This window comes from Mesorhizobium sp. WSM4820 (assembly GCF_055811075.1).
Window position 1 is genome coordinate 57,672 of sequence record NZ_JBVVQN010000001.1, and the last position, 55,324, is coordinate 112,995.

A 55,324-nucleotide genomic window follows, 5' to 3' on the forward strand; every position below is an offset into this window, starting at 1 on the left:
ACCGCCGGCATCGAGGAATCGGCGATCGCCGAGCGCTTCGAACGGGCCAACGACGACTACTCGTCGATCATGGTCAAGGCGCTGGCCGACCGTTTCGCCGAGGCCTTCGCCGAGCGCCTGCACGAACGCGTGCGCAAGGATTTTTGGGCCTATGCGCCGGATGAGGACATGACGCCGGACGACCTGATCGGCGAACCCTATCGGGGCATTCGCCCGGCGCCCGGCTATCCGGCGCAGCCCGACCACACCGAGAAAGCGACGCTGTTCCGCCTGCTCGACGGCGAGCGCAACGCCGGCGTCAGCCTGACCGAGAGCTTTGCGATGTGGCCCGGCTCCTCCGTGTCCGGCATCTACCTGTCGCATCCCGAAAGCTATTATTTCGGCGTGGCCAAGGTCGAACGCGACCAGGTCGAGGACTATGCGCGCCGCAAGGCCATGCCGCTCGCCGAGGTCGAGCGCTGGCTCGGCCCTATACTCAACTATGTGCCGACCCCCTTCGCCGAAGCCGCGCAGTAAGGCAGCAGCTTTTGACCTGGCCATCGCGGCCGATGACCAGGTGCGTCGCTTCGAGAGCAACGGCCTGGCCCGCTCATCATGCGATGAAAGGAGAGCCCTATGCAGACCCCGACTGCAGAAGAAACGGAAATCCGCAAAGGTCTGGATGATTTGGTGCAGGCATTGCGGGCCAAGGACATAGAAGCCCTGATGGCACACTATGCCGCGGATACTGTCGTATTCGACATCAGGCCGCCGCTGCGGATCGATAGCGCCGATGCCTACCGAAAGAATTTCGAGGCGTGGTTTGCCTCGGTTGACGGCCCGATTGATTATGAGATGCACGAGCTGCTCGTCACGGTCAGGGACAACGTGGCGTTCTGCCATGGTCTGTGCCACGTCAGAAGCAAAAGAACCAACGGCGAGAAGTCCGACTATTGGGTGCGGGTGACGTCGGGTTTGCGCAAGATGAGCGACCGCTGGATGATCACGCACGAACACATATCCATGCCGATCGATCTCCGGACAATGCAGGCACAGCCGGAGTTTCAGTCGTAGCTCCGCGGACGTTTCGCACGACAACAAATTTCTTCCGGCGCTGCCCGTCGACCGACCTCGCCAAGAGGCTTGCCGAATTCGCTGACCAATCGATCAGCCCCGGTGGTGCACCGTACCGCCACGGATTGACGCGCGACACTTTAGCTGCAAGGTATATTAACGTTCTGTTTACCATATATATTGGTCTCGGCAGGGACTTGAGGGGGCAATTTGGAACCGTTTCTGGGCGCGAACCGCCTTAATTGGGATGATCGAGCCGAGCTGCATTCGACCGACACAACGGGCAGCTACCACATAGAAAATGTACTGGCTGGCGGATCCAATCTCTATGAGCTGGAAACGCGCGAGGTCGGTGACATTGTCGGCAAGGATATCGTCCATCTGCAATGCCATATCGGGCTCGACACAATCAGCTTGAAGAATCTGGGCGCCGGCAGCGTAACCGGCCTCGACTTTTCACCGACGGCGATCGCAGCGGCGCGGGATTTCGCTGCAAAGGCAGGCACTGACGTGCGCTTCGTGGAGGCGCCACTGTTCGAGGCAGTCGAAGCGCTTGGCCGGACCTTTGACATCGCTTACGTTACCTGGGGTTCGGTAAACTGGCTTGACGACGTGTTCCGCTGGGCGCGGGTGGTTGCCGATCTGCTGCGGCCCGGCGGCCGGCTCTATCTCGCCGAGGGCCATCCGTTGATGTTCCAGTGTGACCGCAAGGCTGCGGCGCTGGAGTTCAAGCATGACTGGCGAACGCCAATAGCTCGACCACTCGCATGGAACGAAGAACTCACCTATACCGGCGACGACCGCATCTTGAAACATCCGCGCTACTATGAGTGGATTCATCCGGTCAGCGACGTGGTGAACGCGCTGATTTCAGCTGGGCTGACGCTGGATTTTCTCAATGAGCACGACACGGTTTCATGGCAGCACTTTTCATTTGCCGTGAGAGCCGGCAAGGATATGTACGGCCTGCCGGAGAACTCTCCCAAGATCCCAATGGCCTATTCCATTGGCGCGACGAAACGTAGCGTCGGCAAGATACCCTACCTGGTTACCGCCAAGGCGATTGAGGGCCACTAATGCATGTCGCGCAAAAACATGCCCTCGGGCTTGAACCGAGGGTGTGCGGCGGTTTTGCGATAACGACATGCATCAAACAAAACCTGAAGCGTCGCATCAATCCATTCAGCCGCGACGCGCTTTAAGTCGTCAGCCGGAGCCGCAGGTCCGTGTCAGCCACTCCGGCCACCTCGGGCGGTTGGAGGGTGCAAAAATTTTTAGGGCCCGTGAAGGTCAAAATTAAACATTGATAGCTAATATACCTTGGTCAGGTTGGCCCAGAACCTGAATAGTATCTGAGGAATCGCCTATTGGCTCCTTTCCGCGCTAGGTTCGGCGGTATCAAGAAGGCCGTTTTCTCGTCGGCAAATATCCCGGCGGCAATGGCGGTGATCGTTATTGCCGTTGGCGCAGCGTTCGCGGACCACCAGAACAAAGTCGTCTCGGATCAAGCCGCCCGAGCGGATGTCCTGGCCAAGGTCAATCTTATCCGCGCCAAGCTTGAAGGCAACATCAACGGAAACCTTCAACTGGTGCAGGGACTGGTCGCGGCGGTCGTGACTGAGCCCTATATGGGACAGCAGCGCTTCGCCTCGCTGGCGAGCAACCTGTTTGGCAGGGGCTCGCAATTGAAGAATATTGCCGGCGCGCCCGATCTGGTCATTTCTCTGATGTACCCGATGAAGGGCAACGACAAGGCGATAGGCCTCGATTACCGCAAGGACGAGCGGCAGCGTCTGGCCGCGCTAAGGGCGCGAGACGAGCGCGAGCTAGTTCTTGCCGGTCCCGTCGACTTGAGGCAGGGAGGGCAGGGCTTCGTCGGCCGAATTCCGGTCTTTGTACGCAGTGCGGGCAACACCGAAAGGTTCTGGGGCATCATTTCGGCCGTTGTCGACGTTCAGCGCCTTTATAAGGCGAGCGGCCTGCTTGACGATGATCTCGGGATTGACGTAGCGCTGATCGGTAAGGACGCCCTCGGTCCAGGCGGAGAGCAATTCTTCGGCAATGAGCGCGTCGCCAAAAGCAATCCGGTGACAGCCGACGTCCTGCTTCCGTCCGGTTCGTGGCGGATCGCAGCCATTCCCAAAAACGGCTGGCCTTCGACGCCCGACAACGCGTGGTTCTTGCGCGCCATCATGGCGGTGGCCGGGGCGCTGGTTGTGATCCCATTCCTGATTACGGGTCGCCTGATTGGCGAGAGACAGCGCAACTATGCGGAACTGAGTCGATTGTCGAGGCGCCTGGAGCTCGCTCTGGAAGCATCGGCTATTGGCGTTTGGGAACACGATCTCGCGACCAACGAACTGGCGTGGGACGAACGCGTCAATGAAATATACGGCAAACCAGCTGGGGAGCACCGCGGCTACCTGGACTGGGCGGGAGCAATCCACCCGGATGATTTGGCTGGCGCCAACGCCGATTTCGACCGCGCGATGGCCGACGGCGGGCCATATTTGTCGGAATACCGGATTATTCGGCCGGATGGTGAGATTCGCCATGTCCGATCCAAGGCGATAATTTACCGGGCCGCAGACGACACCCCAAAAATGATTGGCGCCGAATGGGATGTGACAGCCGATGTCCTGTTGAACAAGGACTTGGTTCGCGCAAAACAGCTTTCCGAGTCGAAAAATGCAGAACTCGAGTCGGCCAAGGAGCGCATAGAGCACATTGCGCTCCACGATTCGCTGACCGGTTTGCCCAACCGGCGTTACCTTGACCAGGTGCTGGAAGATTACGCGGCAAACGCCAGGCGGACCGGCGGGTATGCGGCACTGCTCCACATAGATCTGGATCGGTTCAAGCATATCAACGATACGCTTGGCCACGCCGCAGGCGACGCAATGCTTGTTCACGCCTCGACCGTCCTCCGATCCAAGGTCGATGGCGAGGGATTCGTCGCTCGGATCGGAGGAGACGAATTCATCGTCCTGTGCGTGGTGCATGACGATATCGAGCAACTGGCGCTGCTCGCTGACCGCGTCATCAGCCAGATGCGGGAACCGGTCTACTATCAGGGCCATCGATGCCGTTTTGGCGTGAGCGTGGGAATTGCAGTCGACAACGGAAAAGATGTCGAAGCCAAACACCTGCTGGTCAACGCTGACATCGCGCTTTATCGAGCAAAGAGTCGTGGGCGCAATCGATACGAGTTCTTCACCGAGGCGATGCAAAGCGAGATCGTCGAGACAAAACGGATTGCCGACGAAATTCTCGGCGGCCTTGAGCGCAACGAGTTCATTCCCTTCTACCAGCCGCAATTTGACGCAAAAACCCTTGAAATTGTTGGGGTTGAGGCGCTGGCGCGATGGCGGCATCCGGAGAAGGGCATTTTGGCGCCCGACGTCTTCCTCAGGATTGCGGAAGAATTGAATGTCGTCTCGATCATCGATCGAAACATATTGGAGCAATCGCTTTTGGATCTCGAAGGGTGGACTGCTGCGAATCTTCACATTCCGCGGGTGTCAGTCAACGTTTCGGCACGCCGCCTTCAGGATGAGGAACTCATAAAGAGTCTTCGGGAACTAAATATCAAGAAGGGAACAGTTGCCTTCGAGCTCGTTGAGTCAATTTTCCTCGACGAAAATGATGATTTTGTCACCTGGAATCTTGAGCAGATAAAAGACCTCGGCATTGACATAGAAATAGACGATTTTGGCACGGGCTACGCCTCTATAGTCAGCTTGCTCAAGCTGCAGCCTCGCCGGTTGAAGATAGACCGCCAACTGGTCATTCCAATTGTCAAATCGCCGCAACGAAGGCAGGTCGTCTCATCGATCATTGAAATCGGCAAATCCCTGGGTATCGAGGTCGTAGCCGAGGGTGTCGAGACGATGGAGCACGCACAGACACTCAAGAGCTTGGGCTGCGACATACTGCAGGGTTATGCCTTCGGGCATGCGTTGGATGCCGACGGACTAAAGGCCTTCGTTCGATCTCGGCGTCTGCGCACGGAACGGGTTTTGGATGAACCGCTCCGGTTGGGTAGAGTATAAGCGCATACGCCTCACGTCATAGAGTAGCGCTACGCTTGAGTCTTGGGATTTGGAGATTGGCCGATCACGGCAGCGAAGTTCTGGGGGCCTATGCACCCGATGAGACCTGGCCCCGGACAAGCTGATCGGCGACCCCTATCTCGGCATCGGCCCGGCACGGAGGCAGTACGAAACGCACAATGGCAGCCTTGGCGGTTGTCCAGGCAATGGCGCGGATATGTCGGCAGACGATCGATGATCTATCGGATTGACTGGGGACTTGTCGCGATGCTGCTCGCCGGTTGCGAAGGGGCGCTGTCCTTCATCATTAGGGGGATGTGAAATGTCCGGCTCTTCTGCAAGACGTCGTTGCCGATCGCACCGCAATCGGCAGCGGCCGGCGAAGCAGGCCGAAGTGCACTTGTCACTGACCAGGGAACGATATCGGCCCCCATGTGTTAGAAATCCATGGACACTTTGGAACCCCAGGGCCACGGGACGGTGGCCGACATTTTGACATCGGAAGTTGCCAATGCCAGGCAGCGCATCCACCGGACCGAGCTCGCGCTTCAACGTACTGAAGAAATGCTGGCCGAGAACCTCGCGCTGCGCAACAGGATACGAACTGCGGTCGAGGCCGCAGACCGCTTGGTGAAGATCGATCCCCCCAGCTTTGAAGGACGTCGCGCGGGTTGAACTGGGCCGGCGTTTGATTCGTCGCGCCCTTCAGGACACCGGCGCCACCACTCTCGCTCCAGAACTTTGCCAACCACATCTACGTCTGGGCTGCACGCTCGCGAACAGCCGGAACCAACGGCGACCACAAGCGGTTTACCAATCAAAGGGACCGCAATGGATTCGGAATAATGGAACTTTTTTATACGGAACTGGCGCGAGCCCGACAGCGGCTTAATCGGGCCGAGCGCTCCCTTGAGCGTGCGAACGAGATGCTGGATGATGACTGCGGTGTCGGCATCAATATCGCGCTGTGCAGCAGGATACGGGCTGCGCAACAGCGCGTAATTGAGGCCAGATCGCGGTTGACGAAGATCGATCCCACCAGCGCTGACGGAGTTCGCACGGGTTGATCCGGCCCGACGACGTGCCGCCTCGGGCATATAGGACGATCGGTTCGGCACTCCGGCGGTCGCGCACCAAGCAAGCCAACGCACTGCTTGAGGCGACGCGTTCGGTCTTAAGGCCAACCATTTTTGCTTGGCGATCTCAACGAATGGCGGGTGCACAGCAGATCCTCGTTGCTGGCGCTACTGCCGCATTTTGGTCCAATTCACACCGTGCTGTCCAGTTTCCCTTCGCGTTTCCCTTTGCTTGCGCTCGATCGGATCCTGGCCAAACCACCAAGTCTGATCTCCAGCCTCGAAGTGCACCATACATCGCTATCTCGGATCGCCTCCGATCATCTACTGATCATGGCACGATTAAATCTCCAGGGGATTCGACAGCTACATTTGCAACCAGATTACCTTTGAAGGGTTCTTGCTACGATTTTGAGCAAGGCCGGGTTTCTATCGCTAAAGGGTAGGAATTTTATGGAAGTACCCATTACGCGGATTGCACAGGACAACATCAAAGCAGGCAAGAGCGGCTTGCTGCTGGTCCCGGACAATTATGACGCCTTCGCCGGGCGCGTTCTGGCGGCAAGGAGTGCCGTTCGCAGTCTCGATCTCATGTACTACCTTTGGCACGATGACCACACTGGCCGCTTGCTCTTGCAGGAAGTTTTCCGGGCCGCTGAGCGCGGCGTGCGAGTTCGCATGCTCCTTGATGACGCCAATCCGCGAAAAAACGATGCGGCCTATCTGGCCTTGAGCAATCATCCAAACATCGAGTTGAAGTTGTTTAATCCGAGCGGCGTCAGGCAACGCAGCGTCATGCGCGCTGTGGAAATTGTATTGCGACTATTTGCGTTGACCCGGAGGATGCACAACAAGGCATGGATCGCTGACGACAACGTTGCTATCGTAGGCGGGCGCAACGTTGGCGATGCCTATTTCGACGCAGCAGAAACCAATTTTCGCGACTTAGACGTGCTGCTCCTCGGTCCTGCCGTGCAGCAAACCGTCGAAATATTTGAGGCATTCTGGGCTTGCGAGGACGCGAAATCAATCAGTGTCCTGGGTCCAGCCGCGGGGAACGAGCATTCCGATTTGTTTTCAGGAAGCGATCTCGAAACCGAATCAATGCTTTTGAACGGGATCGGTGACCGAGGGTCCATCGCAGAGTTCATCGCGGCCAGCAACGACGTGCATTGGGTGGATCGAGTTCGGGTGATTTCCGATCCTCCAGAGAAGGTGAGAGGTTGGAGACGTCGCAGCTGGCTTACCAAGGAGTTGCTTCCCCTCATAAAGTCGGCGCGCAACAATCTGGAAATTGTATCTCCCTATTTCATCCCTGGCAAAAGGGGCTCCGCGGTCCTGATGGACCTCGTCAGCAATGGGGTTGACGTTTCCGTTTTGACCAATTCCTTGGCCGCTACAGACGTCGCCGCGGTTCATGGGGCTTATGCAAACTATCGCAAGCGATTGCTGAGGAATGGCGTAAGACTGTTCGAGCTCCAGCCCTTCACTCGCGGTCAGGGAATTTCGGTGTTTGGCTCCAAGGGTGCCAGTCTGCACACCAAATCGTTCACGGTTGACGACAGGGCTGGGTTCGTCGGTTCCTTCAATTTTGATCCCCGGTCAGTGTCTTTGAACTCGGAGATGGGCGTGCTCTTTGAGGATGCCGAATTAGTCGGTGAACTTCGGCGCTTTTTTCAAGCGGAGATATCACTAGAAACCAGCTATCGGCTGGAACTAAAGAACAATGTGCTGCACTGGCATGGATGCGAAGAAGGCAAACTCCAAGAATACACACACGAACCAGAGGCCGGAATTTTTCGCCGGGTTCTGGCGGCCTTGGTCCGCCACCTTCCGGTTGAGTCTCAGCTTTAGCCAGACCCACTAAGATAGTATAGGTGCTAACGGCGGGATCGACGCGGCGTTCTTGCCGCGCCGGGTACGGCATACCTGAAGAACGGCGACGTGAATGTGCCAAGCACAGCGCCCCGGGGCCGCGGTGGAAAGGCCGGGAGCATGAAGCATCCGCCCTCTGGCAATTGTCAGCTTGCTGCCGCCGATCGCGTGAAGACGATGGTGACCTTCGTCCCTTCGCTGGCGCTCGAGGCGACGTTGAACTTTGCGTCCGCAACTATCACCAGGCAGCCGTCGCCACCGGCGATACTGTGCAGCTTTATCGTTCCGCCTTCACGCCCTTGGAATGCATGCTTGAGTGCATTTGTGAGCAATTCGTTCACGACCAGTCCCGTTGGCATGGCGACGTTGATCGATACCGGATAGGTATCCACCTTCATGTCGAGGCGGATCCCCTCAACGGCATGCGACCCCATCACCGCGGAGGCGATCTGGCTAAGATAAACGCCGAGATCGACCTCATCCTTCTGCTCGTCTGCCGATAGCGTCTGGTAGAGGATCGCCAGAGCGTCGACGCGGCCGGCGAGCCTCTCAAATCTTTTCTGGTGGGGCTCGGTCGCGTTACGGGTTTCTAGACGGATCAAAGCGGTGATCATCTGTAAGTTGTTCTTCACCCGGTGCTGCAGTTCGCGCAACAGGGTGTCCTTCTCACGGACGCGCTCCTCCACCAAGCGCGCTTCTTCAGATTCGCCATGGGATGAGACGTCGACCAGAGCCACCAGTCGGAAGCAGTTCGTGCCGTTATCGTCCACGATGATGTTTGAATAAACGTCGACAAGAGCCGGGTTGGCCCCGACGGGCTCCAGCCGGAAAGTGCCGACGAAATCGGTTTCCTCGACCAAGGCCTCGGGCAGAGGCCGGCCCTTCTGCTGGTGGATGCCAATGCCGGAAAGTGCTCCCCAGTTTTGCCGGGTAAGCTCGGCTGCCTTCAGGCCTGACACTTTTTCGAATTCTGGATTAGCATAGACGACGCGCTCCTTCGCGCCTAAGTCCGACACGGCGATAGCGATCGGCACCTGGTCAAGAAATTTTTTGAACTGCTCGCTTTCCAGCGCGGTGGCAAGGTCCGGTGTATCGAGAAATTGCTCAACTGCCTCAGCCTTGTCTGAATCTGATGTCATCTTGGTCGCCTGTGCTTTGCGTGGGAGCCTCAGTCTCAGTCATGCACTTTGCTCGACACTGACAACGCTGGAAGCGGCTGCGCGATGTCAGGAGTAGGACGAGCCCGCGTCACGGAGCGGCAGAGCCATGGGCAACACAGGCCGTCTTGCTGAGAGTTCAGTCAACCTTGCGTCACTTTGCACGGCCACGACCTTTTTTCCAACAGCGTTGTACCAAAATCCCGTCTCTGCCAATCGAAATTGACGATCTGCACGTCGCCGGAACTGCCGACAGAATATTTCCGCCATTTGCAATGGGCTCACCTGGCAGCGGCGGCGCCGGTGGCGGCATGCGGTGGCCAAACCGCACCCCGCATGTGCTCATCCAGGTCTGGCTGCTTCGCCGCGACACGATCGGGCGAAACGGTATGCTGCGCCGGTTCCGGCCGCCTTGGAGTTGCCCGGGTTGGCTCGCGGGACCTATCGGGTCATCGCCTGGGATACCGCGGCCGGCAGGCAAACGGGGGAATGGCAAGCGAATTCCGACATGGCTGAAACTTGATGTGCCGCCGTTCTCTGCCAATGTGGCGCTTGCCATTCGCCGAACCTGAGCAGGATGGAGACTGCGCCTGAAGGTATTCATTTGCTCGCTGATCTGACTTGTCATTGCCCAAGGTCTTTGCAACTTCGTCGCCAATGCCGATGTCAGTGATCTGCGCCAAGCGAAGTTGCGCGGAGATCTCACGAGATCTGCGCATTAGGTGTTGCGCTCGCCCGAACGCGACTGCTGGTTGGCAGCATCGGCCGATCCGCCCAGCGTGTCGGCGACCGTGGCACCTCGCGCACCCATCGGCTGCTGCGCACCTGTGGTGGTGTCCTTGGCTGTCTGGTGCTCCATCTCAGCATTCAGCTCCGCCCCCACAATCAGGACAATCACAGAGATCCAGGTCCACATCATCAAGCCGATGACTGCCCCCAGGGCTCCATACGTCGCGTTGTAGTCGGCGAAGTTCTCAAGATAATAGGAAAACCCTATCGAGACCGCGATCCACACTCCAGCCGCGAGGAAGGCGCCCCATGTCGCCCATTGCCACTTTGCCCTTTCGCGGCTGGGGCCGTAGCGGTAGATCAGCGTGATCCCGAGGCCGACCAGGATCAGCATCATCGGCCACCGAAAGATCCGCACAAGGGCTTCGGTCCAACCGCCGAGGTTCAGCAGCGCAAGCATGGCCGGCACGATCCCCACCGAGACGATAAAGCCGATACCGATGAGGATGGCGCCAAGTGTGAAGCCCAAGGCCAGAAGATTCAGATGGATAAAGCCGCGCTTTTCACTCTCCTCGTAGGCGATGTTCATGGCTTCGAATAGCGTCTTGATGCCGTTACTGGCGCTCCACAGTGCGACGGCAAGGCCGAACATGAAGCCGAAGCTGAGCGCGCCAGTCTTCTGAGCGGCCAAGGACGCAAGCTGAGATCTGATAATGTCCAGACCGTCCGAAGGCAGTACGCCGCCAAGGAACGCAATGTGCTCAGCGATGGTCTGAGGATCGGCGACAAAACCGTAGATGGACACGAACGCGGCAAGCGCGGGAAAGAGGGCAAGCAACAGATAGAATGCGGCCCCGGCCGCGATCAGCATAACACGGTCCTCGTTTACTTCAGCAAAGACCCGCCACAGCACGTCTTTCCAGCCACGGCTGGGGATCTCTGACGGCCATTCGGCATTGCGTCCGCGGCCCTGCCGTCTGGCCCGCCGCTCAAGCTGCACTTGATCTTCGTAAGCGTCGTCGGTTGTTTTTTTCGACATGGCTGCCGGTCCGGAGCATCTTCTTCGCGGCCAAACGTATGAAAGCGCCAAAGGATGCAGGTGCAGACCTGCGCCCGCAAACAAACATCCGCCGTCTGCAGAAACACTGCGCCACCCCATGCGACGAGTTCATGTGATAGCGATACTGCCCTGCCCAGAACCTCAGTGGCTTGTTCGAGCGACCAATGAGAATAATCAGCTTTCTACCATCTCAGCCAATCGTGGTGGTCGGCTGATTGCGTTTTAACTTTGGCGCGGCCGGCCGGCGGGGATTCTGGGCGTGGGCGGTCGGGAGCTGGTGCCTCTTGGCGTCCAGCCGCTCCAGCATGCAACCGACGATAGCCTGAAAGCCGGGCTCCATGGCCTCCTGGCAATTGATCTCCCGATCCGCGTATTCGCCCTGTCGTCTTGGCGGTCTGATCATTCAGGCTTCCTCATAGATATCCCTCGCCGTCGGACTCGCGTCGCCGGATCAAGCCAGGCGATGCGCCCTCACTATCCAAAGCGAAGCCTATTCGCCTCCTGTGTCTTTCAACCAGCTCGCGGTCGCATTCGGGCACGCAGCGGTCGCTGCAACCGACATTCACAACTACCTGTGCGAAAGCGACGGCGAGCGCCCACCGCGCGGTTGACCCGCAGACATCACCGCTGGACGTTGTTCCTTGGTCTTCCCCAGCGCGCCAATTCGAAAAACGACCGGACGTCTATTTCGCCGTGGGCATTGTTGGCCGCCAGGAGCAACCGGATCGGAGGCCAGGCGGTGTCACGATTGGCGGGAGGCATCGTTCTCGCAGAGAGTTCTTTTAGGTGGAAGGGCTGGTCTCGCCGCCGGCGACTTTGGCGAGCAGCATCCCCAAGGTCAGGCGCGCTCGTTCATGGCTGCGCCGACAAAATATTCTCAAGAAGCTCGACAGATAGAGACGCCAAGTATCAGAGCATGATGCGATCCCTCGATAGCGAAATGCCTGGCGGAGCGGGAAGTGAATTGAACCAGGGGTTGACCCCACGAAGTCAGAGTGACGTGCAGCGAGACGTCTCAAGGGAACCTTTCCGGCGTCGTGCGCTTGTTGAGCATGCGTTTCACAACCCCGTGAGCGACAACAAAAAACGCTGGAACCAAAAGGAAATCCGCCATGGCGAAAGAAAAGACATTGGATGATCTCTTCCTCGATACGCTCAAAGATATCTATTACGCGGAAAAGAAGATCCTGAAGGCGCCTCCCAAGATGGCGCGCGCCGCCTCATCGGCCGATCTGAAGGCAGCCTTCGAGAAGCACAAGGACGAAACCGACGGTCATGTCGAGCGCTTGCAGCAGGTTTTCGAGCTCCTTGGCAAGCGGGCACAGGGCAAGACGTGTCCCGCGATCGACGGCATCATCGAGGAGGGCGAGGAGATTATGGAGGAGTTCAAGGGAACTCCCGCACTGGACGCCGGTCTGATCTCCGCTGCCCAGGCTGTCGAGCACTACGAGATCACCCGCTATGGCACGCTGAAGCGCTGGGCTGAGGTTTTGGGCATGAGCGACGCCGCCAAGCTGATCGAACAGACGCTCGGCGAAGAATCTATGACAGACGAGGCGCTCACCGGATTGGCGGACGCCTCGGCCAACGAAATGGCCAAGGCCGCCTGATCACACACCAGCCACCCCAACTGTGTTGGGGTGGCTGTTTTACTTCCAACATCCGTCTTTCGATAGGAGGCAATCATGGGTCGTGGCATTCTACTCTGGCTGCTCGGAGTTCCTATTCCGATCATCATCCTTCTCGCGCTGTTCATGCGGTAGGAGGAATCCGTGGCATCAACCATCCTGGCGACCGACGGCGCCGCGCCGGTCGAGTCCTCGTCATCCGCAGTCAACTGGGGACCGATCATCGCCGGCGCCTTCGCTGCCTCGACCCTGACGTTCATCCTGATGCTTCTCGGGTCCGGCCTCGGGCTCACGATGGTGTCTCCATGGTCCAACGAAAGCGCCAGCGCCACCACCTTCGCTGTGTCCACTGCGATCTGGCTGGTCATCGTGCAATGGTTGTCATCCGGGCTCGGGGGGTACCTGACCGGGCGCCTTCGCACCAAATGGGTCGGCATTCCTACGGACGAGACATTCTTCCGGGATACCGCGCACGGATTCATGGCCTGGGCGCTGGCGACGCTTCTGGTCGTGTTCGTGCTCGGTTCGGCGCTGTCCGCGGCAATCGGCACCGGCGTCAAGGCGGCCTCGACAGTGGCCTCGGGAGCAGCAATGGGTGCCTCGGCAGGGGCGACCGCAAACGCCGGGAACGACGGAGGCAGCGGCGCGGCGTCGTATTTCGTCGATGCGCTGTTCCGCCCGAACGATCCTTCCAGGCTGGCGGCGCCGGGCGCGGAGGGCGATGCGACAGCAGCCGCACAAGCCTCCCGCATCCTCATTACGAGTGCGGCGGCCGGCGAAGTCTCGGCCGACGACAAGACTTATCTGGGCCAACTCGTGGCCGCTCGCACTGGCTTGTCGCAAGCGGATGCTACTGCCCGGGTTGATGCGGTGCTTGCTCAGGTCGAGGCGGCCAAAGTCCAAGCACAGGAAGCAGCCGACACAGCTAGAAAGGCCGGCGCCAGCTTCGCGTTGGTTGGCGCGCTTTCTCTCATGATCGGTGCGTTCATCGCCAGCGCAGCGGCAGCGTTAGGCGGCAAGCAGCGCGACGACGAAGAAGACGCGCTCCATCTCACAGCCAGTCGAAGCTGAAGACGTCTACTCCCGGCCGACCGAGAGGATCGGCCGGACTCCATCTCCCGCCGCGCTCCCTTGTTTTTGTGCAACGCAGCAACGATATTGCTGCACGTGCGTTGAACAGATGGCCGTCCATTCCGGGCGTCACAACAGGGACGGCTCCATTGCGAAAAATCTCTGATACCATCGCCCGCCTTGCCGCGCTGCAGGCGCGACATGCCGCACATCCCGCCGACCTCGGTGCGTCAGACCACCTCCGGACGCTGGCCGACTTCGGTACCAATCCTGGCGGGTTGGAAGCGAAGTTCTACATTCCCAATGAACTATCCAAGGGCACCCCGCTCGTCGTCGTGCTGCATGGCTGCACCCAGAACGCGGCCGGCTATGACCATCATTCCGGCTGGTCCCAACTCGCCGACGAGGCTGGCTTCGCGCTGCTCTTTCCCGAACAGCAACGCGGCAACAATCCGAACTTCTGTTTCAACTGGTTCCAGCCTGGCGACACCAAGCGTGGTTCGGGCGAGGCGCTTTCGATTCGCCAGATGATCGAGACGATGGTCGTCACCCACGGTCTCGACCGAAGGCGAATCTTCATCACCGGCCTCTCGGCCGGAGGCGCAATGGCAGCGGCCATGCTGGCGACCTATCCGGAAGTGTTTGCAGGCGGTGCGTTAATTGCCGGCCTGCCCTACGGCAGCGCAACGACAATCCCGGAGGCCTTCGATCGCATGCGCGGCCACGGCGGTCCTTCGGAACAGGATCTGCAACGGACCCTCCGCGGCGCATCGGATCATCGGGGACCGTGGCCGAGGATTTCGATTTGGCACGGTGCCGCTGACCACACGGTTTCGCCTTCCAACGCGGAAGCGATCGCAGGCCAGTGGCGGGGAGTCCACCGGCTTGAGAAAGCGCCGACGCGTCGGGAAGCTGCCGGACCGCACGCAAAGCAGGTCTGGCGTAACGGGGCGGGAGATGCCTTGATCGAAATCAACATGATCGCCGGGATGGGCCACGGCACGCCGCTCGGCAACGGCCTCGGCGCTCCGGGACCTTATATGCTTGATGTCGGCATTGCCTCCACACGCGAGATCGCGCAGTTTTGGGGGATCGCGGCAACCGAGGATAGCGCCTCCCGGAAATCGAGGCCGCAATTGCCCGCCAGCCAACGGCAACTACCCCAGTCACCGGCGCCAAGTATACAAAATGCGAAGACGAAGCCCCCGCAGCCGACTGCCATCCATCAATCGCGCCAGCCCGGCGTGAAGAAGATCATTGAAGATGCCCTGCGGGCGGCGGGCCTGATGCGCTAGGCGGACGGCGCGAATCGCTCGCCGACTGTCTCGCCGGCCCGCGAAGGTCAAGCGGCTCCGATCAGGCAAGGGAACGCGTCGTTCTTTGGAATCGGTGACCGCTTTTCATTGAGCGGTCGCCATGCACCTCGTCCAGATCCTGCTTCCCCGCGCGGACAACACCGGTCGCCCATTTGGCCGGGAAGATTTCGACCGTGTGAAGGAAGACCTGGCCAGCCGTTTCGACGGCGTCACAGCCTACCTGCAGGCGCCCGCAGAAGGTCAGTGGCAGGATGGCGAGCAGTCCAGCACAGATGAAATCGTCATCCTCGAAGTGATGGTGGATGATGTCGATCTGCCGGACTGGCGCAAACGGCGCGCCGAGCTAGAACGGCGGTTCCGGCAGGACACGGTGATCGCCCGCTACATGCCAATGGCGCTCGTATAGAGCGCCGATATCATGCCATCAACGTCAATCCGCAAGACCGAGTACGATCCGGAGACAAGGGTTCTCTCGGTGTGGTTCGTCGCGAGCGGCACGCGTTATGACTACGAGGCTGTGCCGCCGGAGACCTATGCGGCGTTCCGAAACGCCTTCGTAAAGGGCCGGTTCTTCAACGACCACTTTCGCGACCGTTGCCGGCACCGCCCGATTGCCGAAGCATAGCGAGCGTTGCCTGCACGCGGAGACTCATGCGCCGGTTTCGGAGTTTGACGCGCCGGCTGGCTTTGATTCCGGGGAGCCCTTATGGCGTAGGAAAATCGACAGCAGGACCAGGACGGCCGTCGACATGAATTCCGACTGCCAGTTCTGAAAGGACTCGAACCATAGCTGGGCGTCGAGAAGATAGTCTCCCAGGGATTGAACCTCGCCGCCGTGCCGAAGCGCCTCCTCGTTCGCGGCCGCCAGGCTCGCCCACCAATGCAAGGCAAATGAGATGATGAACAGCACGGCCAGCGCCAAGCCCAGCGAGTATGAATAGAGCCACGACAGGATCGGGTTGCGCCTGCGGGTGGCGGTCGGAAGTTCGCCCTCGGGCCGGTTGGGATCATCGGGATCACGAGACTCGGCGGAACCGCGCTGGAACAGCATTGCAGTCAGCATGACATAGGCCGACATCTGCAGGAATTCGCTTTCCCAGTTCTCGAACAGCGCCGAGAGGAAGTCGCCGCTCGCAAGATAGGAGAGCAGCCCAATCGATGCCGAACCGTGGTTCTGAAGCTCTTCATTGTAGGCCGTATGACCCGACCAGATCATGCCAATCGCACTGAACAAGAACATCGCCACCAGGGCGATCGTCAGTCCATTGTCCCGGAAAAAGCTTTTCATGGTCGTCTCCCTCGGCAGCTCCGGCTAACGCCAGTTCTCCAGACCCTCTTCGATCATCACCGCCTCGACTTGCTCGCTGAAGCGAGAGCGGTAGAGCTCCAACAGTGCCTCATGCGTCTGGTCAACCGAACTGCAGATGGCATCGGTCGCAAGGACGACACGAAAACCACGGTCGATGGCGCCGAGGACCGTGGCAAGCACGCAGACGTCGGTTTCGCCGCCGGTGATGACCAGCGTGTCGATCCCTGACCCATTGAGCATCGCGTCGAACCGGCCTTCAGTCCACGGCGAATAGACATGCTTGTCGAGCGTTCTTGCCGGCGGCACGAACCGCGCCAGAGAAGGCATCAGATCGACGAGGCCGGCATCGATGTCGGCAAGGGTGACCTCGGCCCAACGCTGATAATACCGCGCCCACATGCCCGGTCCTTCGCCAGGCCGAGCGGCCGGAACAAAACGTGTGAACAGCGTTTGCTGCGGATGTCTTGCGGTCAATTCCTCGATGACCGGCAGCACGTTTTGCGCCCACGGCACGGCCCAAGGCCCGCCCGGCGCGAACAGGCGCTGCATGTCAACGCAACGATGTAGGGAATTCTCACCAAGCGGACCGTGTACCAGGCCTAGGGCGGCCATGATCAGCCGGGGCCGCGGTGGGGTGATGCATAGTCTCTATCTGAGCGCGGGCGTAGCCCGGGAGGTCCCGCCGTAGCCTCGCATCTCTGCCAATCCGCCTTTAGCCGTTGCCGGTTCATGGTCTTGTCAGGCGGGCCGCTTGCGCCTCCTGCACGTCGATGGCGTACAGCAGTTCGCCGTTCTCGTCGCGCAGGCGCACGAGCCAACCTGAAAGATCGTCCGTGCCCAGTTGAAGGTCGACCAGAAGATCGATAGCGCATCGAACCGCTTCCTCCCGCGCAGCCTCTAAACTTGGCATCCTGGAGGGAAGAACCTGACGGCCGCGTCCGCCGATACTCGAAGATATAGAGCCCGCCGTTTTCGTCATTCGCCGCTGTGACGGCGACTTCGTCAAAATTGCCATTGCTTCGGGCATCATAGTCGTTCACAGCCAAATCGAAGGTCGCGATCTGGACCAGGACCGCCTTCGCTCGATTGATAGCGGCCTCGTTGTTTCCGCCGTCAACGCGTGCCAGGTCACGGCAACGCAGTCACCGCCTTCGCCGCAGAAGATCACGCGCAGGATGGGCTGTCCGGTCGGGGCGGTTGCCTGGGTAACTTCGGTTCGAATGATCTGCATGAGAAACTCCGTCACCATCGCTAGAGTTTGACAGCCATTTCCCGGCTCCAGAGACGCAGCTTGCGGCAGCCCTCGACAAAACCGGTAATCGCCTTGGGATCATCGAGACCAATCATGCCTTCATCGGCTTCCGGATCGACGCCGGCCTTCTGCAGCAGCGGGACGGCGCCCGACGTGAAGCCGATGAATTTGCAATGAGCAAAAGCGTCGGCAACGAAATCGCGCGCGGCGGCCTCGCCCGTCAGGCGCTCCGCTCCTTCCTCGGAGAGGATCAGCGCTACTGCGTCGAACAGGACCGATGGCCCGCCGTCGATCATGTGTTTTGCAGCGATGAGACTTCCATCCGCCGCCTCGACGCCGCCCACCTTGGGCGCTATGACCTCCATCACTGCGCCTTCCTTCTCGATCGCTGCCTGGAGGTTCTTCAGCAGCGCTGCATCGGCGCCGGGACTGACAAGCACACCGACCTTGCGGCCAGCAAAACTGTCAGGCCCGTTCCGGATGATGCTGAGCGCCGGCGATGGTTCGAGATCGTCCCTCGGCGCGACCGCCGCATCCGCGGGCTTGGGCAATTGCTTCATGCCAAGCTTGTCAGCGACAGTTTCTGCCAAGCCTTCATCAATGTTGAGGAGATGCGACACCATGCGCTCGCGGATAACCGTTGTCTCGACCTTGGAGAGCTCGAAGGACAGCGCCATGGCGATATGCTTCTGCTCAGGCGCGGTCTGACTGTTGAAGAACTGTCGCGCCTGGCTGTAGTGGTCGGCGAAGCTCTCTGCGCGCAGACGGACTTTCTGGTCTTCCTCCGCCTCGGCGAACGACCGGAAACCGTGCTGCGGCGATTCCCGCGGGCCTTCGCCGAATGAATTCGGCTGGTAGTTCGCACGGCCGACCGGATTGCGCATCGCCATGAGGCCATCCTGCTGGAAGTGGTGGAACGGGCATTTGGGTGCGTTGATCGGGATATGGGTGAAATTGGGGCTGCCGAGACGCTTCAGTTGCGTGTCCAGGTAGGAGAAGTTTCGACCCTGCAGCAGGGGATCGTTGGAAAAGTCGACGCCGGGCGGTACGTTCTGCGTCATGAACGCGACCTGCTCGGTTTCGGCGAAGAAATTGTCGGGCATACGATCGAGCACCAAGCGGCCGACCGGGACCGGCGCGAGGATTTCTTCCGGAATGATCTTGGTCGGATCCAGAACGTCGAAGTCAAAACTGTCCGCGAAGTCCTGATCGAAGAGCTGGAGGTTGAGCTCCCATTCCGGGAAATCACCAGACTGGATGGCATTCCAGAGGTCGCGTCGATGAAAATCGGGGTCAGCGCCGTTGATCTTGACCGCTTCGTTCCAAACGACCGACTGCATGCCGAGCGTCGGCTTCCAGATGAATTTGACGAAGGTGGATTCGTCCTTCGCATTGACCAGCCGGAACGTGTGAACGCCGAATCCTTGCATGAACCGGAAGGACCGAGGTATCGCCCGATCCGACATGACCCACATGACCATATGCATCGATTCGGGCGTCAGGCTGATGAAGTCCCAGAAATTGTCGTGTGCCGATTGCGCCTGCGGGAAGGCACGATCAGGCTCCGGCTTCACTGAATGAATGACGTCGGGAAACTTGATTGCGTCCTGAATAAAGAAAACTGGGATGTTGTTGACGAGATCCCAATTGCCTTCGTTGGTGTAGAATTTGACGGCGAACCCACGCACGTCCCGCGCCAGGTCGAACGAGCCTTTCGAACCGGCCACCGTGGAGAACCGCACGCAGGCCGGCGTCTTCTCGCCGGCACGCTGGAAGATATCCGCGCGGGTGTAAGCCGCTAGCGGTTCATAGGTCTCGAAGAAGCCGTGCGCGCCATAGCCGCGTGCATGCACGACGCGCTCGGGAATGCGCTCGTGATCGAAATGAAAAATCTTCTCACGGAAGTGGAAGTCTTCGATTAGTGACGGTCCGCGCTGGCCAATCCTTAAAGTATTCTGGTCATCGGCCACTGGGCCGCCTTGGGCGGTCGTCAGGATCTCGCTGTCGCCTTCGGCGATCTGGTGAAGCTCGCCTCCGTTCCCCGCACGAGCTTTTGATCATGGATCGTCGCGGGCTTGCCCGACGACTGTCTGGTTGTCTTGGCCATGCTTGAATTCCTTGAAAAGGAGGGGGCGGCTTCAGGTCTCCCTCAATGCTGGACACCCACTTAAGTTCCTGGTGGGTGTCACGTGGCCCGCATTTCGAAGAATAGCACTCGGCTGCCGGAACATCGGGCCCGCGCTCCGCCAGAGGCGCGGGCTTTTTCGTCTGGGGGAACACGATCTCGCGACGATCGTTCGGGTCGGCAACAGAGCGCCATACCGTCAGATCGAGGACAGGAAATGCGGGAAAGACAAGGCTTAACCCATCAAGAAAAATACGATAGGCAGGAGCGCACGTCGGATGCTGCAAGGGCATTAACAGACATTGAGCGCGCAGCACGAGATGCAAAGACTGCTCGGCTGCGAGATCAACGACTTAAGGCTGAAACCGCTCCTCCTGCTGCATTGGTAGCGAAACCGAAGAAAAACCGACAAGGCAACAACTAAGTAGTCACCCGGGACGCGGCGGATTTCGTGTTCCGTTGTGAGCGTCCTTTTTAAGCGTTCTCCGACATTGTCAAAGGTAAGCAGGTGGCCATCGAGCGCAGGAAGGTGCGGGCATGAAGGTCTGCGCCGTTTCCCAAGCCGCCGAAGCCAGAACCCGCTCCAGGGCCACGCCGCGCAATCAAGCTGCGTGATTTGCGCCATTGACGAGCACCCGAAATGCGGCCCCAATCGGGATTACGTGGTTTGTTGGGGGATTCGCATGAACCGATTTCTCTTTGTGATCGCCGACTTTCTGTCCCGTCCGCCCGGCTTCTATGTGCTGATCGCCGCGATGATAGCCTGCACTGCGATGGTTCCGTTTGGGCTAACAAACGTAATCACCTATGCGCTTTCTGTAGCTGCGATAGTGATTACCGGGGTCGTACTAATCCAGGGTTACCGCGACACCGCTGCCATCCATGCGAAGCTCGACGAGATCATCGTTGCATTGAAGGAAACGAGGAACAATGTCGTCGGGCTGGAGCACGCCGAGCCTGAGGAGATCAAAGCCCATTTGGCGCGGCTTGAATTGGAAGCAGCGGCGGCTGATCAAGAAGCTAAGCACGAGGGAGTCCCTGGCGCCTAATTACGCCAGCGGCTGCCAAGCACTGGCAGCGGGAAGCGCAGAAGCGGAAGGCCGCATGACCCGAGCTGAGATCAAAGCCGAACTAGAATGGCTGCTGGAGTCGTACGAAAGCCTTAGCGCGTCAGAGTCCGCAAACACACCGCTTCGGCTCTGAAGGTATTGAGGGCATCGAGCGGGAGTTCTTTGACCCCGGCGACAGCGGCAACATTTTTGCCCCGGATGCGCCCGTCTCGACCATCATAGACGGGCTGTTAGCGCCGCTGGTCGGCGCGATGTATGGCCTGCTCGATATTCTGGTCGTGTGATGGTCGGTTTTTATGACGAGATGCATCAGTTCGCGAGCGAGATGCTCGGCGAGTTCAAGCAGGGCGTTGTCATGTTAACCCGCACGGTCACAGCGCCGCCAAATCCGTCGACGCCATGGATACCGGGCGAGCCAGTGACGACGGTCTATCCACTCGATGCGGTGATGCGCCGCGTGTCTCAGAAATACGTCGACGGCACCCTCACTGTGGCGACCGACAACCAGATCACTTTCGCAGTACCCTCGATCGTCCCCGCCATGACCGACACACTCGTCATCGACGGCGTCGAGTTGGTCATGAAGGACCTACGGCCGATCCCGCCGGCCGGGACGTCGGTCGCGTATATCGCTTTCGTGGCGGGTTAGCCGCCGAGCGACATCCCAGAAAAGAGCGACGCCAGCGACGACCGCATGTGAGACTTGGCAACAGCGATGTCCCCTTCGAAACCGGAAAAATCGATCTCCATATGATCGAACGTGGACAGTGCCCGCTCTTCCATGTCAGCCAATGCCCGATCTGGGTCATCCGATTGCTCAGCAACCATTGATGCAATTGCCATGAGTGCGATGCGAAGCACCACAAGCTCCGTGGAATGATGGGCCAAGACATCCATACCAGTCTCCTTTTAAGGTCCGGAACGAATGCTCAAACGCCTATCTCCCGTGATCGTTTCGAACAGCTTGTCTCGACCTACGAGCCGATGCTGCGGACCGCGTTTATCGAGGCGATCCACGACATCCGCTCCAACGTCGTTCTGCGCCGTGTGGTGGAGCGCTTGGAGCGCGGCGACGTCGACGGCGCCATTGCAGCCATGAACCTCGACGAGGCCGCGTTTCGGCCGCTGGAAGAAGCCATCCGGCAGGCCTACAACGGCGGCGGTATCGCCACGGTCGAACAGATGCCGGCGCTGCGCGATCCGAGCGGCTTTCACGTCGTTTTTCGTTGGGATGCGCGCAATACGGTTGAGACCTGGTTGCGCGAGCACTCGGCGCAACTTGTCACCAACTTGCTGATCCGGTCGGGCGATGCTCCGATCAGCCGGCGCCCCCCTCCGTGAGGCGCGGGGTTCTCCGTTCAGGGAACCGAAACGATCAAGGCTCTTCGGACGTCCAGCTCTGGCGCTGAGCAATGCGGCCTAGGCCGGCTAAATCAGAGCACCACTGCCCCGACGAACATTCATGCAACCACCGCCATGTCTTCGCGTTTAGCCACTTCAATTCTGGAGAGCGACACAGATGCCGGCGTTTATTCCGATTACAATTTACCTGAATGACAGATCGATGCTGGTTGCGTCGATCCCTGATGCTGAGACGGCGCTTCAACAACCATGGCCATTCATGGACAAGCCATCCCGACTTGAAGCCATTCGAATGATCGAGGAATGCTTGGCCGGACACTGCACCCAACAAGCCGCGTTCGATGCCTTCAAGGTGGCCGCAAGTGAACAGGGGCTTCTAAAGCGAAAGCCTCTAAGCGTAGGCCTCAGGAAATTCGACGGGGTCGCTGAAGACCTGCTGTGAGGTGATGCCTGGGCGGACTTGGTCAGCCGGATTGCGGACCACCCGCCAAATCGAGGAATGGCGGATGGTCCTTTATCAGCGCAGGAAGGGACTTAGCTGCGCAGATTCGTCGCTCCGTCCAATCGTCAAGTCCGGTCGTTCCTAGAACGATCCCCAACTAACGATTATTCCAATCGCCAGGAATGTGATCGAAACTGCGAAGACCGGAGCGAGTAACCAGCGAGCTTGGTGGACACTATTTTCCATGGGCTCCTTCCCTTGAACTTGCAGGGAGCAACGACTATGCGCAGCGGCGGGTTCCGGGGTGGCGCTATGTCCGGCTTATTGCGCCAAAACAAGCGAGACTAGTCCTGTCGCGCATCAGACCGAAGTCCCTCAAGGGGAACAAATGCAGCTGCCTGCGGTTTGGTGGCTGGCGCTAAGGCGATCCCGTTCAGCGCATCAGCCCTCACGAAGGGGACAGCTATGAGAATGCATCTTTCCACTGCAGCCGCGGGACTTCTGCTGCTGGCAAGTATCGGCGTCGCTGCCGCTCAGGACGTCATCATCGAGCCTGAACAGGAGACGGTCATCAGGGAATACGTGAAAAAGCAGCCGCTCGCATCGGTGAACCTCCCTGGAGTGGAGCTCAATATCGGCTCAACCCTACCCGAGACGGTCGAGCTCCATGAAGTCCCCGACACCAAATACCGCACCGTTGTCGTCGACAACCGGACCGTTGTCGTTGATCCGGGCACGCGCAAGATCATCAAAATCATCGAATGACGTAAGCGACTGGGAGGACAGCCCGCCGTGCCGAAAGGTGCGGCGAGCTTTTTTGTTGTGTCTGGGGGCACACGAACTGGCGACAATGGTTCTGGTCGGCAACAAAACCGCCGTCCGGTCAGGTCGAGGATAATGCAGGAAAGGCAAGGGTTAAGTGATAAAGAAAAGCACGACAGACAGGAGCGCACGTCGGATGCTGCACGGGCCCTCCGATCAGACGCGATCCTCTCCGCAAGGCCACGCCGGGTTCAATTTCGACGGCCGATGTGCAAAGGTCGAGCGTGGAATATGGTGCGGGATTTTGAGCGGTTGATTACTTGCTCAGAGTAGGCGTCTGCGGCAATGCGATCCAACAGCTTACGGGATTCCAGTATCAGGCGGCGGGTATCGTTTATCGTCTGGCGAAGATTATCGATATCTGCGCGCGCGCGACTCTCATTCAATCGAGCGGCTTCCATTTCAAAATTGTCCCAATATGGATAGCACAGTGGATGCTCCTAAGCGTCCGGCGGCTTCAGCCGGCTTTTCAGTAGCCGAGCTTCACGAAGTAGTGATGCCCGATCGGTGCCAATCAACTCGATCAGCTCGCGCGCTTGAGCTTCAGTTATTCCGGCTTCCTTGGCGAGGAACTGCGCCTGGAAATCCATCATTCGGTCGCGGTCGGACTTTTCTTCCTCGCCCATAGTGAACCTTTTCAGCCCTTAGATTGAAACCGGAACGCCAGGCGGAAGGGTTTTGTTGCGATCAATGGATCGAAACTTTCCAGGCATTTTCGCTTTCTCTGGAACACATGCTTGAGATGAAAGTTCGGGAAGTGCAGCAATCTTGTTCCTCCCAACGATGGGCTGCAGATCGGCGATGCACCGATCGGCCTGCGTCCTTTCCTCATGGGCGCGGGCTTTCAATTCACAAACGATAGAGGTGGATGTTCCTGGCTCGGCACGAATGAAGCACCTGGCCAAGATCGCGCTTGTCGAAGTCCTGTCCGCACACTGGACAATGCTCGAAACGCTCCACCTCGGGCTTGATTGGCTGGTCGTGGTCCTTGCCTCGATATCCCGTGCCTTGTTTTTGGTCCGACATCTCATTTCCGCTCCCGCAATGCTCTCGCGGCTTCCGCCAGAGTGGCCCGGTCGTTGCCCTTGCTTTTGATAAGCTGGCGGACCTGGTCTGCCGAAACGCCGTTCTGCTGGGCAAAATATTCGATCTCGTAGTCGTCACCGGCGGACACACGGTCGCGGTCGCGGAAGTCACGCTTGCTCTTGTCGTCGGCCATGTCGTTCTCCTGATAAGCTTCGGTCGATGGGCAACGCCGGACACGGGACTTTGTTGCTGCAGCCCTGCGGAATCACGTTCCGTTCACTCTGGCTAATATAAGCCGTCCGCCTAGAATCGAATAAGTGCGTAAAATTGTAAGTACCGGCGCCGGCCGGCTTGAGTTCATTCCGCCGATGATGCCTACCTTGGTTGCCAAGCCGCCCCAAGGCGATGACTGGATGTATGAAGCCAAATTCGACGGCTATCGCTCCCAATTATTATCGACGCCGGCGGCGCGCGGATTTTCACCCGCCGCGGCCTCGACTGGACATCCAAATACCGCGACCTAGCTGCGGCGGCGCGAACGCTGGACGTCGAGAATGCCATCATCGACGGCGAGGTCGTCGTCTTAAATGAGGCTGGCCTTTCGGATTTTGCCGCGCTGCGCAAGGCAATCACTAGGCGCCAGCACGACCTCTATTTCGTCGCGTTCGATCTCCTGCATCTCAACGGCCATGACTTGCGCGACATGGTGCTGGAGGACAGGCGGGAAATCCTGCCGGCCTTATAGGGTCTGATAGCCGCATCCAGTTCAGTGAGACAATGCCGGCGAGGCTAATGCGATCTATCATCTAATCGACGCTGCCGGCCTGGAGGGAATGGTATCGAAGCGTCGAGACAGCAAATATCGCAGCGGGCCGACAACCAATTGGCTGAAGACAAAATCCTTCACCGAAAGCGAGTTTGAGACTCTCGGAGTTGAACGCGAGAGGGGCAAGCCGGCGTTTGCTCTGATGGCTGACCCGGTGACGCGCAAATATGTCGGCAGTGCTTTCGTCAGCGTCAATCGCCAGATGCGGGAGCGGCTTTGGAAAAGGGTTCAGGAACATGCCGGGCCACCGCCCAAGGACATGCCAAAGCGGCCGGCAACGCAGTGGGTAAAGCCGGGTATCAAGGCCCGCGTGAAGCATTAAGGGGCGAGGAAGACCTTCGGCACGCCTCGCTGCAGGATTTCTGGGATGAGGATTGAAGGCCGCGCCACATTGAGCGAGGCCGGCCTCGCGAAATTCGCAATAAAGCGTACAATCCCTAAGTCGTCCGTCCCGAATAGAGGCATTGCGGACGCTTGGGAGCTGTCAGTGCTTCCGCCCTAGAGGCAGGAGGGCTGAGATGGCGAAAGCCCAGGCAGGCGCCCAGGTATCGGTTTTTGACTGCGATATCCTGCGCAGCGCCTTCATAGAAACCGTGATCGAAGAGAAGATCCCTGAAGACAAATGGCGGTCGGTTGCCGCGCTTTTGATCAGCGACTTTACCGGGAGCGATGACGTCGATCCTGATTTGCTGGATTGGATCGTGCGCAAGTAGCCAGAGCTACCCAGCCGTTAGTCTTTCGTCGCCTGCCACGCTCGTTGCTATGCCTTTTTCGGTACTAAAAAGTCAAAGGCAAAGTGAGACGCCTCTACCTGGATTTTCGCGAGGTCGCTAGCAGCCGCCCGAATTACATCGGCAGTCACCTCAAAAAATTGGTGTGTTGCATTTTGCCGGTTGACTGAGAGTTTCTGCCAAGCCTTCTTTTCTCCGAGGTATACGCTCCACGGACCGTGAACGACACGATTGCGAAACGTGTTGAGTTCGCGCATCTGCTGGACGAGGCGATCGCGCTCGGCAAGGTCATTCGGTTCGGTGGTGTGTTGGTCGATGATCTGACCATACAGAGTGATTTTGTTATTCAAGTTGTTCGCTTTCCGCAGCTTCGGTTGGTCGGCGCCAAGCGCGGACAGCCAATGATCGATATGGAATTCCAGAAATCCAAACTGCATTATCAAGCGCCCTATCGGCTCGTAAAAATCGCTGTCGTAGCGCTCGATCATCTCCGATACGGATTTGGACGTTCCATTATCGTGCTCACACTGACGAAAAACGCAACGAGCCGATGAAGCGGATGCTTCAAGACGCCGCGCCGTTGCCGCACACGATAGCGAGAAGGTTGCAAAGAGTCCGGCCGAAAGAAATGAGGCCCCTGAGCTAATATCAACCCAATGTCAAAGAGTGGGCGTCCCCTATTGCCGACGCCCTCGTTTTCAGGATTATATTCCTCCCCGCTGGGGCGAGCCCTCAACGGAGATCGCCATGCCCAAAAAGACCCTCGCCGACACCCTGGCCGCCCGCGAGACCATCTATGTCAATTGTGCGCACCCGATGTGTTGCAAATCGACGAAGCTCGATCCAGGCGCTGATTGACAGGCTCGGCCGTGACCACGGCCCGATGCACGACGACCTGGTCGGGCTCTTTATTTGCTCAAACTGCAAGGCTGCCGGTGGTGATCGACGGCAGGTGTTCTTCACTACGAAGGCCAGCAGCGGGCGCGCAATCGCGACTGGAAGCCAACTTTCGAACGAGGGGGCTGAAAGTGGCCGGCGCCACTTGGGGGGGAGCGTTAGGGATTTAGGCGCCGGTGCTGACCACCGGCCCGAACACCTATGCCCTCTACGTCCGCCGGTACAGCAATGCGTGCGACTATTCGGAAATCCCAGCGGTAGGGTTTGTGCCGACGCGCGATGGCCAGTGCTTGGTTCATCGATGCCGAGAGCCGCTCTACACTCCTCCCGGCTGACGGTGACGAGCATAGCTACTCTGCCGCGCGTTTCGGCAGGGAAGCCTTGGCTTCCAAATCCTCGACTATCAGTTTCTCGACGTATCCTGCGACCGTTCGTCTATCTGCCTTTGGATCCTGGGAACGGAGTCGCATCATCGGCGTTACCGGCCAGCCAAACGCTGCCAACGATATGGAGGAACGGGCGTGATCGAGTTGACCGAGAGGGAAAAGCGCTTTCTCAAGCGCGTTGATACCATCACTCACGCTACCTGGTCGAACAAAGTCACAGCCGCAGATGCCAAAGGCAAGCCCATGCGTATCGCAAGGGCAACGTTTGCCCGATTACGAGACGACGGTATCATCATCCGATCTACAAGCGACCTGACCTCGAACACCTACGTCATTAATCCTGCACCCGTGACGCCACAAGTCGAGGAAGTGCAGGAAGCGTCCTGATCGGGCGTCGTCCGGGCGCTCATTCCGCGTCTCGCCCGAGTTGGGCGCAGAGTTCCGCTCCTATATTTTTCGGGCGATGCGCGAGAAAGCAAACTGACTGTCGAAACGACAATGGCTCGCTGCTCCAGCGGTCGCGCCCTTTTGTTGCTGAGGAACCTTTACGCTGCGGCGGCCGTTGAGCCCCACCCAAAAGGGAGATCACAATGGTCGACGACCCAAACGAAGACGCAACGCCGACGGAGACGCAGCGGGAAGCTCAGGAATCCTTGGAGAAGCAAGTTGCGCAGCTGAAGCGCGAGATCAACGAGATCAATCGGACGCTCGCGGAGCGCGCTGAAGAGGTGGTCGAGGAAGCCACTCGTTGGTATGAGGGCGCGGCCGATAGCGTGTCTCGGACAACGCAAGCACTTCGCAAAAGGGCGTCTACTGCTTCCGGTGTCGTTCAAGAAAATCCTGGCACGGTATCGTCCGCCTTCATGCTGGGCGCGGCTGTAGGCTTGCTTGGGCCTTGTTCTTGTGGCCGGCGACCAACGCCGGGACCGCTGGATCTAACACGCCCAAATAAGGGCCAGAGCTCGCTGACTCACGGTGGCGGGCTTTAGCAACTCTTCACTAGGCTAATCGACCTTCTGCCAACTTTTGTTTTTTTCATCATAATATTCGGCAACGAACTTAAACGACCGTTCGACGTCATATGCGACCTCTGTTTGCCTGAACGCCGGATCCATCCGAATGAAGCCGAGGATCTTTTTCTTAAGATCGTGGATTTTGGATTTTGGAAACTCGTGTGCATCGAGCCTGGCGGCGAGTAGCGATGTAAAGTCCCACCTCACGTGGACGCCCGGTCGCTGCCCGATTTTCTCTTCGCCGTAGGCGATTTCGTACATGTTTGTTTTGACTGCGGTTAGGATCTCATCGGTTAGCGCCTCGTACCCCATAAGGGGAAGCGTGAGGTCACCCTCACGTCGGAGTGTCATAAATAGCCATAGGGCAACTCCGACAAAGACAATGGTTCCGATGATATCCATTTTTTCCGGTGTTTCGAATGAGAGAGGGCACGAGTGGCGCCGGTTCACTTGACGGTACGGCGCCGCCTCAACGGTGGCCGGCTTTTCGTTCTAAATCCCGAAGATGGCAGCCAGATAGTCCCCGTGCAGGATCAAAGCAGCACCTAAGGCAATGCATAAGGCAGAAAGCAACCCGGAACCGATGCTGCCCCAATGTGTGATGTCCAAGCCTCGGACATAGCGCCGGTCGCCGATCCATTTCTCGGGGTCCCAGAGCATGTCGTAGCGAGCCTGCGAAGCGTAATTGAACGAGTGCATGGACCAGTTGATCCAAGCGAAGAAACCCGACGCGAGCGCTAACAAAAGCCCGACGACGAAGCACCAGACCGGGGCTTTAAATGCTTGCAGCGTAGTAGGCTGTGTGGCGGCACTGTTCAGCAACGAAAACATGCCGAACAGCGCGCCAGAATGAACCAGCACCAGCGACGCGATCAGCCAACGACCCCACTCGGCGGCAACTTGGGAAGTCGCGCGCTGAGACGTTTTGAGATCGTGGTAAACTAATGCAGCCGCGCTATCCCTGCCCATCATCGGCGTTTTAGAGTGCTCAGTTTCTGTCATGTATGAACCCCGCGTTGATTCCCCGGCGGGAATTGTCGCACGGACCTGCCGACAGTCGCAGGAAAAGAATTGGCACCGCAATTGGCACCGGTGATGCGGCGCGCTCTATAAAGAACATGGCGGGAACAAATTGGCTGATCCGTGTTGCAATCGTGTTGCATGGACAGAAAGGGACGGGGCGGGACATGCCCGGAATGCAAGGGTTTGCGCGCTACAGGGCAGGAAAACCCATGCAACACGTTCCGGTCGCGATCGTTCCGCATAACTGGTTGCGGAAATCGTTGGCTGGGGAACCTGGATTCGAACCAGGACTAACGGAGTCAGAGTCCGTGGGTCTACCGTTAACCTATTCCCCAGCAGGCGTGATTGAAGAAAACCGCGCGGGCAGGGCGACGATGGCGCCGCGCGTGCCTTGTAGCCGCCGTCGGAAAATAGTCAAGCCTGCGCAGCCCTTCAATCACCACGTTTCATAAGGGTGTGGTTCAAAGCCGCCCCTCACTTCTCCCTTCGCCCGAGCTGCGAGTGCTCGAAATACAGCACGACGCCGAGCGCCATCACCAGCGGGATGATCAGGTAGAACAGCCGGAACACCAGCAGTGCTGCCAGCACACCGACCGGGTCCATATGCGACAGGCCGGCCAGGAAGACGACCTCGAACACGCCGAGCCCGCCCGGCGCATGCGAGATCTGGGCGACCGAGAACGACACCAGGAAGACGCCGAGCACGACGAAATATCCGGGATTGCCAGCCTCAGGCAGGGCGAAGAAAATGATCGCCGCCGCCGCCAAAAGTTCGATCGGGCCGATCAGCAATTGCCGCGCGACAATCGGTAGCGCCGGATAATGGACCTGAAAACTGCCGATCTTCAGCGGCCTGAGATGCAGCCAGCTGCCGAAGACATAGGCCGCCACCACGAGCAGCATTGCGACGCCCGTGGCCATGGTCAGGCCATGGTGCGGTATGCCGGAGAACCGGTCGATGATTTTGGGCTCGAAGACCAGCACGAGGCCGGAGACGAGGATCGTCGACAGCACGAAAGTAATCCAGCAGATCGCCACCAGAATGCCGACGTCCTGTCCGGTCAGCCCCCTGGTTCCGTAAGCGCGGTAGCGGATCACCGCGCCTGAAAATACCGAGCCGCCGATATTGTGCGACAGCGCGTAGGTGGTGAAGGAGCACAGGGTGACGAACAGCCGCGACACTTTCTTGCCGATATGCAGGAGCGCGATGTGATCGTAGCCGGCCAGCGACGCATAGGCGATGACCGAGCTCAACGCGGCGAGCACCCAGCCGCGGGCAGGGATGGCGACGATGCCGTCCCAGACGTCGTCGAGCGAGATGCCGCGCAGCTCGTGCAGCAGCAGCCATAGCGAGAAGACGACCGCCGCAACGCCGACGACCGGCCAGAAATAACGCCTCCAGTTCATGGCGTGACGATCATGCGTTGCAGCCCGTTGCCCTTTCGGTTCGCGTCAGGAAAACTGCCCGCGATTTCGAATGTTTCATACCCGCCATTTCAGAAATGCCTTATCGAAGCCGGCTATTCAACCGGCAAGGCGCTGCTGCGGGAGAAGGAAAGGCTGGCGATCCTTCGCGCCCCCCTCTGTCCCGCCATCATCGGGCCGAGCGGAGCGGCGAGACAATGCCGCCGACAAATTCGACCCCTGCGCTCTTGGTGATCCGGCCCGGCGCTGCTAGTCTGGTGGCAACTTGGAACACATGAAAGCGCCTGCTGCGTCCGGTCTCCGGTTCGCGCGGCGCCGGAAGGAACTGAAGTGGAAGACCACGACACCGGCGCCGGCGCGCCGGAAGTGGGCGTGTCCAGGGCTTCGCCGCCGCCTTCGGGCCAGGCAAGCCCATCCGCCGGCCGGCACAATGGCCGCCCGGTGCAGCCTTGGTCCGGTCACGGGCAGGCAGGCGACGCGTCCCAGCATCAGAATGGCCAGAAGGCCAAGACCAGGAAGCGGCGCAAACGCCGGCGCGGCCGCAAGGTTTTCGCGCGCGACGACGCTCGCCTCGCTGCGGCCGGAGTGGCGGCGGCTGCTGTCAGCGCTCCAGCCAGCCGCCCGCCCGCGGTGATCGTCGCGTCCTTGCCTTCGGTTGCGCCAGGCAGGCCGGAGCCGGCTGCTCGCCGCCCGCCGCTGCAGGAACTGCCGGTGTTCGCGGCACTCGATCTCGGCACCAACAATTGCCGGCTGCTGGTGGCGGTGCCGACGCGCCACGGCCAGTTCCGCGTCATTGACGCTTTCTCGCGCATCGTCAGGCTGGGTGAGGGCCTCACCGCCAATGGCCGGCTCGGGCAGCCGGCGATGGACCGTGCGGTCGAGGCGCTAAAAATCTGCGGTGACAAATTGCGCAACCGCAAGATCAGGAAGGCCCGGCTGATCGCCACCGAAGCCTGCCGCACGGCCGCCAACGGCGCCGAGTTCCTCGACCGCGTCGAGCGCGAGGCGGGGTTGAAACTTGAGATCATCGACCGCCAGACCGAGGCGCGGCTGGCGGTGTCGGGCTGCGGCTCGCTGGTCGACCGCGACACGCAAGGCGTCGTCCTGTTCGACATCGGCGGCGGCTCCTCGGAAATCGCGCTGATCGATCTCACCGGCCACCGCTCGCCGAGGCTCGCCAACCACATCGTCTCCTGGACGTCGCTGCCGGTCGGCGTCGTCTCGCTGGCCGAGCGCTTCGGCGGCCGCGCCGTCACCCGTGAGATCTTTGCCGCCATGGTCGAGGATGTGGCTGTGCGCCTGCACGCCTTCGACGGGCGCGACCGGCTGAGCCATGTGCTCGCCAGCCCGAAATTCCACTTGCTCGGCACCTCGGGCACGGTGACGACGCTGGCCGGCGTCCACCTCGACCTGGACCGCTACGACCGCCGCCGCGTCGACGGGCTGTGGATGGACCGCGACAGCGTCGACCGCATGGTCGAAAAACTGGTCGGCTGGGATTTTCAGCAGCGCGTCGCCAATCCCTGCATCGGCGCCGATCGCGCCGATCTGGTGCTGGCCGGCTGCGCCATCCTGGAAGCGATCCGCGCGGTGTGGCCGTCGGAGCGGCTGCGCGTCGCCGACCGCGGCCTGCGCGAGGGCATATTGAGCGAATTGATGGCCGACGACGGTGTCTGGCGCAACAATGGGCGGGGCAGAGCATGATCCCGAAAAGTGGCAGCCGGTTTTCGCGGACCCAAGCGGAAGCATTGCTTTGGTGAACAGTCGACCTCCACTCCGTCGAGCTTCGCTCGACACCTCTCCCCCGATCGACGGGGTAGAGGAAGGGCGCAAGCTTATGCAGGCTGGCGCTCTTCCTCTCCCTCCGGAGGGGGGAGAGGTGGCGCTGCGAAGCAGCGACGGAGTGGGGGAAGCCGTTCACGAAACGCGCAGCCGCCGAAAGACGGCCGCAACTCGGCGAGCGAGAAAACTCAAACAAGAAGTCAGGCAATGACCAGGAAACCGGAAAAACCAGGCTCTGCCGGCATTCGCGTGCTGAAAACGCGGATCAAGAAGAAAAGCGGCCTGAAGGAATCGTCGCGCCGCTGGCTGCAGCGACACATCAACGACCCCTATGTCCAGCGCTCCAAGGCCGACGGCTACCGCTCGCGCGCGGCCTACAAGCTGATCGAGATCGACGACAAGCACCATCTGCTCAAGCCCGGCATGAAAGTCATCGACCTTGGCGCGGCACCCGGCGGCTGGTGCCAGGTCGCCGCCGCGCGCACGAAATCGACGGCCGAACACCCGCATGTCGTCGGCATCGACTATCTGGAGATGGACGCGGTGCCCGGCGCGCCGGTGCTGTTGATGGATTTTCTCGACCCGCAGGCGCCGGAAAAGCTCGCTGAAACGCTTGGCGGCCAGCCGGACATCGTTTTGTCCGACATGGCCGCACCCACCACCGGCCATCGCCGGACCGATTACATCCGCACCATGTATCTGTGCGAGGTGGCCGCCGATTTCGCCCTGTCAGTGCTGAAGCCGGGCGGCCATTTCCTCGCCAAGACTTTCCAGGGCGGCGCCGAGAACGAATTGCTCGCCAGGCTCAAGCAGAATTTCCGCTCGGTCCACCACGTCAAACCGCCGGCCTCGCGCGACGAGTCGGTGGAGCTTTATCTGCTGGCGAAGGATTTTAAAGGCGGAAGCGGGGCAGGGTAAAACCGCTCTGTAGCGATCCTTTGCGCCCCCCTCTGTCCTGCCAGCACCAAAAGGTTCTGCACCGCCCGCCCTCAACCGCCCTGCGGACCAGACACCCCCAGCGTCTTCGGCGCCGTCAGCCCGCCATGTCCCGATACGGCGTTGCCGGCATCGGGCGCCAGCCGCATGAATGACAGCGATGCAGCGGCCGACACCGCCGCGACAATGAAGAACGCGATGTGGAAGTCGCTCAGCGTCAGCGCCCCGCCATGGATTGTCGTCGACACTTCCAGAATGCCGCCGGCCAGCGCCACGCCGAGCGCGATCGACAGTTGCTGGAACACTGCGGCGATCGGCGTTGCCCTGCTGGTGTCGGCGGTCGAAATCTCGGCATAGGCTAGCGCGTTGATGCCGGTGAAGAACATCGAGCGGATGAATCCGCCGGCGAGCAAGGCGGCGAGGATCAGCAGATACGGCGTCTCGGGCGTCAGCAGGCCGTTGATGGCAATCGACGCCGCCGCGATCAACGAGCCGAAGATCAGCACGCGGCGGAAGCCGGCGACCCGGAAGATCAGCGCGGTGACGAATTTCATGCCGATGGCGCCGATCGCCGCCACGAAGGTGATCATTCCCGACTGGAACGGCGTCAGCCCGAAGCCGATCTGGAACATCAGCGGCAAAAGGAAGGGTACGGCGCCGATGCCGATGCGGAACAGCCCGCCGCCGAGGACCGAGGCGCGGAACACCTGGTTGCGGAACAGTTCGAGCGCCAGCAGCGGATTTTTGGCGCGGCGCGCATGCAGGAGGTAAAGCACGGCAGAAACCAGCCCGACAGCCACGGTGAGGAAGCCGGCAATCGGCGGCAAGGCCGGCAGGCTGACCACCGACAGGCCGAAAACGATGCCCGATGCCGCCAAGCCGCTCAGCACGAAGCCGATGAAATCGAGCGGCGGCGTTGGCGCCGCTTCGGTCTCCGGCAGGAAGCGCGTGGCCAGCCAGATGCCGATCAGCCCGATCGGCACGTTGATCAGGAAGATCCAGTGCCAGCTGAAATAGGTGGTGATGAAACCGCCGACCGGCGGCCCGACGAGCGGCCCGACCAATGCCGGAACGGTCAGCCACGACATCGCGGCGACGAGCTCGCTCTTCGGCGTGGCGCGCACCAGCACCAGCCGTCCCACCGGCGTCATCAAGGCGCCGCCAATGCCTTGCAGGAAGCGTGAGACCACGAAGGCCGGCAGCGAATTCGACACCGCGCAAGCGACCGATCCGACGATGAACACGGCAATCGCGGCGCGAAACACGGTCTTGGCGCCAAAATGGTCGGCCATCCAGCCGCTGATCGGAATGAACACCGCCAGCGATACCAGATAGGCGGTCAGCGCCAGCTTGAGCGCTACCGGGCTGGTCTGGAGGTCGACGGCGATCGCCGGCAGCGACGTTGCGATAACGGTCGAATCGATGTTTTCCATGAAAAGGGCGACCGCCAGGATAAGCGGAATGGTGCGGTTCATGGAGCGCGTCCGGATTCGATTGTTGCCGACCGGGGCAAGCCGACAGGCAGGGCGGTTACCACGGGTTGCGTTGGATGTCCCCTTAACTTGCTGTCACATTTGTGCGACCTGGCAGCGGGCATGCTCGAAGCCGGCAAAGAATGGCACCCAAATAAAAACGCCTTGGCGGCGGGTCGCTGGCGCAAATCAGCCAATTCTCGACGTCGGCACCGCCCCTCATCGCCCTGCCGGGCACTTCTCCCGTATAGTGACGGGGAGAAGGGGCTGTCCGGAACCTCGGCGTTCTTTCTGCGACGCTGGAGATTGGCGAAATCCTTAGCGAAGGCGTCCCTCTCGCCATCACTATACGGGGAGAGGATGCCGGCAGGCAGGTGAGGGGCGGCGCAAACCTGAAGCGATTGCCCGCCGGCCTGCCCAGGCAACAGTCAATCAGAGCAGAGCAGCGGTGAATGCCGGTCGCCATCCGTCACCGCGAAAGGCATTAAGCTGAGTTGCAGCGCTGTCGTGCACAAGCAATCGGCTTTTCAAAGGCGACGGGACGTGTTACGAGCCAGCGCCAATCCTGAAAGGGAAGAAGACGAGTCGGCGCTGTCCATCCGGTCCAGCGCTTTTCATGCATTCCGAGGGCTGGCCATGGCAAAGATTATCGAAACGTCCACGGGCGCATTGGCGCTGACCTTTGACGATGTGCTGCTGCAGCCGGGTCATTCCGAGGTCATGCCCGGCGAAACCGATATCCGCGCCCGCATTGCCGGCGACATCGACCTCAACGTGCCGATCCTGTCCGCCGCCATGGATACCGTCACCGAGGCGCGTCTCGCCATCGCCATGGCCCAGGCCGGCGGCATCGGCGTCATCCACCGCAATTTCTCGCCGGCCGAACAGGCCGAGCAGGTGCGGCAAGTCAAGAAATTCGAATCCGGCATGGTGGTGAACCCCGTCACCATTGGCCCCGATGCGACGCTCGCCGACGCCCTGGGGCTGATGCGCACCTATAGCATCTCGGGCATTCCGGTGGTCGAGAATGGCGGCGCGGGCGGGCACACGGTCGGACGGCTGGTCGGCATACTGACCAACCGCGACGTGCGCTTCGCCTCCGACCCGGGCCAGAAAGTCTACGAGTTGATGACCCGTGAGAACCTGATCACGGTCAAGGAAAATGTCGATCAGGACGAGGCCAAGCGGCTCCTGCACCAGCACCGCATCGAAAAGCTGGTCGTGGTCGATAGCGGCGGCAATTGCGTCGGATTGATCACCGTCAAGGACATCGAGAAGTCGCAGCTCAACCCGCACGCCACCAAGGACGTGCAGGGGCGCTTGCGCGCGGCGGCCGCCACCAGCGTCGGCGATGACGGTTTTGAGCGCGCCGAGCGGCTCATCGATGCCGGCGTCGACCTTTTGGTGATCGACACCGCGCATGGTCACTCGCAACGCGTGCTCGATGCGGTGACGCGGGCCAAGAAACTGTCCAATTCGGTCCGCATCCTGGCCGGCAACGTCGCCACTTCAGAAGGCACGCTGGCGTTGATCGATGCCGGCGCCGATGCCGTCAAGGTCGGCATCGGGCCGGGTTCCATCTGCACCACCCGCATCGTCGCCGGCGTCGGCATGCCGCAGCTTTCTGCGATCATGTCGGCGGTCGAGACGGCGCAGAAATCGGGCGTCTCGGTCATCGCCGATGGCGGCATAAAATATTCCGGCGATCTCGCCAAGGCGCTCGCCGCCGGCGCCAGTGCCGCCATGATCGGGTCGCTGCTGGCCGGCACCGACGAGAGCCCGGGCGAAGTCTATCTGCACCAGGGCCGCTCGTTCAAAGCCTATCGCGGCATGGGCTCGGTCGGCGCCATGGCGCGTGGCTCCGCCGACCGCTATTTCCAGGCCGAGGTTCGCGACACGCTGAAACTGGTGCCGGAAGGCATCGAAGGGCAGGTGCCTTACAAAGGACCTGTGTCCGGCGTGCTGCACCAGCTTGCCGGCGGCCTGAAAGCCGCTATGGGTTATGTCGGCGGGCGCGACCTTGCCGATTTCCGCGACCGCGCCACCTTTGTACGCATATCCAACGCCGGACTTCGTGAAAGCCACGCCCATGACGTCACGATCACCCGCGAAAGCCCGAATTACCCCGGCGGAGCCTAACCAGTTCGCACGAAGCCTGACGGCAATGATGCTGCGGCTGTCGCGCCACGCTGCCGCGCTCTGTTTTGTCTGCGCGGGGGTTTTCGTCGCCATGACGGCGATGGAGTTCCTCTATTTCCGCCAGCTGAGCGGCGGCCTGCCGTCGCTCGATTTGCGCTTTGCAGGGTTCACCCCGGACGAGGGCATGGCCTGGCTGACGGCACTCGGGCGTCGCGGCAGCGAGATTATCCTGGTCTGGCACTACCTGACCTTCGACCTGCTGTTCCCGGCGCTGCTGTCGCTGACATTGGTCAGCCTGATCCTTGCCGCCGGGCGACGGCTGAAGAACTTCCGGGCTCTGTCCGCCCAGCTCCAGTCGCTGTTCGCGCTCGTCCTGGTGCTGCCCTACACGCTTGCCGATTATGCGCAGAACATCGCGGTGGCCCGCATGCTCTCCGATTTCCTGTCGGCCAATCCGGACTCGCTGTCCTTTGCCTCGGCGCTGATCGTCATCAAATTCGCGCTTCTGGCGATACCGGTGATCGTCATCGCGGTTTTCCACCTGGCCGCTCAGAAACAGCGCTGACTGCCCTTCTCCCACAAGGGGAGAAAGTCTGGCGAATGCTACAAATCGAACAGCGCGATCTTGCGCTTGTCGAACTTGATGGCGAGCTCGCCGCGCACCAGTTTGAGCGCCGCCTCGCCGAACACTGCGCGTCGCCAGCCTTGCAAGGCCGGCACGTCGGCGTCCTCGCCCTCGGCGGCGATGCGGTCGATGTCGTCGCTTGAGGCCAGCACCTTCGAAGCGACGCCCTCCTTTTCGGCGACGATCCGCAACAGCACTTTCAGCAATTCAGCGGCGGCATTGGAGCCTTCGGGCGGCTGAAAACTCTTCGGCAGCTTCGGCATCTCTTCCCTGGGCAAGGCAAGCGCGCCGTTGACCGCGCCAAGCAGCGCCGTTGCCGTCGCCGAGCGTTCCCAGCCTTTCGGCGTGGTGCGCAGCTTGCCGAGTGCTGCCGCATCGCGCGGCGCCTGCTGCGCCACCTCGTAGATGGCGTCGTCCTTGAGCACCCGGCCGCGCGGCACGTCGCGTTCGCGCGCCTCACGCTCGCGCCACGCCGCCACCGCTTGCACGATCGCCAACTCCTGCGGCTTGCGCAGCCGCATCTTCAGCCGCTTCCAGGCGTCCTCCGGATGCGGATCATAGGTTTCGCGGGCGGTCAGCACGTCCATCTCCTCGTTCAGCCAGTGGGCGCGGTTTTCCCGCACCAACTCGGCGCTGAGGTGCTGGTAGACCTCGATCAGATGGGTGACGTCGGCAAGCGCGTAGTCGAGCTGTTTTTCGGAAAGCGGCCGGTGGCGCCAGTCGGTGAAACGTGAGGACTTGTCGAGCCGGGCGCCGGTGACCTTCTGGACGAGCTGGTCATAGGAGACGCTGTCGCCGAAGCCGCAAACCATCGCCGCCACCTGGGTGTCGAACACCGGATGCGGCACCAGATCGCCGAGATGAACGATGATTTCGATGTCCTGGCGCGCCGCATGGAAGACTTTGACGACCGCCTCGTTGGCCATCAGCCTGAAGAACGGCTTCAGGTCGATATCGGGTGACAGCGGATCGATCAGCGCCGTCACCCCGGGTGCTGCCATCTGGATCAGGCAGAGAATCGGCCAAAAGGTCGTCTCGCGAATGAATTCGGTGTCGACGGTGACGAAATCCGACTTTTCGAACGCGGCGAGAGCGGTCTCGAGTTCTTTTTGGGTAGTGATGACGTGCATCAAATCGCTTTTGGCAAAGTGTAAGGTCTCCTTCAATTTCAGCCGCGCGGGCTTTCGTCAAGCCGCTGTCCGGGTTTCAAGACCTGGCGGGCCGTCATCATTGCTTGTCAGGCCCGTCGGAATCATCGTTGCGCTTGGCCAGCCGGGCGAACACCGTCGATGTGCGCAAAAGGCCGATGAAACGACTGCGATGGCCGGCCGGCACGCCCGATCGCACCTGCATCCGGTACAGGATGACCACGACGAAGATGGCATAGACGGTGGCGGTGAACACGAACAGCGCGCTTGGCCCGAAATACTGCATCGCCGTCGAGGCGGCGAACGGCCCGCCAATGGCGCCGAAGGAATAGAACAGCATCAGCGCCGCGTTGATCAGCACGAACTCGCCCTTGTCGGCGCGGTCGTTGGAGTGCGCCGCCGACAGCGAATAGAGCGGCATGGCGAAGCAGCCGAAGATGAAGACGATCACGAAGTTGAGGGACGGATCGCTGCGCGCCCAGAACACCAGCGCCAGCGACGCCAGCAGCGCGCAGCACGTCGTTATCAGCAGCACCGAACGACGGTCCCAGCGGTCGGACAGATAGCCGAGCGGATACTGGATGATGGCGCCGCCGAATATGCCGACGCTGACGAAGGTGACGACGTCGGTGACCGACATGCCGATCTGTTCGGCATAGACCGGCGACAAGGTGCGAAAAGCGCTGTTGGTGACGCCGACGGCAATGCAGCCGAAGCAGCCGAGCGGCGAGATCCGCCAGACGCGGGCGAGGTCGAGCTTGACGTCTTCGGGCGGGGTCGGGTTGGAGCGATCGCCGAGCGACACCGGCACCAGCGAGAGCGTGATCATGATCGACATGACGGCGAAGATGCCGAAACCGCCGGCGCCGACGATCGGGATCAGGAACTGTGCGCCGGTGACCGAACCGATGTCGACCATCCGGTAGATGGCCAGCACCCGCGCGCGGTCCTTGTTGGCGGCCCCGGAATTGAGCCAGGCTTCCATGATGGTGAACAGGCCGGCGAAGCAGAAGCCGCCGGCGAGACGCAACGCGCACCACATGACCGGGTCGACGACCAGCACCAAAAGCAATGTCCCGGCCGATGCGATCGCCGCCAGCGCGGAAAACGCGCGGACATGGCCGACGGCCTTCATGATGTGGGTGACGGCGAGGCAGCCGAGCAGGAAGCCGGCGAAATAGAACGTCCCCATCAGGCCGATGGTCGAGGCCGAAAACCCCTCCTGCGCCCCGCGCAATGCGATCAAGGTGCTCTGCAGGCCGTTGCCGCCGAGCAGGATGCCGGCGGCAATAAGGAGCGGGATCAGCGGGCGCATGGAGGACATGAAGGAGGGCCTGTCGTTGATCCTTCTTGAACCATCGCCCACGTCAATGCCAGCGGCAATTGCCGGCGGTTAGCAGGCCAGCGCCGACTATCAACGTATCAGTTCGATTTTAGCTGGGAAATCCTTCGCGCTGCCGATGGCGCACTCGGGTGGCTTGCCGCCCTACCGAAGAATTCTGTTTGTCATCAGCCATTTGACGGAGCGGGGCCACGCGTAATTCGCACCCATCCGCAGATCGGTAAAACCCTGCGAAACAGGTTGCCCGGTATCAGCGTCGAGGATGCGAATGAACATCGTATGCTCTGTTCGGCTGACGCGCGTTACGACGCCCAGCAAGGCAAGAGACGCGCCGTGCTCTTTGGCGATCTTGCTTTCACAGCCGCCGCAATTGCGCAATCCGTGCGGCGCGACCGCCTGCTCATCCCCGGCTGGCACATCAAGCACTGTAAAACGCCCTGACTGGGAGAGCATGTCCTTCGCCATTTGTGCCGACTCGGACAGATAGCGCCTATCATGTTCATCCGGCGGAATTATGCCTGCGCCAGCGCTCTTGTCTTCCAATTCGAAAGGAAACACCTCGATAGACATCGGCTTTGTCTGTGCGTGTACAAATGCGCAGGTGCCGACAAGCAGCATCACCAGGACAGTCAATGTGCGAATGCGCATGGTAGTCCTCCCGCCAATGTGACGGCCATTGTACACGGCTCGGCCACGCTGATCACGATCAGGCGGAGGAAATTCTACACTTTGACTGTGGTGCGGAGTTTTCACACAGCCACGGACGAATGCCGAAGTTCGAATCAAGATGCTGCCCGGGCGACGCCTGCCTTGACAAAGGCGGCCTCTCATGTGCTTTTCGCGCAAATTTTCGGGCCGGGCCATCATGCCTTGGCCGCAATCAGACATCCGGACTTACCCATGACAATGCATTGTTACCGCAGCCATACCTGTGCCCAGTTGAGGAAAAGCGACGTCGGCTCTTCCGTTCGCCTTTCGGGCTGGGTGCATCGCGTACGCGATCACGGCGGCCTGCTGTTCATCGATTTGCGCGACCACTATGGCCTGACGCAGATCGTCGCCGACCCGGATTCGCCGGCTTTCAGGATTGCCGAGACCGTGCGCGGCGAATGGGTCGTCCGCGTCGACGGCGAGGTCAAGGCCCGTCTGGCCGAGACCGCGAACGCCAATTTGCCGACCGGCGAAATCGAGGTTTTCGCGCGCGAGATCGAAGTGCTGTCGGCGGCCAAGGAACTGCCGCTGCCGGTGTTCGGCGAGCCGGACTATCCCGAGGACATCCGTCTCAAATACCGCTTCCTCGATTTGCGCCGCGACACGCTGCACAAGAACATCGTGGCGCGCACGAAGATCATCGCCGAGATGCGCAAGCGCATGGGCGAGGTCGGCTTCACCGAATTCTCGACGCCGATCCTGACCGCTTCGTCGCCCGAAGGGGCGCGTGATTTCCTGGTGCCGTCACGTATCCATCCCGGCACCTTCTACGCGCTGCCGCAGGCGCCGCAAATATACAAGCAATTGATCATGGTGTCGGGCTTCGACCGTTACTTCCAGATCGCGCCTTGCTTCCGCGACGAGGACCCGCGCGCCGACCGCCTGCCGGGTGAATTCTACCAGCTCGACCTGGAGATGAGCTTCGTCGAGCAGGACGACGTTCTGGCGACAATGGAGCCGGTGATGCGGGGCGTGTTCGAGACCTTTGCCGCCGGCAAGCCGGTGACGCAGGAGTTTCCGCGCATCGCCTACGACGTCGCCATGCGCAAATACGGCACCGACAAGCCGGACCTGCGCAACCCGATCGAGATGCAGGCGGTCTCCGAACATTTCCGCGAGTCCGGCTTCAAGGTGTTCGCCAACATCCTTGCCAACGACCCGAAGGCCGAGGTCTGGGCCATTCCGGCCAGGACCGGCGGTTCACGCGCTTTCTGCGACCGGATGAATTCCTGGGCGCAAGGCGAGGGCCAGCCGGGCCTCGGCTACATCTTCTGGCGCAAGGAGGGCGAGAAGCTCGAAGGCGCCGGTCCGCTCGCCAAGAACATCGGCGAGGAGCGCACCGAGGCAATCCGCCTCCAACTCGGGCTTGCCGATGGTGACGCCGCCTTCTTCGTCGCCGGCGACCCGAAAAAGTTCGTCTCGTTCGCGGGCGCGGCGCGCACCCGCGCCGGCGAGGAGCTGAACCTGGTCGATCGCGACCGTTTCGAACTATGCTGGATCGTCGACTTTCCCTTCTTCGAATGGAACGAGGACGAGAAAAAAATCGATTTCGCCCACAACCCGTTCTCGATGCCGCAGGGCGGCATCGATGCGCTCAACGGCGAGGATCTGCTCGGCATCAAAGCGTTCCAGTATGACATGGTCTGCAATGGTTTCGAGATCGCTAGCGGAGGCATCCGCAACCATCTGCCGGAAACCATGGTCAAGGCATTCGAGACTGTCGGGCTCAACCGCGAGACGGTCGAGGAGCGCTTCGGCGGCCTCTACCGCGCCTTCCAGTACGGCGCACCGCCGCATGGCGGCATGGCGGCCGGCATCGACCGCGTCGTCATGCTGCTGGTCGGCGCCAGGAACCTGCGTGAAGTGACGATGTTCCCGATGAACCAGCAGGCCTATGATCTGCTGATGAGCGCGCCGGCGGAAGCCAGCCCGCAACAGCTTCGCGAATTGTCGCTGCGCGTCGCAGTGACCAAGAAAGAGGGTTAAAAACCTCCCGCAACCGACTCTAAACGCTGTCGTTTTGCGCTGCCCCTCATTGCCCTGCCGCGCATTTCTCCCCGTATAGTGACGGGGAGAAAGCACTGTCACGAATGATTTCGCCAACTGCCAGCGTTGCAAGATGGGCGCCAACGTCGCGGGCGTCTCCCTTCTCCCCGTCACTATACGGAGAGAAGGTGCCGGCAGGCGGATGAGGGGTGGAGCTGACGCCCCGCCCCAATCAGTCTTCGTTCGCCTTGACCGTCACGCCAAGCGTCTTCGTCAGGTCCGCCGGGTTGGACATGGCGCCTGCCATGATCAGCGCGAACGGCACCGCTGCCGGCGGCTCGGCCAGGATCTCAATGCTCTGCGGATCGTCGAGATATTTGCCGACCGCAGCCGACACCTGCGCCGTCAATTCCGGATTGTTGAGCTGCGCCATGCCGAAAGGCACGACCGCCTTGGCCTGGTTGGCGATGTCCTTGCCGGACATGCCTTGCTGCTTTCCGACATAGTCCAGCACCTTGTTGGTCAACGAATCGTCGTCGAAGCGGATCGAAGCGCTGTTGAACGAAAGCTGCTGCAAGACGCCAAGCATGGCCATGCCTTGCGCCGAATTGTCGGCGCCTTCGGGCTGCGCCGCCATCTTCTTCTGCATCTCCTGCAGCGACTTGATGACGTCAAGCGTGTAGCCGCCGAAACCGAAGGTCATGCCGAGCGTTCCGGCATTGTCGACAGCGATGTCGTACTTCGACAGCTCCATCTTGCCGTCCGCAGGCTGCCAAGTGCCCTCCATGGCAAGGTTTCCGGTGATGTTCTGGTAGCCGAGCGCGTTGATCACCTCCTTGGATTTCGGGTCCTCGACCAGCGTCAGGTCGGCATTGAACTTTTCCGTGGTGCCGGAAAACGCCATCGCCTTGCCGTCGGCTGGCGGGGTGATTTCGATGGCGAGCCCGTCCATCGAGAAGGCGGTCTTGTCGGCGACCTTGACCGTCATGTTGTCGAGCTCGGCCGATTCATACATCATCATTGAACCGAGCGGGCCTGTGGCGCCGTCGGCCGGAACCGTCATGTCGTGGATGATGAAGGGGCTGAGGTCGAGCGTGACGCCGTTTTCGCTGTGCTGGAATGCCGAAGTCGAGACGGTTTCGATTTCATAACCGCCGTTGGCTTCGGTCACGCCTTCGAGCTTGATGTCGCCGATCTTGAGCGCTTCCTTTTCGGCCGCCGGTTTGAGGGCCACGCCCTGCAGCACCATGCTGGAGGCATCGCCCGTCACCCCGGTCCAGGAGATGTCGACGCCCTGCGCGGCGAGAGCCGCCTTCAGCCGGTCGGCGACCGCCGCATCTTGCGCGAGGGCCGCATTCAGCGGCAGCGTCAGCAGCAAGGTCGAAAAAGCGAGTTTGTTGAGTGTCGAGCGTCTGATCGTCATCGCGGTTCCCTGAGAGTGTGCTGAAGATTTTTCAATTTGTTGCGCCGTTACCCTTCCGTGACGAACTGGACGGGAAAAAGGCGTTCCGCCGCACAATGGTCGAAAACCACGGCGAAAGGCAAATCCGATTCATTGCCATAGAAGCGGGATGTAACCGAGTGATGTTGCTGGCATCCAGTTCGTATTGCGCAAGAGGCTGCCCCATTCAGGCGCCTCTTGCCGCGAATCACCCGCTCGGCTAGTCCCAACCTATGGGAAAAAGGCTTTTGCCGCCTGGCGATGGCGGTGGCGACAACATCGAGCCGGTCGATCTGAAGAAAGCGCTGGAAGAGCGCTATCTCGCCTATGCGCTGTCGACCATCATGCACCGGGCGCTGCCGGATGTGCGCGACGGGCTGAAGCCGGTCCATCGCCGCATCATGCATGCCATGCGGTTGCTCAGGCTCAACCCCGACCAGGGCTTCGCCAAATGCGCCCGCATCGTCGGCGAGGTGATGGGCAAGTTCCATCCGCATGGCGACCAGTCGATTTACGACGCGCTGGTGCGGCTGGCGCAGGATTTTTCGATGCGCTATCCCCTGGTCGACGGCCAGGGCAATTTCGGCAATATCGATGGCGATAACGCTGCCGCCATGCGCTACACCGAAGCGCGCATGACCGACGTGGCGACCGAGCTGCTGTCCGGCATCACCGAGAATGCGGTCGACTACCGGCCGACCTACAATGAGGAGGACGAGGAGCCGGTCGTGCTGCCCGGCGCCTTTCCCAACCTGCTCGCCAACGGTTCGTCCGGCATTGCCGTCGGCATGGCGACCTCGATCCCGCCGCACAATGCCGCCGAGCTCTGCGACGCCGCCCTGCATCTGATCGAGCAACCCGATGCGCCGGTGACGACGTTGATGGATTTCGTCCAAGGCCCGGATTTCCCGACCGGCGGCATCATCGTCGACAGCCGCGCCTCGATCCTCGAAGCCTACGAGACCGGTCGCGGTGGTTTCCGCGTCAGGGCGAAATGGAGCCAGGAGGACCAGGGCAGGGGCACCTGGAGCATCGTCGTCACCGAAATCCCCTATGGCGTCCAGAAGGCGCGGCTGATCGAAAAGATCGCCGAGCTGCTGATGGCGCGCAAATTGCCGCTGCTCGAGGACATCCGCGACGAGAGTGCCGAGGATATCCGCGTCGTTTTGGTGCCGAAGAGCCGTTCGGTCGATCCCGGCATCCTGATGGAATCGCTGTTCAAGCTGACCGAGCTCGAAAGCCGCTTTCCGCTCAACATGAACGTCCTGTCGCGCGGCAAGATACCCAACGTGCTGTCGCTGAAAGGCGTGCTCAAGGAATGGCTGGAGCACCGCCGCGAGGTGCTGATCCGCCGCTCCAGGCATCGCCTCGGCGAGATCGAAAGGCGGCTGGAGATCCTCGCCGGCTATCTGATCGCCTATCTCAACATCGACGAGGTGATCAGGATCATCCGCGAGGAGGACGAGCCCAAGCAAGTGATGATGGCTCGCTGGTCGCTCACCGACAACCAGGCCGAAGCCATCCTCAACATGCGGCTGCGTGCCCTGCGCAAGCTCGAGGAATTCGAGATCCGCAAGGAATTCGACGGTCTCACCACCGAGAAGAAGCAGATCGAGGCGCTGCTTGCGTCCGATGCCAGGCAGTGGGCGACGATCAAGTGGGAAGTCTCCAGCATCCGCGAGAAATTCGGACCGGAAACCGCGCTCGGCAAGCGCCGCACCCAGTTCGCCGACGCCCCCGAACATGACCTGACCGACATAGCCCATGCCATGATCGAGCGCGAGCCGGTCACCGTGGTCGTTTCGGAAAAGGGCTGGCTCAGGGCGATGAAAGGGCACCTGACCGATCATTCGTTGCTGACCTTCAAGGAGGGCGACAGCCTCAAGCTCGCCTTTCACGCCCAGACCACCGACAAGGTCCTGGTCTTCACCACCGGCGGCAAGTTCTACACGATCGGCGCCGACCGGCTGCCGGGCGGGCGCGGCCATGGCGAACCGATCCGCATCATCGTCGATATGGACAACGACCAGGACATCGTCACCGCCTTTGTCCATGATCCCAAGCGCAAGCTGCTGCTGGTGTCGCACGACGGTAACGGCTTCATCGTGCCGGAAGAGGAAGTCGTCGCCAACACCCGCAAGGGCAAGCAGGTGATGAACGTCAAGGCGCCCGACGAGGCCCAGCGCTGCATGCCGGTCGCCGGCGACCATCTCGCCATCGTCGGCGAGAACCGCAAGATGCTGGTCTTCCCGCTCGCCGAAATCCCCGAGATGGGGCGCGGCAAGGGCGTTCGCCTGCAGAAATACAAGGATGGCGGCGTCCTCGACCTCAAGACCTTCACGCTCGCAAGCGGTCTCTCCTGGCAGGATTCTGCCGACCGCACCTTCATCAAATCACGTGAAGAGCTAGTCGAATGGATCGGCGCCCGAGCCTCGGCTGGACGCATGGTGCCGAAGGGATTCCCGAGGACGGGGAAATTTAGTTAATCTCCCCCCTTGAGGGGGAGATGTCGCCGAAGGCGACAGAGGGGGTCGGAACGTTCAGGCGCGACGCGACCTCTTATTGCGACAGAGGAGGCTGGAGCTTCACGCGCGGCGACCCCCTCTGGCCTGCCGGCCATCTCCCCCTCAAGGGGGGGAGATTAGCAGTTCCATCCAAACATTTGGAATGTCGTCACGATTGCTGCACTATCATGGCGCATAAGCATCGCTACATAAGACGCGGACACACGCGTTTGGGAGAAACAGGCACTTGAAGGAAACCAGGGTTCGGAAACCGGAAGGGCAGCAACGCCTGTTCGGCCTGTCGACGCCGGTCAGATCCGCGGTCATTCCGCCGCTGTCGGCGGCGCGGTGGCTGCTGGTGCTGATCGTCGCCGCCGGGGTCTATTTCTTTCATGGTTTCCTGGTCCCGGTGCTGGCTGCTCTGGTCATCGCCTTTGCCAGCTGGCCGCTCTATCGGCGGTTGCTTGCTGCCGTCGGCAGCAACCGCACGGTCGCCGCGACATTGGCGATCCTGTTCATCCTGACCTTCCTGGTGGTGCCGATCGCGCTCGCCGGCGCCTACGCCAGCAACGAAGTCCGCGAATGGGTTGGCTGGGCGATCGAGACCAACCGCCATGGTGCGGTGACCCCGCACTGGATCGCCACGCTGCCAGTGGTCGGCGACTGGCTGAACGAGCAGTGGACGCGCAATCTCGGCCATCCCGGCGGCATCGGCGAGCTGATCCAGCTGATCAGCGGCGCCAACATCGGCAGCATCTACCGCGGCGTGCTGGCCGCCGGCGGCAGCGCCTTCGGCCTTCTGCTGGCGCTGCTGTTCATGATGATCGCGCTGTTCTTTGCCTATCGCGACGGCGAGCATTTCGCCGGCCAGGTCGACCGTCTCGGCGAACGCATCCTGCCGACCAGGTGGGAGCGGATTTCACGCGTCGTGCCGGCGACGATTTCCTCGACGGTGACCGGCATGACCATTATCGCCATCGGCGAGGGGGTGGTGCTGGGCGTGGCCTACTGGCTGGCCGGCGTGCCGTCGCCGGTGACGCTGGGCGCCCTGACCGGCATCATGGCGCTGATCCCCGGCGGCGCACCGCTGTCCTTCACGCTTGTTTCGATCTATCTCGCCGCCAGCGGCTCGCCGATGGCCGGTTTGGCGCTGTTCATCTGGGGAAGCGTCGAACTGTTCATCGTCGACAAGACATTGCGGCCGAAGCTGGTCGGCGGCCCGATAAAGCTGCCGTTCCTGCCGACCTTTTTCGGCCTGGTCGGCGGCGTCAAGACGATGGGCTTTCTTGGCCTGTTCATCGGTCCGGTGCTGATGGCGTTGCTGGTCGCGATCTGGCGCGAATGGCTGCGCGAGGTGGAATTGGCCGACGAGCTTGCCCCCGCAGCGCCGGCGGAACTCGAAGGGGCGCCGCCGCAAATCGAAATCGTTGCCAAGAAGAAGTCTCAGGCCGGGTGACGGACTGCAAGGCTGGCGCGGCGTTTTCGCCCCTCAAGCAGCTGCCATAGCGAATGGACAACCAGCGTGACGATCAGGATCGCGCCGCCGATCAGGCTGTTGCGCGACGGCGTCTCGGCAAAGATCATCCACATCCAGACCGGCGCCAGCACGGTTTCGAGCAGATAGAACATCGCCACTTCCGGTCCCGAAATATATTTCGGTCCGTTGGCGAGGCAGAAGAACGAGATCGGCATGATGACGGCGCCGTTGAAGATGATCCACCATGGCGCGTTTACCTGAAACCCTTCGCCCGAAACCATGAACACCGCGACGGCCATGGGCAGGATCACGCCGATCAGCGAAGCGAACCCCATGTCCTTGCCGCTGGCGCGCGAGACGGTGATGGCCAGCGCGATGAAGAAAGCCGAGCACAGCGCCATGAGGTCACCGAACAGGTGGCCGGTGCCGATCGAATCGCCGACGATGATCGCGACGCCGACGATCATGGCCAGCATCGCCATCACGGTGACCAGTCGCGGTCGCTCCTTCAGGAACAGCCAGGACAGCAGCGCCGCGAACACGGTGTTGAAGGCCAGGATGAAGACCAGGTTGGCGGTCGTGGTGTGATAGATACTGATGACGAAGGTAACCGAGGTCAGGCCGTAGCACAGGGCGACGACGAGCCCTGACCAGCCGGGGATGAGCTGGGGCGCGTTACGGCTCAGCGAGCGCCACACAGCCCAGATGATCAGCGCCGCGACCAGGGTGGTGCCGGTGCGCAGCAGGAGGATCGTCCATGCGCCGCCGTCGGCGAGCCGGATCAATGGAATGTCGATGGTCAGCGTCAGCCCGCCGATGGCGGTGATGAGAAGGCCTTTTTGATGATCGTTGTGGGACGACATGGCAGTTCCCGCAATAAATTTGGAGGCAGGCGCAGAATTGGCCCAGCGTCTGGCGTTTCAGCCAGGCAGCCGAAAACCAGAAGCATCCTCCTTGAAGCAGTTTAAGGATGGTTGGCGAAAGAGCGGATCAGCGCGAAACCGCTTCGTGGTCGTAGCGTTCCCAGCCCTTCGGGCCGAGATGCTCCTGCGGCATGAAGCGCATCTTATAGTTCATCTTGCGCGAGCCGTTGACCCAGTAGCCAAGATAGACATGGGGCAAGCCCATCGCCCTGGCGCGAGCGATGTGGTCGAGGATCATGAAGGTGCCGAGCGAGCGGTCCTCGAAGTCCGGGTTGAAGTAGGAATAGACCATCGACAGGCCATCGGCCATCTTGTCGGTGAGGGCGACTGCGATCAACTCGCCCTGGCCCTTGCCGGTGATAAAGCTGTCGGGGCCGCGGCGCCGGTATTCGATGACCTTGGTGTCGACATGCGTGTCCTCGACCATCATGGCGTAGTCGAGCACCGTCATGTCGGACATGCCGCCGCGGCGATGGCGGGCATCGAGATAGCTGCGGAACAGCGAATACTGCTCGGTCGACGGTTGCGCGTCGTGCATCGCGCCGATGAGGTCTGAATTGTGCTGTATCACCCGCTTCATATTGCGGCTGGCAGTGAATTCCTGCGCCAGGATGCGCACCGAAACGCAGGCGCGGCAAGTCTCGCAGGCCGGCCGGTAAGCGATGTTCTGCGATCGCCGGAAGCCGCCTTGCGTCAACAGGTCGTTCATCTCCGATGCCTTGTCGCCGACCAGATGCGTGAACACCTTGCGCTCGAACTGGCCCTCAAGATACGGGCATGGCGACGGCGCGGTCAGGAAGAACTGCGGCGACTGGGTTGGATGCTGCGTCATCGACCCTTGGAAACACTCCTGCGAATCATCATACCTTTGGCGCGCACGGCGAAAAATTCAACAGGATTGTGAAAGTGTGGCCACCGGACGCCTTCACTTTGCACATAAATGCTCGCTGGGACTGGTGAAAAGCTGTTTCAGCGGTCACTGCGGCTGACCACCGTGCCGAGCAGCAGGTCGTGCAGCGTGCGCTTGCGGTCGGCAAACAGCGACACCAGAAGGACCAGCGGCGTCAGGATGACGTTGCCGGCCCAGAACAGAACCGAATGCACCACCGCCGTCAGCCCGTCGATACGGGTGCCGTCCAGGCGGTCGAGCCGGATCCCCATCATCTTCATGCCCGTCGTGGCCTGGTCGGCGCTGCCGAGCGTGTTCCAGATGTAAAGGATGGCGACGGCCGGCACGAGGATGGAAAACAGCATCCAGCCAAGGCCAAGCGTCAAAATCCCGAGGAAGAACACCAGGATCGCGAACGGAATGGTGAGCAGCGCGACGATGCAATAATCGATGATGAAGGCGAGGACACGCCGCGTGCGCACGCCATCATAGGCCCTGACATCATCGAGCCTGCTGATTTCGCCGTCGAGAACGCGCGCGTTCATGTCATTTCCTCGCAATCAGGCCCGGCATAGGGTGCGGACCGCCTGGTGTTGAAATGGTGAAGTCCTGCGGCGGAATCAAGATCGAGCCTTTTTTCGGCCCTGCTACCGGAGGCAACGCCGAATGTAGACTGGATCGGTTGAATTTGCAGCACGGATGACGTTAGTTTGCTGCAGCGCAACAAATACGGCAAATGTGCCCAAGGGGCGAGGGACAGGGCCAATATGGACTACGACATGCTGGTCATCGGCAGCGGGCCCTCAGGGCGCCGCGCCGCGGTGCAGTCGGCCAAGCTCGGCAAGTCCGTGCTGGTGGCCGACAGGGGCCGGCGCCTTGGCGGCGTGTCCGTGCATACCGGCACCATCCCGTCGAAGACCTTGCGGGAAACCGTGCTAAACCTCTCGGGCTGGCGCGAGCGCGGCTTCTACGGGCGCGGCTACCGGGTCAAGCAGGATATATCGGTCGGTGATCTGATCGAACGCCTGCACAAGACGCTCGATCACGAGGTCGAGGTGCTGCAGCACCAGTTCATGCGCAACACGGTCAAGAGCGTGCGCGCCACAGTCAAGTTTCTCGGTCCCAACAGAGCCAGCCTGACGACGGACACCGGCGACTACAGCGAGGTCGGTTTTGCGCATGCGCTGATCGCGGTCGGCACCCGCCCGCACCGGCCGCGCGACGTGCCCTTCGACAGGATCCGTGTCTTCGACAGCGACGAAATGCTGGAACTCGAGCGCCTGCCGCGGACGCTGACGGTGATCGGCGCCGGCGTCATCGGCGTCGAATACGCGACGATCTTTTCGGCGCTCGACGTGCCGGTGACGCTGGTCGAGCCGCGCGACAGCATCCTCGATTTCGTCGACCGTGAGATCGTCGACGATTTCATCCATCAGATGCGCGACCGCGGCATGACGATCCGGCTCGGCAGTGCGATCAAGGAGATCGCCTCGAAACCAGACTATGCCGAGGTGACGCTTGCCGACGGCCGCAGCATACGCTCGGAGATGGTGCTTTATGCGGCGGGGCGCACCGGCAATGTCGGCGCGCTCGGCCTCGATGTGGTCGGCATCGAGGCCGACTCCCGGGGCCGCATCAAGGTCGACCCGCAGAGCTTCCGGACCAGTGCGCCGAACATCTATGCCGCCGGTGACGTCATCGGCTTTCCGAGCCTCGCCTCGACCTCGATGGAGCAGGGCAGGGTGGCCGCCTGCCATGCCTTCGGCGTGCCGTTGCCACCGCCGCCGGAAACCTTTCCCTACGGCATCTACGCCGTGCCGGAAATCTCGACCGTCGGCCAGTCCGAGGAGCAGGTGCGCGAGGGCGGCGGCGCCTATGAGGTCGGCGTGGCGCGCTTCCGCGAAACCTCGCGCGGCCATATTATGGGCGTCAACACCGGCTTCCTGAAGCTTCTGTTCTCGATCGAAACGCGCCGGCTGCTCGGCGCGCATATCGTCGGCGAGGGCGCAACCGAACTGATCCATATTGGCCAGGCGGTGATCAATCTCGGTGGCACCGTCGATTTCTTCGTCAACAACACCTTCAACTATCCGACGCTGGCCGAAGCCTACAAGATCGCCGGGCTGGATGCCTGGAACCGGATGGGGCGGGCATAGGGCGACGGGCTCATCAATTCGCCTGCGCGATGGCGGCTGCCGGGCCCGCCAGCCACTGCCTGACGATTTCAGCATCCCGGTCGCCGATTTCATGGCCGGAGCCGATGGTGTGGGCCTCGACCGCGGCGCCATGCGATTCGAGCAATGCGACCAACGCCGGCGCGAAGGGCGCGTAGGTCAGGTCATCTGCGCCGGCGATGATCAGCACGCGCGCTTTGGACAGATCTGCCGGGGGCACGTCGTCGAGCACCGGCATCGGGCGCAGCAACGCTGCCCGTTCGATGCGGCCGGAATGCAAAAGCATCACGCTCGAAACCAGATTGGCGCCGTTTGAATAGCCGAGGAAACTCGTCCGGGCGAGATCGAGACCGTGGCGGTTCGCGGCCGCGGTGATGAAGCCGGCGAAAGCGTCCGTCTCGGCGCGGATACTGTCCTGTTCGAAACGCGTCGGCGTGATCCGCGCGAACCAGCGGAAACCGTCCTCCTGGGCGACACGGCCACGCACCGTCACCAACACCGCATGCGGTGCGATTTGCCGCGCCAGCGCCACCAGCGTCGTTTCGTCGACGCCGGATCCGTGCAGCAGGAAAAGGCATTCGCCGCTTGCATCCACGGGCCGGTAAAGTCGGTAGAGAAACGGCAGGTCGCGCCGCAAAAAGCCGTCTTCCGGAGGTTTTTCGGCCATATTGCATCCTTTTGATTTCGTGTGGTTTTTATTCATTTGCCGGCTTCAAACGGAATATTTTCGGGCTCCTTCAAAGTTGATTGAACCGGGCGCATTTCAGTCCGTTTGTTTGCCGATATGCTCCTGCGGGAGGAATCGAAGCGGTGCGTCCGGCGGTCGCATCGATCGCGGCATGAACAACCAGCTTTGAGGCCTTTTATCGATGACCATGTCAATTTCACCGGATCGCGGGCCGCGTATCCCGGATCGCGGGCCGCGTGCCGCGGAACGCGATACGCGCATCGATGTGTTCCGCGCTCTCGCTCTGCTGATCATATTCGTCGACCATGTCCCGGGCACGGTTTTCGAAACCCTGACCTACAAGAATTTCGGCTTTTCGGATGCCGCCGAGGCCTTCGTGCTGATCTCCGGCATGTCCGTCGCGCTCGCCTACGGCGCAAAATTCCAGTCCGGAGACCGGCTCCTGGCGACACTGAAATTGTGGCGCCGCGCCGGAGTGCTCTATGTCGCCCACATCGTCACGACGATGGCGGTGCTGGCCATCTTCTGCGCGGCGGCGATGTTCGCGAAGCGGCCGGACATGCTGACCCTGATCAACATCGAACCGTTGATCAGGGACCCGCAACATGTGCTGATCGGCATCGTCACGCTTGGCCATCAGCTTGGCTACAACAACATCCTGCCGGTCTATGCGGTGCTGCTGCTGATGGCGCCAACCTTCCTGCTGTTCATCAGCTACCGGCCTTTCACGGCGCTCGCCCTGTCCGGAACTCTGTGGCTGGTTGCCGGGATTTACCAAATCGCCCCGCCAAATTATCCGGAGCCCGGCTTCTGGTTCCTCAATCCGCTGTCGTGGCAGTTCCTCTTCAACATCGGCCTGGCGAGCATGCTGCACATCAGGCGCGGCGGCGTCATTCCGGTCAATCGCTGGCTGGTCGGCGCGTCGGCGGCCTATGTCGCGACGGCGTTGGTCTGGGTGCACAGCCCGCTATGGGGGCACGTGTCGTGGCTGAACCTGCCCGTGGTGCTGACCGGCTTCGACAAGACCTTCTTGTCGCTGCCGAGGCTGCTGCACATCCTGGCGGTGAGCTATCTGATCGTGGCGTTTCCTTCTGTCTCCAACCTCTTCCGCACCAGCCGCGATCATCCGCTCGCCATATTGGGCAAGCGATCGCTGCCGGTTTTCATCGCCGGCACGCTGATCGCCATGGCGGCGCAGGTGATGAAGCTGATCAACCCGGGCGGATTTGCCTATGACAGCCTGCTGATCGCCGCCGGCATCGCCATGCAGTTCGCGCTCGCCTATTATCTCGAATGGCTGTCTTCTATTGGCGGCAACAGCAAGCCGGTCCGCAGCCAGGCGCCGCCGATCCATGCATCCTTCGGCGTGGGCGGCATGGCGGCAGGCGTTAATAGGTAGACGCCGGGCTCAGGCTGTCTTGGGCGGCGGCCCCGAAGATGCCCTGACGACAAGCTCGACGCCAAGCGTCTCGCGCCGCACCGTGCCGTCGAAATCGAGGATCGTTCGTGCCGCCCGGCGGCCGATCTCGGCGATTGGCTGCGCGACCGTGGTCAGCGGAGGATCGCAAAGTGCGGCGTCAGGCACGCCGTCGAAGCCGACGACGGAGACGTCGCCGGGAACCGCAATGTCACGCGCGGCCAACCATTCGATCGCGACCATGGCGATCCGGTCCGACATCGCCAGGATGGCGGTCGGCTGCGCTGCCGAGGCGAAGATCGTTTCGAGGCCGGCCCTTGTGCTGGCTTCGTCGTTTTCGGTCTCGTATACCGGTATCCCGGCGGTATCGACACCATATCGGGAAAACGCCTCGAAATAGCCGACGAGGCGATCGCGCGTGCCGGTGTAAAGGGCCGTCCGGACCTTCTCCGGCGAGACAAGGCCGGTGCTGCCGTCGGCGAAGGGCAGCGCCAGCACGGCAAAGCGCCGATGGCCAAGCTCGGCGAGATGCTGCGCCGCCAGGCGGGCGCCGGCGACATTGTCGACGCCGATTGCCGAAACAGTGTCGTCGTCGAAGCCGAGCTCAAGCGCGACAAAGGGGAGTTTGCGTTCGCGCGTCAGTTCGACAAGCCGTGAACCGCCCTCGATGCAGAACAGGATGAAGCCGTCGACCAGCGCGCTCTGGATGTTCCAGGCAAGTTTTTCCTGGTTGCCGGCCGATACCAGTGCTATTCCCGCGCCGGTGGCGTCACAGGCGTCGGAAATGCCGGCCATCATCGCGCGGGCAAAGGGATCATCGAAGAAATAGGACAGCGGCTCGGTCGTGGCGACGCCGATCGCGTTGACCTTGCCGGCGCGCAGCAGCCGGCCCTTGGGGTCGGGACCGGCATAGCCCATCGCCTCGGCCGCCGCCTTGACCCGTT

General features: G+C 60.9%; 56 protein-coding genes, 1 tRNA gene and 1 pseudogene (2 of these 58 only partly in view). 32 read left to right on the top strand and 26 right to left on the bottom strand.

Features of this window, described 5'->3' with window-relative positions:
• The 7 genes from metH to AC0L2R_RS00280 form a co-directional block, all read left to right on the top strand.
• Positions 1–516, top strand: partial view of a methionine synthase gene (metH, locus tag AC0L2R_RS00250; protein ID WP_473507331.1) — the final stretch only. 3,294 nt of this gene lie to the left of the window's left edge; the window shows 516 of its 3,810 coding nt (coding positions 3,295–3,810); its start codon lies off the left edge, out of view; it ends in the stop codon at positions 514–516.
• Positions 517–615: 99 nt separating this feature from the next.
• Positions 616–1,053: a YybH family protein gene (locus tag AC0L2R_RS00255; RefSeq protein WP_473507332.1), complete on the top strand. Its 438-nt coding sequence runs from the start codon at positions 616–618 to the stop codon at positions 1,051–1,053.
• A gap of 210 nt (positions 1,054–1,263) precedes the next feature.
• Positions 1,264–2,130: a class I SAM-dependent methyltransferase gene (locus tag AC0L2R_RS00260; protein ID WP_023803186.1), complete on the top strand. Its 867-nt coding sequence runs from the start codon at positions 1,264–1,266 to the stop codon at positions 2,128–2,130.
• A 362-nt stretch (positions 2,131–2,492) separates the two neighbouring features.
• Positions 2,493–5,105 (top strand): bifunctional diguanylate cyclase/phosphodiesterase, encoded by a 2,613-nt coding sequence (locus tag AC0L2R_RS00265; RefSeq protein WP_473507725.1) that lies wholly within the window; start codon positions 2,493–2,495, stop codon positions 5,103–5,105.
• 447 nt (positions 5,106–5,552) lie between these two features.
• The gene (locus AC0L2R_RS00270; protein ID WP_023803181.1) at positions 5,553–5,780 is read left to right on the top strand and encodes a hypothetical protein; all 228 of its coding nucleotides are present in this window, start codon (positions 5,553–5,555) and stop codon (positions 5,778–5,780) included.
• Between the two features lie 170 nt (positions 5,781–5,950).
• Positions 5,951–6,172: a hypothetical protein gene (locus AC0L2R_RS00275; protein WP_473507333.1), complete on the top strand. Its 222-nt coding sequence runs from the start codon at positions 5,951–5,953 to the stop codon at positions 6,170–6,172.
• Positions 6,173–6,634: 462 nt separating this feature from the next.
• A complete protein-coding gene (locus tag AC0L2R_RS00280) occupies positions 6,635–8,035 on the top strand; it encodes a phospholipase D family protein (protein WP_473507335.1) in 1,401 nt (466 codons plus the stop codon).
• A 167-nt stretch (positions 8,036–8,202) separates the two neighbouring features.
• On the opposite strand, the gene AC0L2R_RS00285 is transcribed toward AC0L2R_RS00280, so the two are convergent.
• The 3 genes from AC0L2R_RS00285 to AC0L2R_RS00295 all read right to left on the bottom strand — a co-directional run bounded on the left by AC0L2R_RS00285 (position 8,203) and on the right by AC0L2R_RS00295 (position 11,405).
• Positions 8,203–9,195, bottom strand: coding sequence for a sensor histidine kinase (locus AC0L2R_RS00285; RefSeq protein ID WP_473507336.1), 993 nt, complete (start codon positions 9,193–9,195; stop codon positions 8,203–8,205).
• 736 nt (positions 9,196–9,931) lie between these two features.
• On the bottom strand, positions 9,932–10,981 hold the full coding sequence (locus AC0L2R_RS00290) for a YihY/virulence factor BrkB family protein (protein WP_419696736.1): 1,050 nt from the start codon (positions 10,979–10,981) through the stop codon (positions 9,932–9,934).
• A gap of 211 nt (positions 10,982–11,192) precedes the next feature.
• Entirely contained in the window at positions 11,193–11,405 is a 213-nt protein-coding gene (locus tag AC0L2R_RS00295) for a hypothetical protein (RefSeq protein ID WP_473507337.1), read from the bottom strand.
• Between the two features lie 709 nt (positions 11,406–12,114).
• Between AC0L2R_RS00295 and AC0L2R_RS00300 the strand changes: the two genes are divergently transcribed.
• From AC0L2R_RS00300 to AC0L2R_RS00320, 5 genes are all read left to right on the top strand, one after another.
• Positions 12,115–12,612 carry a YciE/YciF ferroxidase family protein gene (locus AC0L2R_RS00300; protein ID WP_473507338.1) on the top strand — a complete coding sequence of 166 codons (498 nt, stop codon included), beginning with the start codon at positions 12,115–12,117 and terminating at the stop codon, positions 12,610–12,612.
• Between the two features lie 162 nt (positions 12,613–12,774).
• Entirely contained in the window at positions 12,775–13,701 is a 927-nt protein-coding gene (locus AC0L2R_RS00305; protein WP_473507339.1) for a hypothetical protein, read from the top strand.
• Positions 13,702–13,850: 149 nt separating this feature from the next.
• Complete coding sequence (locus AC0L2R_RS00310) at positions 13,851–14,996, top strand: extracellular catalytic domain type 1 short-chain-length polyhydroxyalkanoate depolymerase (RefSeq protein ID WP_473507340.1); 1,146 nt, start codon at positions 13,851–13,853, stop codon at positions 14,994–14,996.
• 121 nt (positions 14,997–15,117) lie between these two features.
• Complete coding sequence (locus tag AC0L2R_RS00315; protein WP_473507341.1) at positions 15,118–15,423, top strand: hypothetical protein; 306 nt, start codon at positions 15,118–15,120, stop codon at positions 15,421–15,423.
• Positions 15,424–15,435: 12 nt separating this feature from the next.
• Positions 15,436–15,642, top strand: a complete 207-nt coding sequence (locus tag AC0L2R_RS00320) for a KTSC domain-containing protein (protein ID WP_287066081.1) — start codon at positions 15,436–15,438, stop codon at positions 15,640–15,642.
• Positions 15,643–15,666: 24 nt separating this feature from the next.
• Here AC0L2R_RS00320 and AC0L2R_RS00325 read toward each other — a convergent pair whose 3' ends face one another.
• The 4 genes and pseudogenes from AC0L2R_RS00325 to katE form a co-directional block, all read right to left on the bottom strand.
• Positions 15,667–16,305 (bottom strand): DUF6766 family protein, encoded by a 639-nt coding sequence (locus tag AC0L2R_RS00325; RefSeq protein WP_473507342.1) that lies wholly within the window; start codon positions 16,303–16,305, stop codon positions 15,667–15,669.
• 24 nt (positions 16,306–16,329) lie between these two features.
• The gene (locus AC0L2R_RS00330; RefSeq protein WP_473507343.1) at positions 16,330–16,875 is read right to left on the bottom strand and encodes a cysteine hydrolase family protein; all 546 of its coding nucleotides are present in this window, start codon (positions 16,873–16,875) and stop codon (positions 16,330–16,332) included.
• A gap of 178 nt (positions 16,876–17,053) precedes the next feature.
• On the bottom strand, positions 17,054–17,305 hold the full coding sequence (locus tag AC0L2R_RS00335) for a DUF6894 family protein (protein WP_473507344.1): 252 nt from the start codon (positions 17,303–17,305) through the stop codon (positions 17,054–17,056).
• A gap of 272 nt (positions 17,306–17,577) precedes the next feature.
• Positions 17,578–19,685: pseudogene (gene katE / locus AC0L2R_RS00340) on the bottom strand (catalase).
• 701 nt (positions 19,686–20,386) lie between these two features.
• On the opposite strand from katE, the gene AC0L2R_RS00345 reads away from it, so the two are divergent.
• Both AC0L2R_RS00345 and AC0L2R_RS00350 read left to right on the top strand, forming a co-directional pair.
• Entirely contained in the window at positions 20,387–20,752 is a 366-nt protein-coding gene (locus tag AC0L2R_RS00345) for a low affinity iron permease family protein (protein WP_292601661.1), read from the top strand.
• Between the two features lie 304 nt (positions 20,753–21,056).
• Positions 21,057–21,422, top strand: coding sequence for a hypothetical protein (locus tag AC0L2R_RS00350; protein WP_473507345.1), 366 nt, complete (start codon positions 21,057–21,059; stop codon positions 21,420–21,422).
• Here the strand turns inward: AC0L2R_RS00350 and AC0L2R_RS00355 are convergent.
• Positions 21,419–21,670 carry a hypothetical protein gene (locus tag AC0L2R_RS00355; RefSeq protein ID WP_473507346.1) on the bottom strand — a complete coding sequence of 84 codons (252 nt, stop codon included), beginning with the start codon at positions 21,668–21,670 and terminating at the stop codon, positions 21,419–21,421. The two genes, AC0L2R_RS00350 and AC0L2R_RS00355, sit on opposite strands and share 4 nt — an antisense overlap.
• A gap of 87 nt (positions 21,671–21,757) precedes the next feature.
• Between AC0L2R_RS00355 and AC0L2R_RS00360 the strand changes: the two genes are divergently transcribed.
• From AC0L2R_RS00360 to AC0L2R_RS00370, 3 genes are all read left to right on the top strand, one after another.
• On the top strand, positions 21,758–22,114 hold the full coding sequence (locus tag AC0L2R_RS00360) for a hypothetical protein (RefSeq protein ID WP_473507347.1): 357 nt from the start codon (positions 21,758–21,760) through the stop codon (positions 22,112–22,114).
• A gap of 178 nt (positions 22,115–22,292) precedes the next feature.
• Positions 22,293–22,577, top strand: a complete 285-nt coding sequence (locus AC0L2R_RS00365) for a DUF982 domain-containing protein (RefSeq protein WP_473507348.1) — start codon at positions 22,293–22,295, stop codon at positions 22,575–22,577.
• A gap of 465 nt (positions 22,578–23,042) precedes the next feature.
• A complete protein-coding gene (locus AC0L2R_RS00370; RefSeq protein WP_473507349.1) occupies positions 23,043–23,342 on the top strand; it encodes a DUF1236 domain-containing protein in 300 nt (99 codons plus the stop codon).
• A 497-nt stretch (positions 23,343–23,839) separates the two neighbouring features.
• Here AC0L2R_RS00370 and AC0L2R_RS00375 read toward each other — a convergent pair whose 3' ends face one another.
• From AC0L2R_RS00375 to AC0L2R_RS00385, 3 genes are all read right to left on the bottom strand, one after another.
• The gene (locus AC0L2R_RS00375) at positions 23,840–24,025 is read right to left on the bottom strand and encodes a hypothetical protein (protein ID WP_473507350.1); all 186 of its coding nucleotides are present in this window, start codon (positions 24,023–24,025) and stop codon (positions 23,840–23,842) included.
• A 223-nt stretch (positions 24,026–24,248) separates the two neighbouring features.
• Entirely contained in the window at positions 24,249–24,425 is a 177-nt protein-coding gene (locus AC0L2R_RS00380) for a hypothetical protein (protein ID WP_473507351.1), read from the bottom strand.
• Between the two features lies 1 nt (position 24,426).
• Positions 24,427–24,618 carry a DUF3606 domain-containing protein gene (locus AC0L2R_RS00385; protein ID WP_287320759.1) on the bottom strand — a complete coding sequence of 64 codons (192 nt, stop codon included), beginning with the start codon at positions 24,616–24,618 and terminating at the stop codon, positions 24,427–24,429.
• A gap of 124 nt (positions 24,619–24,742) precedes the next feature.
• Here AC0L2R_RS00385 and AC0L2R_RS00390 point away from each other — a divergent pair, with 124 nt between their 5' ends.
• The 4 genes from AC0L2R_RS00390 (at position 24,743) to AC0L2R_RS00405 (ending at position 25,964) form a co-directional block, all read left to right on the top strand.
• Entirely contained in the window at positions 24,743–24,949 is a 207-nt protein-coding gene (locus tag AC0L2R_RS00390; protein WP_473507352.1) for a hypothetical protein, read from the top strand.
• Positions 24,901–25,170, top strand: coding sequence for an ATP-dependent DNA ligase (locus AC0L2R_RS00395; RefSeq protein ID WP_473507726.1), 270 nt, complete (start codon positions 24,901–24,903; stop codon positions 25,168–25,170). The genes AC0L2R_RS00390 and AC0L2R_RS00395 overlap by 49 nt, the downstream gene beginning before the upstream one ends.
• Positions 25,171–25,258: 88 nt before the next feature.
• Positions 25,259–25,573, top strand: coding sequence for a hypothetical protein (locus AC0L2R_RS00400; protein ID WP_473507353.1), 315 nt, complete (start codon positions 25,259–25,261; stop codon positions 25,571–25,573).
• A gap of 196 nt (positions 25,574–25,769) precedes the next feature.
• Entirely contained in the window at positions 25,770–25,964 is a 195-nt protein-coding gene (locus AC0L2R_RS00405) for a hypothetical protein (protein WP_473507354.1), read from the top strand.
• A 47-nt stretch (positions 25,965–26,011) separates the two neighbouring features.
• Here AC0L2R_RS00405 and AC0L2R_RS00410 read toward each other — a convergent pair whose 3' ends face one another.
• Positions 26,012–26,470, bottom strand: a complete 459-nt coding sequence (locus tag AC0L2R_RS00410; protein WP_473507355.1) for a hypothetical protein — start codon at positions 26,468–26,470, stop codon at positions 26,012–26,014.
• A 930-nt stretch (positions 26,471–27,400) separates the two neighbouring features.
• On the opposite strand from AC0L2R_RS00410, the gene AC0L2R_RS00415 reads away from it, so the two are divergent.
• A complete protein-coding gene (locus tag AC0L2R_RS00415) occupies positions 27,401–27,652 on the top strand; it encodes a hypothetical protein (protein ID WP_473507356.1) in 252 nt (83 codons plus the stop codon).
• Positions 27,653–27,855: 203 nt separating this feature from the next.
• A complete protein-coding gene (locus AC0L2R_RS00420) occupies positions 27,856–28,254 on the top strand; it encodes a hypothetical protein (protein ID WP_473507357.1) in 399 nt (132 codons plus the stop codon).
• A 15-nt stretch (positions 28,255–28,269) separates the two neighbouring features.
• On the opposite strand, the gene AC0L2R_RS00425 is transcribed toward AC0L2R_RS00420, so the two are convergent.
• The 4 genes from AC0L2R_RS00425 to AC0L2R_RS00440 all read right to left on the bottom strand — a co-directional run bounded on the left by AC0L2R_RS00425 (position 28,270) and on the right by AC0L2R_RS00440 (position 30,708).
• Positions 28,270–28,680 carry a hypothetical protein gene (locus AC0L2R_RS00425; protein WP_473507358.1) on the bottom strand — a complete coding sequence of 137 codons (411 nt, stop codon included), beginning with the start codon at positions 28,678–28,680 and terminating at the stop codon, positions 28,270–28,272.
• 90 nt (positions 28,681–28,770) lie between these two features.
• Positions 28,771–29,280 carry a hypothetical protein gene (locus tag AC0L2R_RS00430; protein ID WP_473507359.1) on the bottom strand — a complete coding sequence of 170 codons (510 nt, stop codon included), beginning with the start codon at positions 29,278–29,280 and terminating at the stop codon, positions 28,771–28,773.
• A 282-nt stretch (positions 29,281–29,562) separates the two neighbouring features.
• Positions 29,563–29,636, bottom strand: a tRNA-Gln gene (locus AC0L2R_RS00435).
• A gap of 139 nt (positions 29,637–29,775) precedes the next feature.
• Positions 29,776–30,708, bottom strand: coding sequence for a lysylphosphatidylglycerol synthase domain-containing protein (locus AC0L2R_RS00440; protein WP_473507360.1), 933 nt, complete (start codon positions 30,706–30,708; stop codon positions 29,776–29,778).
• Between the two features lie 348 nt (positions 30,709–31,056).
• Between AC0L2R_RS00440 and AC0L2R_RS00445 the strand changes: the two genes are divergently transcribed.
• Together AC0L2R_RS00445 and AC0L2R_RS00450 are read left to right on the top strand one after the other, a co-directional pair.
• Positions 31,057–32,430 carry a Ppx/GppA phosphatase family protein gene (locus tag AC0L2R_RS00445; RefSeq protein WP_473507361.1) on the top strand — a complete coding sequence of 458 codons (1,374 nt, stop codon included), beginning with the start codon at positions 31,057–31,059 and terminating at the stop codon, positions 32,428–32,430.
• A gap of 285 nt (positions 32,431–32,715) precedes the next feature.
• Positions 32,716–33,426, top strand: a complete 711-nt coding sequence (locus AC0L2R_RS00450) for an RlmE family RNA methyltransferase (protein ID WP_473507362.1) — start codon at positions 32,716–32,718, stop codon at positions 33,424–33,426.
• Between the two features lie 71 nt (positions 33,427–33,497).
• Here the strand turns inward: AC0L2R_RS00450 and AC0L2R_RS00455 are convergent, their stop codons facing one another.
• Entirely contained in the window at positions 33,498–34,919 is a 1,422-nt protein-coding gene (locus AC0L2R_RS00455) for an MFS transporter (RefSeq protein WP_473507363.1), read from the bottom strand.
• Positions 34,920–35,552: 633 nt separating this feature from the next.
• Here AC0L2R_RS00455 and guaB point away from each other — a divergent pair.
• Together guaB and AC0L2R_RS00465 are read left to right on the top strand one after the other, a co-directional pair.
• Entirely contained in the window at positions 35,553–37,055 is a 1,503-nt protein-coding gene (guaB, locus tag AC0L2R_RS00460) for an IMP dehydrogenase (protein WP_473507364.1), read from the top strand.
• A gap of 25 nt (positions 37,056–37,080) precedes the next feature.
• A complete protein-coding gene (locus tag AC0L2R_RS00465) occupies positions 37,081–37,620 on the top strand; it encodes a hypothetical protein (protein WP_031254642.1) in 540 nt (179 codons plus the stop codon).
• A gap of 38 nt (positions 37,621–37,658) precedes the next feature.
• Here AC0L2R_RS00465 and rnd read toward each other — a convergent pair whose 3' ends face one another.
• The 3 genes from rnd to AC0L2R_RS00480 all read right to left on the bottom strand — a co-directional run bounded on the left by rnd (position 37,659) and on the right by AC0L2R_RS00480 (position 40,818).
• Positions 37,659–38,810 carry a ribonuclease D gene (gene rnd / locus AC0L2R_RS00470; protein WP_473507365.1) on the bottom strand — a complete coding sequence of 384 codons (1,152 nt, stop codon included), beginning with the start codon at positions 38,808–38,810 and terminating at the stop codon, positions 37,659–37,661.
• Between the two features lie 97 nt (positions 38,811–38,907).
• On the bottom strand, positions 38,908–40,152 hold the full coding sequence (locus AC0L2R_RS00475; protein WP_473507366.1) for an MFS transporter: 1,245 nt from the start codon (positions 40,150–40,152) through the stop codon (positions 38,908–38,910).
• 162 nt (positions 40,153–40,314) lie between these two features.
• Positions 40,315–40,818: a DUF3280 domain-containing protein gene (locus AC0L2R_RS00480; RefSeq protein WP_473507367.1), complete on the bottom strand. Its 504-nt coding sequence runs from the start codon at positions 40,816–40,818 to the stop codon at positions 40,315–40,317.
• A 252-nt stretch (positions 40,819–41,070) separates the two neighbouring features.
• On the opposite strand from AC0L2R_RS00480, the gene aspS reads away from it, so the two are divergent.
• On the top strand, positions 41,071–42,867 hold the full coding sequence (aspS, locus tag AC0L2R_RS00485; RefSeq protein ID WP_473507368.1) for an aspartate--tRNA ligase: 1,797 nt from the start codon (positions 41,071–41,073) through the stop codon (positions 42,865–42,867).
• A 232-nt stretch (positions 42,868–43,099) separates the two neighbouring features.
• Here aspS and AC0L2R_RS00490 read toward each other — a convergent pair whose 3' ends face one another.
• Positions 43,100–44,290, bottom strand: coding sequence for a hypothetical protein (locus AC0L2R_RS00490; protein WP_473507369.1), 1,191 nt, complete (start codon positions 44,288–44,290; stop codon positions 43,100–43,102).
• A 251-nt stretch (positions 44,291–44,541) separates the two neighbouring features.
• On the opposite strand from AC0L2R_RS00490, the gene parC reads away from it, so the two are divergent.
• Together parC and AC0L2R_RS00500 are read left to right on the top strand one after the other, a co-directional pair.
• Positions 44,542–46,794 (top strand): DNA topoisomerase IV subunit A, encoded by a 2,253-nt coding sequence (parC, locus tag AC0L2R_RS00495; RefSeq protein ID WP_473507370.1) that lies wholly within the window; start codon positions 44,542–44,544, stop codon positions 46,792–46,794.
• Between the two features lie 265 nt (positions 46,795–47,059).
• A complete protein-coding gene (locus tag AC0L2R_RS00500; RefSeq protein WP_473507371.1) occupies positions 47,060–48,268 on the top strand; it encodes an AI-2E family transporter in 1,209 nt (402 codons plus the stop codon).
• Here the strand turns inward: AC0L2R_RS00500 and AC0L2R_RS00505 are convergent.
• From AC0L2R_RS00505 to AC0L2R_RS00515, 3 genes are all read right to left on the bottom strand, one after another.
• On the bottom strand, positions 48,256–49,152 hold the full coding sequence (locus tag AC0L2R_RS00505; protein ID WP_473507372.1) for a DMT family transporter: 897 nt from the start codon (positions 49,150–49,152) through the stop codon (positions 48,256–48,258). The genes AC0L2R_RS00500 and AC0L2R_RS00505 overlap by 13 nt on opposite strands.
• A 127-nt stretch (positions 49,153–49,279) precedes the next feature.
• Entirely contained in the window at positions 49,280–50,044 is a 765-nt protein-coding gene (locus tag AC0L2R_RS00510) for an arginyltransferase (RefSeq protein WP_027154654.1), read from the bottom strand.
• Positions 50,045–50,181: 137 nt separating this feature from the next.
• A complete protein-coding gene (locus tag AC0L2R_RS00515) occupies positions 50,182–50,646 on the bottom strand; it encodes an RDD family protein (RefSeq protein WP_023798430.1) in 465 nt (154 codons plus the stop codon).
• Positions 50,647–50,868: 222 nt separating this feature from the next.
• Here AC0L2R_RS00515 and sthA point away from each other — a divergent pair, with 222 nt between their 5' ends.
• Positions 50,869–52,257, top strand: coding sequence for a Si-specific NAD(P)(+) transhydrogenase (gene sthA, locus AC0L2R_RS00520; protein ID WP_473507373.1), 1,389 nt, complete (start codon positions 50,869–50,871; stop codon positions 52,255–52,257).
• A 13-nt stretch (positions 52,258–52,270) separates the two neighbouring features.
• Here sthA and AC0L2R_RS00525 read toward each other — a convergent pair whose 3' ends face one another.
• On the bottom strand, positions 52,271–52,942 hold the full coding sequence (locus tag AC0L2R_RS00525) for an alpha/beta hydrolase (protein ID WP_473507374.1): 672 nt from the start codon (positions 52,940–52,942) through the stop codon (positions 52,271–52,273).
• A 202-nt stretch (positions 52,943–53,144) separates the two neighbouring features.
• Here AC0L2R_RS00525 and AC0L2R_RS00530 point away from each other — a divergent pair, with 202 nt between their 5' ends.
• Positions 53,145–54,362, top strand: a complete 1,218-nt coding sequence (locus AC0L2R_RS00530; RefSeq protein WP_473507375.1) for an OpgC family protein — start codon at positions 53,145–53,147, stop codon at positions 54,360–54,362.
• A gap of 9 nt (positions 54,363–54,371) precedes the next feature.
• Here AC0L2R_RS00530 and AC0L2R_RS00535 read toward each other — a convergent pair whose 3' ends face one another.
• Positions 54,372–55,324, bottom strand: the 3' portion of a protein-coding gene (locus tag AC0L2R_RS00535; protein ID WP_473507376.1) for a LacI family DNA-binding transcriptional regulator. 130 nt of this gene lie beyond the right edge of the window; the window shows 953 of its 1,083 coding nt (coding positions 131–1,083); the start codon falls outside the window, past its right edge — the gene reads right to left on this strand; the stop codon is at positions 54,372–54,374.

Bases quoted from the DNA above. Each gene is read 5' to 3' on its own strand.
- AC0L2R_RS00255 (WP_473507332.1), top strand. From the start codon at position 616: ATGCAGACCCCGACTGCAGAAGAAACGGAAATCCGCAAAGGTCTGGAT.
- AC0L2R_RS00265 (WP_473507725.1), top strand. From the start codon at position 2,493: ATGGCGGTGATCGTTATTGCCGTTGGCGCAGCGTTCGCGGACCACCAG.
- AC0L2R_RS00270 (WP_023803181.1), top strand. From the start codon at position 5,553: ATGGACACTTTGGAACCCCAGGGCCACGGGACGGTGGCCGACATTTTG.
- AC0L2R_RS00275 (WP_473507333.1), top strand. From the start codon at position 5,951: ATGGAACTTTTTTATACGGAACTGGCGCGAGCCCGACAGCGGCTTAAT.
- AC0L2R_RS00280 (WP_473507335.1), top strand. From the start codon at position 6,635: ATGGAAGTACCCATTACGCGGATTGCACAGGACAACATCAAAGCAGGC.
- AC0L2R_RS00285 (WP_473507336.1), bottom strand. From the start codon at position 9,195: ATGACATCAGATTCAGACAAGGCTGAGGCAGTTGAGCAATTTCTCGAT.
- AC0L2R_RS00290 (WP_419696736.1), bottom strand. From the start codon at position 10,981: ATGTCGAAAAAAACAACCGACGACGCTTACGAAGATCAAGTGCAGCTT.
- AC0L2R_RS00295 (WP_473507337.1), bottom strand. From the start codon at position 11,405: ATGATCAGACCGCCAAGACGACAGGGCGAATACGCGGATCGGGAGATC.
- AC0L2R_RS00300 (WP_473507338.1), top strand. From the start codon at position 12,115: ATGGCGAAAGAAAAGACATTGGATGATCTCTTCCTCGATACGCTCAAA.
- AC0L2R_RS00315 (WP_473507341.1), top strand. From the start codon at position 15,118: ATGCACCTCGTCCAGATCCTGCTTCCCCGCGCGGACAACACCGGTCGC.
- AC0L2R_RS00320 (WP_287066081.1), top strand. From the start codon at position 15,436: ATGCCATCAACGTCAATCCGCAAGACCGAGTACGATCCGGAGACAAGG.
- AC0L2R_RS00325 (WP_473507342.1), bottom strand. From the start codon at position 16,305: ATGAAAAGCTTTTTCCGGGACAATGGACTGACGATCGCCCTGGTGGCG.
- AC0L2R_RS00330 (WP_473507343.1), bottom strand. From the start codon at position 16,875: ATGCAGCGCCTGTTCGCGCCGGGCGGGCCTTGGGCCGTGCCGTGGGCG.
- AC0L2R_RS00335 (WP_473507344.1), bottom strand. From the start codon at position 17,305: ATGACGAAAACGGCGGGCTCTATATCTTCGAGTATCGGCGGACGCGGC.
- AC0L2R_RS00345 (WP_292601661.1), top strand. From the start codon at position 20,387: ATGAACCGATTTCTCTTTGTGATCGCCGACTTTCTGTCCCGTCCGCCC.
- AC0L2R_RS00350 (WP_473507345.1), top strand. From the start codon at position 21,057: ATGGTCGGTTTTTATGACGAGATGCATCAGTTCGCGAGCGAGATGCTC.
- AC0L2R_RS00355 (WP_473507346.1), bottom strand. From the start codon at position 21,670: ATGGATGTCTTGGCCCATCATTCCACGGAGCTTGTGGTGCTTCGCATC.
- AC0L2R_RS00360 (WP_473507347.1), top strand. From the start codon at position 21,758: ATGCTGCGGACCGCGTTTATCGAGGCGATCCACGACATCCGCTCCAAC.
- AC0L2R_RS00365 (WP_473507348.1), top strand. From the start codon at position 22,293: ATGCCGGCGTTTATTCCGATTACAATTTACCTGAATGACAGATCGATG.
- AC0L2R_RS00370 (WP_473507349.1), top strand. From the start codon at position 23,043: ATGAGAATGCATCTTTCCACTGCAGCCGCGGGACTTCTGCTGCTGGCA.
- AC0L2R_RS00375 (WP_473507350.1), bottom strand. From the start codon at position 24,025: ATGGGCGAGGAAGAAAAGTCCGACCGCGACCGAATGATGGATTTCCAG.
- AC0L2R_RS00380 (WP_473507351.1), bottom strand. From the start codon at position 24,425: ATGTCGGACCAAAAACAAGGCACGGGATATCGAGGCAAGGACCACGAC.
- AC0L2R_RS00385 (WP_287320759.1), bottom strand. From the start codon at position 24,618: ATGGCCGACGACAAGAGCAAGCGTGACTTCCGCGACCGCGACCGTGTG.
- AC0L2R_RS00400 (WP_473507353.1), top strand. From the start codon at position 25,259: ATGGTATCGAAGCGTCGAGACAGCAAATATCGCAGCGGGCCGACAACC.
- AC0L2R_RS00405 (WP_473507354.1), top strand. From the start codon at position 25,770: ATGGCGAAAGCCCAGGCAGGCGCCCAGGTATCGGTTTTTGACTGCGAT.
- AC0L2R_RS00410 (WP_473507355.1), bottom strand. From the start codon at position 26,470: ATGATCGAGCGCTACGACAGCGATTTTTACGAGCCGATAGGGCGCTTG.
- AC0L2R_RS00420 (WP_473507357.1), top strand. From the start codon at position 27,856: ATGGTCGACGACCCAAACGAAGACGCAACGCCGACGGAGACGCAGCGG.
- AC0L2R_RS00425 (WP_473507358.1), bottom strand. From the start codon at position 28,680: ATGGATATCATCGGAACCATTGTCTTTGTCGGAGTTGCCCTATGGCTA.
- AC0L2R_RS00430 (WP_473507359.1), bottom strand. From the start codon at position 29,280: ATGACAGAAACTGAGCACTCTAAAACGCCGATGATGGGCAGGGATAGC.
- AC0L2R_RS00440 (WP_473507360.1), bottom strand. From the start codon at position 30,708: ATGAACTGGAGGCGTTATTTCTGGCCGGTCGTCGGCGTTGCGGCGGTC.
- AC0L2R_RS00450 (WP_473507362.1), top strand. From the start codon at position 32,716: ATGACCAGGAAACCGGAAAAACCAGGCTCTGCCGGCATTCGCGTGCTG.
- AC0L2R_RS00455 (WP_473507363.1), bottom strand. From the start codon at position 34,919: ATGAACCGCACCATTCCGCTTATCCTGGCGGTCGCCCTTTTCATGGAA.
- guaB (WP_473507364.1), top strand. From the start codon at position 35,553: ATGGCAAAGATTATCGAAACGTCCACGGGCGCATTGGCGCTGACCTTT.
- AC0L2R_RS00465 (WP_031254642.1), top strand. From the start codon at position 37,081: ATGATGCTGCGGCTGTCGCGCCACGCTGCCGCGCTCTGTTTTGTCTGC.
- rnd (WP_473507365.1), bottom strand. From the start codon at position 38,810: ATGCACGTCATCACTACCCAAAAAGAACTCGAGACCGCTCTCGCCGCG.
- AC0L2R_RS00475 (WP_473507366.1), bottom strand. From the start codon at position 40,152: ATGTCCTCCATGCGCCCGCTGATCCCGCTCCTTATTGCCGCCGGCATC.
- AC0L2R_RS00480 (WP_473507367.1), bottom strand. From the start codon at position 40,818: ATGCGCATTCGCACATTGACTGTCCTGGTGATGCTGCTTGTCGGCACC.
- aspS (WP_473507368.1), top strand. From the start codon at position 41,071: ATGACAATGCATTGTTACCGCAGCCATACCTGTGCCCAGTTGAGGAAA.
- AC0L2R_RS00490 (WP_473507369.1), bottom strand. From the start codon at position 44,290: ATGACGATCAGACGCTCGACACTCAACAAACTCGCTTTTTCGACCTTG.
- parC (WP_473507370.1), top strand. From the start codon at position 44,542: ATGGGAAAAAGGCTTTTGCCGCCTGGCGATGGCGGTGGCGACAACATC.
- AC0L2R_RS00505 (WP_473507372.1), bottom strand. From the start codon at position 49,152: ATGTCGTCCCACAACGATCATCAAAAAGGCCTTCTCATCACCGCCATC.
- AC0L2R_RS00510 (WP_027154654.1), bottom strand. From the start codon at position 50,044: ATGACGCAGCATCCAACCCAGTCGCCGCAGTTCTTCCTGACCGCGCCG.
- AC0L2R_RS00515 (WP_023798430.1), bottom strand. From the start codon at position 50,646: ATGAACGCGCGCGTTCTCGACGGCGAAATCAGCAGGCTCGATGATGTC.
- sthA (WP_473507373.1), top strand. From the start codon at position 50,869: ATGGACTACGACATGCTGGTCATCGGCAGCGGGCCCTCAGGGCGCCGC.
- AC0L2R_RS00525 (WP_473507374.1), bottom strand. From the start codon at position 52,942: ATGGCCGAAAAACCTCCGGAAGACGGCTTTTTGCGGCGCGACCTGCCG.
- AC0L2R_RS00530 (WP_473507375.1), top strand. From the start codon at position 53,145: ATGACCATGTCAATTTCACCGGATCGCGGGCCGCGTATCCCGGATCGC.